Genomic DNA, 56,709 nt, shown 5'->3' with positions numbered 1-56,709 from the left:
CTGCGACGCGCTCGACCTCGTGCTCGGCCCGGAGCGTCTGTACCGTCGCCCGGTCGTCGACGAGCACGACTTCTACCTCGGGCGCTACCTCGACGAAGACGGAGCACCAGTCGAGATCCGCATCGACGCCATACTTACGCAACTCACCCCGGAAGAGCGGCGCCGGTTTGGAGACCAGCACCTTCGGCTATGGGATGACTATGCGAGCGAGTTCATCGATGAAGAGGAGGGCGGCGCTGACCGCTCCGGCGAAGAGGGCGTGGACTGGGCGCTACCCGTCTGCTTCATCGGTCGGTACGACCGTGAGGAGGACGACTTCGTCGGCGACACCTTCTTCTGTCACCCGGAGCCGCTGATCGATGCCGATGACACCGAGGCTCTCGCGGAACTGGGCGCGGGTCTGTCTCGCTTCTCGCGTTCCCACAAACGGCTCGCTGGGTACGTCTACCTCCGAGCGCTTCGGACGGGCTCGCGCGCGCTGAGTCTTCAGCGTGGGTCACTTCTGGACACGATCCTGCAACTCGAGGGCGACGGTGCCGCCGAGATGTGGAGCGACACCCTAGGCAAGCTCGGCGGTCTCGATCCAGCCGTCGGCGATATCCCGCAGCTCAAAGAGGTTCGAGGGGAACTTCGCGAGCGGCTCGGGCGCTTTGTGAATATGGCTCCAGGTGATGACTCCGCAGCCTTCTTCGCCTCGGATCTGACCCGCCAGCATCTTCGTGAAGTGGTGCGACTCTTCGTCGCGACGCAACCGAGCGACCATCTCGTTCCCTATGCGAAGCAAGGGACCGGCTCGGTCAATCTGCTGGTCTTCGCCCTGCTCACGATCATTGCCGATCTCAAGGGCACGCAGTCCGTCATCTTCGCGATGGAGGAGCCAGAGATTGCGCTGCCTCCGCATACGCAACGGCGCGTCACCCGGTACGTCCTGAGCGAGATGGGTCAGTCGATCGTCACGTCGCACTCTGCTCCGGTCATCGAGCAGTTCGAGCCCGACAGCATCGTCATGCTGCACCGCGACGGCGCAAAGCTGATCGGCACACCAATCGATCCTGCCAAGGTCAAGCGCAAGACCTATCTGACCAACAAGCGTCAGTTTGCTGAGGCCGTACTAGCGCGCGGCGTGCTCGTCGTCGAAGGCTCAACCGAGGCGGTCGTCTTCCCTGCGGTTTCAGCGGTGCTCGAGCGAGTTCGCGCGGACTACACCCACCTCGACTTCTCCGGCGTCTCGATGTTCACGGCCCCTGGCGACGGCTCCATCGCCAAGTTCGGCCCCATCTTCAAGGCGCTCGGCAAGAAAGCCTGGGGTGTATGTGACAAGCCGAACGGTCAGTTGCCACAGGACGTACTCGACGACCGAGCAGAGTTCGACGAGTTCTGGGAGTCGGAAGAGCTCGGGATCGAGGATGTTCTCGTGAAGGGCATCCCGGTTGAGACACAGCGTCGCTTCCTCGACGACGTATCCACCCGCGGCGACTACCCGACTACGAATCATCCGTTCGATCCAGCGATCGACGATACGAACGTGCCGACGCTCGTCCACAAGGTCCTCAAGGCGCGCAAGGGAGAGGCCTACGCCTACGCGGCGGTGCTTGTCGAGCACTGCGAGACCGAGGCGGAGCTACCCACTGAACTAGTCGACATCTTGGTCGCGATCGATGTCGAACTCCGAGGCGAGCCGGAAGTTGGCTTCGACCCCGAGGTGGCTGTGCCGGCCACAGATTCCGAAGAGGCGGACCCTGAGGTCGCGACCGAGACCAGCGCGCCCGAGGAACCTGCCGAGACATGACGTTCCAGCTGAGCGATCCCGCACAGCAGGCCTTCGACCACAACGGCCGGATCATGGTGCTGGGTGGACCGGGCTCGGGCAAGACCACCCTGTCGCTCCTCAAGACGCAGCGGCTCATCCCGACGCTCGAGGTTGGACAGAGCGTGCTCTTCCTTAGTTTTTCGCGCGCCGCGGTGCGTCAGGTGCTGAGCCGGACGAAGGACGTACTGACGCATGAGGAACGCTCGCGGATCACTGTGCAGACCTACCACGCCTTCTGCATGGATATCCTGCGCGCCCATGGTCGCTTGCTCACCGGGACCAGTGCCCGGATTCTCTTCCCCGACCGCGAAAAGGTCGTGAAAGCCAACCATGAGGGCGACTGGAACGATGAGCGGAACCGGCTCGCCGAGGAGGAGGGACTGTTCGCTTTCGACAACTTCGCGAGTGGCGCGGGCGCGCTGATCGCGAGGGTGCCGAAGGTGGCAGAGCTCGTCGCGGACCGATTCCCGATAGTCATCCTCGATGAGTTTCAGGACACCAGCGACTCGCAGTGGGAGCTGGTGCAGGCGCTGTCTGAGCGCAGTGAACTGATCATCTTGGCCGATCCGGACCAGCGCATCTTCGAATACGACGACCGCGTCGACCCCGAACGCTTGAGCCACGTGCGCGAGGTGCTCTCGCCTGTGGAGTTCGATCTGGGCGGCGAGAATCACCGAAGCCCTGACGCTGGCATCCTGCAGTTTGCCGACGCGGTGCTGCACAACCGCGCACTTCCGAAGACCGATGACGTCCAGCAGATCGGGGTCTACGCCAGCCAGCTAGAGACGATCACGCACGTGGCTTCCGTGTGGCTCTACCAAGAGCTGCGGAAGGCGGGCATCAAGAAGCCGAGCATCGTCGTGCTCGCCCGCACGAACGCAATGATCGCGGAGATCTCCAACTGGCTATCTCGACCGCACACCTACAAGGGGCACGAGTACGCACCCCTCGCCCATGACGTGCTCTGGGATGCCGAAGTCTCTGCGGCAGCCGCGCAGATCATTGCAGGCGTGCTCGAGTGGCCGGACAGGGAGCCCGCCGAGCGTGCGGCACTGACACTCGAAGCCGTCGCTGCCTTCTTCGAGGTGAAGAGCGCGGCCGCCTCTGCCCCCATCGCCAGCGCCCTTACCCTCCGCGATCGGTACCGCACCAATGCTGCCAATTTGCGGGCTGGGCGATCCGTGCGACCGAGGGGTGCGAAGCACATCGTCGAGCAAGCGGAGTCGGAGCTCGTCCTGACCGGCAACCCTCGAAAGGACTGGGTGGCTGCGCGCAGAATACTCGAGGGGGCGGACGGGCTGAGTGAGATCGTCCAGGCTGCTCGGTTCATTCGCCTCTTCGGAGCGACGGATGAGATTGGCGGTCGTCTCGCAGATCAGTGGGACCAGTCTGGTTCATACGGGCGAGCTACCGACTTGGTGCGAAGAACACTCGACCAGCAGAAGCTCGCAACCGAACAGCGGGATCCCCAAGGCTTCGTGCTGATGAACATGCACAAGTCGAAGGGCAAGGAATTCGATGGCGTTGTCATCGTCGAGGGCTACCGAAGAGCTGAGTTCTTCACTGAGCGCGAGGGCGCCCCGCATGTTCAGACGAGGCGACTGCTTCGGGTGGCAATCACTCGGGCGCGGCACAAGGTTGTGTTCGTTAGGCCGTCCGGAATGCCACGGCTCGGCGGGTGAGTCTTCCCGCACCCGGTCCCTCCGTGGGTGAATCTATGGAGGCCCCGATGCGACGTCCGTCGGACTCATTGGAACAGATGTAAACAAGGCCGACCGGAGAGAGGGCTGTCTGATTTCCGGTGTTTTCTGGGTCGGCTTGACCGATCAGACAGTCCCCACCCCGCCCGAAACCGGTCGGCTAGCGAGCGGTGCACGTTTGAGGATCGAACCGACCGTTGATATGCGGCAGGATGAGCCGGTGCGCATCACCGTAGAGGAAACACTCGCCGTCAAAATCCCAATCGATCCAGATCTCCTCGTGACGGTGGACGTCAAGGAGGGATCGTTCCCGCGGGAGGAGGTTCGCGACCGGATCGGTATCGAACCCATGATCATGCAGGGCCACGCGATGATCCGTGCTGGCGCTAGAGACGCCGCGCGGGTGCTGGCGATGATCGATCCGGAAGCAGGTCCAATCACCGTGCTCGATAAGGGTCACTTCCCGGCGGGCGAAGTCCTAGCTCGGGCGGTCGCAGAAGCGCTCGCCGGGAGGTCGCTCGCGGAGGCTCAAGTAAAGTTCGTCAACCCCATCAATCCAGGTCTAGTTGAAGGTGCCGGGCAGGTGCGGCTGACTACGTCAGTGATCGTCGACGTCAGTTATGAGTTTGACGGTTCGTCCCTCGCTCACTGAGCGCCACACGCACGGCGGCATATCAAGTCATCGATGGCGTCAATCGGCCCGCTGGGTGCGGAGTCGGCGGGACGCACCGGCCGGTTTCCTTCGGGAGGTGCCCCGTCTGACAATCGCATTGCCCGGTTGGGGATCAGATCTAACTTCGCGACATTGCGGCCTCACCGACCTCCCCGCCCCGACTACGAGACGCGGCATGTGTGGGTCCGACGGTGCGATCACAGTCCAGCGTCGATGCGGTCTATCGCCGGTCCGTTCGCCGCATGCAAGGATCCTGCTTCGGCGTCGTATACGAACAGGGCCATTTCGACGGCGTCGGCGAATGCGATTGCATCGGCGGTGTACTTCCCACTCGTGAAGAAGATTGCCGCGAGGTCTAGACGCACGGCTACGCCGTACAGCTCCCGAACCTCGGGGGCAACGACCTTTCCCCGATAGTTCTTGACCTGTGCAGCGTACCGGCGGCTAATTACATCAATGCCGCCGTCCTTTCCCGCTTGGGTCAGCTGCGCATCAGATGCGCCGAGGTGGCGCATCCAGTCCCGCACGAGCAGCTCGGCTCCATGGTCATTGACGCCGAATGGGAGCGGCTCAGGTCGAGGCTCCCGAGCATCGAGCCCAAGCCTCCGCCGACGGGCGCGGCGCTCTTCTGCCTCACGCTCAGGGTCCGGTTCTTCCTCCACTTCCGGTTCGTCCTGCCGACTCGCGAGAGATGCGTCAATATCTGCGTGAGTCTTCGCCATGGGGCGGGCGATCGCCGAGTCGGGCAACTCCTCGTGGACCATCCACATCCGTGCGATAGCTGCCGTCTGCGCTGGCGTGAAGACACAGCATTCGGTGTCCTCGGTCCAATCGGGAAGGAGAGTCTCAGCTGGGGGCAGGGGGCGAAAGCGGAATGGGACGCGACGCGGCGCGTCCGGAGAGGACACGTCGCTCAGAGCGCTGTCGTACTCCCGCTTCACCTCGACGGCGTAGTTGCCGTCGACCAGATGGCCGCGAACCATCCGGAACCCGCGGCCCTTGCGAATCATCAGGATTCCCTCGTCGCTCTCGGCAAACAGACCGACAGCGTCATCGAAGTCCGCCCATGTCTCCACGTTGAGTCCGCGATCCTGGGCCCAGACTAGGGGCATATCGAAGACGCTCTCGTCCTCCCCCCACTCCCAGAACGCTGCCTCTTTCCGAGCCCGCGCGATGTTCTTTGGCCACACAGAGGGGAACCTATCAGCGATGGCTGGGAGGCTGACTTCCTCAATGTGGTCGCGCGGGAGCCTGACTGGCGAAGCAGGCACAGGTGAGCCCGACGCAGGTGCAGGCAAGCAGCGCCGGGCGAGCTGATGTCCACGCGATTCCCGGCAGCTTCGAGCCGCTCAGATCCAAGGGGAAGAGCCCCAAACCTCACTCACGGCCGTGCGGGCCAGCGACTATCGCGTTGTTCGCGAGGGGAACCCTAATCGCGCGCCAACACGCCGGCACGCCAGGTACGTCTGCCGCGCATCGCCCGCATGGGGATCGTCGCGGTTCAGCGCCAGACTTCGCGACCGTGGTCACTGTCGGAGTTCGCTTTCGGCCATGCTGCCCATACGCCGCCGGGAAGGTTCCGAAGGACGGGCTTGGCCCGCTTCACACGCTCAGCGGAGATATCTCGTGCGCGACCCCGCCCACCTTGCCAGCCTTGGCCGGGGTAGGTGAACTTGTGCTCGATCCAGGGTCGAGGCCCGCGGTCGATGCGTTCGCTGTAGTTGCCGCTGGCGACCGCCAGCAGTTGCTGCTCCAGCGCATCGGCTTCGGCATCCCAGGTGGAGTCGCAGGCGTCGCAGCCGCACACCGGGTAATGGAAGTCATGCAACAGGCCGGCGTGCATGAATATCCCGGGGTACTTCGTGAACACGATCGTCACCGCAGCGCACGCCGGGTCGGTCGGCTGGATCCTCACCGCACGGATCACATCACTTGCGGGGTGGAGCAGATCCGCGACCGCGTCGTCACCCTCGACGAGCGCGACGTCATACGTGTCACCAAGATGGTCAATGAGGGCTAGGGCGACGGTGTGAAGTGGCGCGAATCGCTCGGGATGGGTGTCCACCGAATACGTGTCTTCGGGTGGCGACCCTTCCCAGCGATTCCCGTAGTCGATGACCTCACCATCGATGCCACGGAACACCGGGGCGTCGATCAACGGTCGCTGGTACGAGGTCACCCCTTCATACTCGCGCACCACACCTCCGACTGCCCGATGAGGGATCCGGACGGCTCAAGCGTCGCGGCGCGCGGTGGTCTCGTGCCATCGCGCGCCGCGTTCCTGTCTCCTGTGCGTCAGCGGCCGGCGATGCCGCCGTGGGGTGCGATCTCGTTGATCTTCGCGAGGTCGGCGTCGGCGAGGACGATGTCTGCCGCGGCGACGTTCTGCGCGACCCGCTTCGGGTTGCGGGAGCCGGGGATCGGGACGATGTCATCCTTCTGCGCGAGGAGCCACGCGATCGACAGCTGCGCGAGCGTCGCCCCCTTGGATGCGGCGAGTTCGGTGAGCTGGTTCACGATCTCGACGTTCGCGTCGTAGTTCTCCGGTGCCCACCACGGGATGTGCTGGCGGAAGTCGGATTCGCCGTAGGCGGTGCGGGGCTGGACGGCGCCGCTGAGGAACCCGCGGGCCAGCGGCGAGTAGGCGACGAACCCGATGCCGAGCTCGTTCAGCACGGGGAAGAACGCCTCGGACTGGCGGGCGAAGATCGAGTACTCGGTCTGGAGCACGCTGATCGGGTGCACCGCGTGCGCGCGGCGCACGTTGTCGGGGGTGGTGTTGGACAGGCCCAGGTAATTCACCTTCCCGGCCTGCACGTACTCCGCCATCACTCCGACGACGTCCTCGACCGGGACGGCCGGGTCGTGGACGTGCTGGTAGAGCACGTCGATGTGGTCGACGCCGAGGTTGCGGAGACTGTTGTCGACGACCTCGCGGACGTGGCCCGGCTGCGAGTTCGGCGCGTACGACGGCGTGAAGCCGAACTTGGTGGCGATGGTGACCTGGTCGCGGATCGGGGCGAGCGCCTGGCCGAGGAGATGCTCGCCGACACCCCAGCCGTACATCTCGGCGGTGTCGAAGTGGGTGACGCCGAGGTCGTGTGCGCGACGGATCGCGTCGATCGATTCGGTGTCGTCGGTGGGTCCGTAGCCGACGGCGGTGCCCATCGCGCCGTAGCCGATGGCGGAGACGGCCAGCCCCTGCTGGCCGAGGATGCGCTGATCCATGAAGGTTCCCTTCTCGAATGAACGCATGACACTATACGCCTGTTCTGTCAGGCACTGACACGAGTGGCGCTGTATGCTTGCTGTGTGAGTGACCTGAAGCCTGGCGTCGGCGTGCGGGCGATCGCGCGTGACGCGGTGCGCGCCCGGATCTCCGACGTTGCCGTCGACCTGTTCGACGAGCACGGGTTCGACAACGTGACCGTGGAGCAGATCGCGACCGCTGTCGGGGTGTCCGCTCGGAGCTTCCACCGATACTTCCCCGCCAAGGAAGATGCCGTCATCGCTGACCCGACCGGGTGGGGCGAGCTCGTCAGGGACCAGTTCGCCGCCCGCCCCGCCGACGAGCCGATCTGGGATGGGCTAGGCGCGGCCTACGAAGCACTGCTGGCGACGCCCTCGCGCGATGAGAATCGGAGCAAACGCGCCATGCGGGTGCTCGGCAGCACGCCGGCACTGCGCGCACGGAACCTCGAGAAGCACCTGCTCTGGGCGGAGCTGCTCACCCCGCTCGTGACGGCGCGGCTCGAGGGCGACAACCGGGAACTGCGCGCCGAAACGCTCGTCCAGGCCTCCCTTGCCTGCTTCGACATCGCCATGAACACGTGGGCGAGAACCGACAGCGGCCAGACCCCGGCCGACTACCTCCGACAGGCGTTCGACACGCTCAGCCCGCACGCGTGAACCGCTGAACGCGCCCGATCGAGCACGCCTCGACCCGAACGCGACGCCCCATCAACGGGCAATGCCCGAATACGGATCTGTCCGTGTCGCCTGCCCTCCTCGCGCCAGCTCAGCGGCGCGAACGATTGCGAATTGACGGCCGAGACACGCTCCGCTCGCCTCTGCGTTCCGATAGTGTCCGTGTACGCGTGGCTCTCAGCGCTCCGGTCATGCGTCGTCTGGGGGGGGGTAGCGAGTGACTCGTCGTGCGTGGGTGGCGTCAATCGCCGTGGTCGTGGTTGCTGCTGGCCTGCTCGCCGCAGTTCTCATCTTGCGCCCCTGGGGTGCCGCGCCGGCAACCGCACCCATACCGACCACATCGGCATCACCGACCGCGGTGGGTGTCGACGAGCACACACTGGCCGACCTTTCGCAGCGCCTCACTTCGAGCGATCCGGCGACGCTCGCCGAGGCCATCGGTCTTGATCCCGCTGATGTGCCTGATGATGTCCAGACCGTGTTTCCCACTCTGCAGATCGCGTTCGAATTCAGGGGCGCCACCCAGAGTGGTGCCGCGTGGATCGTCCCAGCCACAGTCACTCAAGACGACGGCTCAGTCACCACATGGCTTGTCACAGTCGCTGACTCTCCGGAAGGACTTATATTCATCGACTCCGCGCCGACGCAGGAAGGCACGCAATGAAGCGAATAGGTGCCCTGCTTGCGGCGGTGGCGATGACGTCGACAATGCTGGGACTCCCGCCAGCGGCTGTCGCGGAGTCGGGTTGTCCGCAGCCCCAAGGCAATCTGGCCGGCAAGAACGTCGCCGTTCTCGTCCATGGCTGGCTCGGCACGGAGATGACCGACGCGGAGCCAATCCTTCAAAGCGCGCTCGGTTCGGACTGGCGGGTGGTGACCTTTGACTACAAGGCGCTGAACACGCTGTGGCCCTCCTCCTCAACCGTCATCGATTGCCTCCGGCTCTACGCGCGAAATGCGCAGACCTTGACTGGCAAGACAGTACCGAGCATCTATTTCGCGGGTCACTCGATGGGCGGCCTCATGGCTCGGTTCAGCTTCGAGCCGAACAGCGAGGACGCTGACGTGGTGGGAGGAGTGGTGACCATCGACACCCCTCACGCTGGCTCACCATGGGGCGCCAGCATGCTGGGGCAGTTCTACCAGGCGTCACAGAACTGGACGGGCGGTGGGGATGCCGCCAAGTGCCTCGCACTCCACCACCCTGGCGCGCTTCCCTCAGGCTGCGGCTACCCGCCGGCACTCGCGGACAACGTCCCCATCGCGCAGGTCGCCGGCAACGCAACGCTCACGCGCACCTACTTCATGACCGGTCGCCAAGAGGTGGACATCATGAGCGACGGGATCGTCTGGCTCGATTCGCAGGTTGGATATGCCAGGTCGCTCGACACTGCGCCCACGAACGCAGTCGAAGGCTCCTACGTCGTGCGATGCGACTATGGCTGGGGACCCGCGGTTGCCACCGCCTCGACCCTGTTCTCCGGCATCGGTTCAGCGAGCACCGCATCCTATCGATGGTGGACGGGCGAGACATTCAACCTCATTCAGAGCGGGTCGCCGACCATTACCGCCGACAAGAACGCCATCGCCGTCCTCGCTGCGTTAGGCTCGCAGGCCTCCTGCGGTCACACGAAGATCAAGACGAATCCGGAGGCGCTGTCAGCCGTTGCTGGCTATCTCAAGGACTGGGCCGCCGCCGCGAATCGATGGGTCATTACTGGTGATGGCATTGGCCCAGTACAGCGAAACTCGACCTTGGACGAACTGCGCGAGAACCTCGACATCGACTACCTCGACGTGTGTTACTGGGTGCAGAAGGCTGAACCGATCGGCACCAAGCACGACACCTGGAACATGTTCGTGTGGGATCAAGGTACGAGTTCGGGACGGTACGACCTGCTCATCGTCCGATCGAAATTCGACGATGCTGGCGCGCCGATTTTCGGCGCGGATGCGCCCATGCTCGCGAACGGAATCAGCCTAGGCAGCTCGTCAGCGGAGCTTCGCGCGGCGGGGATCAACGACGACGGGTACGGTGATCCTCTCGGCGGTCCTGCCAGTCTGTTCTGGTCCTACCCCGATCGCGGAGTGAATATTCTCATCGAGACATTCAATGATCGTGTCACACAGATCGCGGTCGGCACGGACTTCCTCTATGGGGAGTGGTGTTCCTAGGCCGTGTTGATCACCGCCTGCCAGATGGTCGCGAGCCGGCGGGTTTGCTCGGACCAAGCACTTGCGTTGGTCCCTCCGGGAGCCGACCCAAAGCCGCTAGCACGCGGTCGCCTACAGGGCGCCTCTGTCGCGCTGCTTTCAGCGCGTACCCCAACCTCCGTCTGAGAGCGCTACCCGCTTGGGGATCGCGATGTCGCGGTCAGCGAGCCGCGCAAGGATCGTGATCAGTCACCTGGGGGTGTACTGCCATCCGCCACCTAGACGCACCGGTCAGCAGTTCCTCACCCCAGTTCGCTGAGGAATGCGCGACGTGACTTCGTGTTGTCTCGCAGCCGACGCTCGTCGAGCCACTGGCTGTACTTCAGCATCATGTCCTTGTCGCCGAAAATGCGCTCGGACTGTCCGGGCTCGATGGTCGATTCCTTCTCGGTGCGCGCCCGAACGACCTGAGCCGCGGTTACATGCTCGCCCCGCTCCTTCGCATCGAGCCACGCGGCGATGTCTTCCGCCCGGTCGAAGATCATCTGCATCTCCTGCGTGGAAGTAATCGCCCCAAGGTTGCGGAAGAACTTGTACCCCTCGGGATACATGGCAGCGGCGGCGGCGAGCCCTGTGCGGAGATTCTCGTGAGTCATGCGGGGAGCCTACCGGCGCTGCATCCCGTGACGCCGCTACTGACCGAAGACTCATTGACGACCCCTCATCGAACGCCGAGGAGTCCGCACGCGACCCTCCGCTCTCGCGCACTGCCCGCAAGCGGATCGACGCGACTCGTAGTAGGTGGTGTGGCTTCGAACGTCGCGGTGGCCCTAGGGTTGCGCGCTAGTCTTCCTGGCTCTCGGATCCTCGCGTGGGGTTGTCACGCCACCGAAGAAGGCAGAGCTGAAGAAGATTCCAACCGCTCCAATGACCACGGTGGCGGGTGTAGTGAGCCAGGCCCATGGAGTGCCCCAGGTGGCCAGGGTCCACGCAATCATGCCCCACATCACGGCAGCAAAGACGAGGAAGACCGCGATAGCGAAGAACAAGTCCCACCACTTGATCTGGCGCGGCCGAGACTCCTCGCGCGACCTGAGCTTCGCGGCCTGCGCGACAACCAGCAGGTCGAGTTCTGACCTCGCGGCCGACCCCTCGGGAGCATCCTTGAGAGCAGCGCTGCTGTGGCGTAGCCGCCTATATATCGCTGGGTCCCGATCTTTTGTCAGGATGGCAGTGAGCAAGGATAGGGTCGGCACCGCGAGCGCGATGAGGATCGGCTGCCAGGCATCGAGGTCCACTTCGCCACCTCCGGGAAGTCGCTTCCGCGCGAATCGTCCAGGTGTACTGCGGGCAACAGCGTAGCGGCGCTAGGCGAAGTGATGTTCCGTCACTCCATGGCAAGACGCTCGAGTCTGCGGCACGATCAATGACACCTTGCTGGGCTTGGCTAAGCCTGGAAGGGACCTCAATTGAGCGCCTCCCACCCCGCCCGCCACCTCCCGCTCTCGCCCGCTGCCGCATGTGGATCGTGTGATCGCTGGGGCTCTAGGTGGGGTCTGCGTTCTCCAGGTCTGCCAGCAGGGCTTCGACGCCGACCACCTCGATGTTCTCGTCGATGATGTTCTGGTTCTGGTCTCGTACCTCGAGCCAGCGGTCCCGGTCCATCCGGTACCGCGTCTGGGTAGCGGCGACTCCTTCACGTTCGACTCGCTGCACCCCGTCGGTGGCATAGCCGGTGCGCCGCGAGACAGCGTTCGACGCGACGTTGTCCTCGAACGCTGCGGACACGACGTGCTCGGCATGCAACGCCTCGAAGCAGAAGTGCAGCATCAGTGCCCGCATGCGGCGGCCGATGCCCTTCCCCTGGTGCGCGCGACCCAGCCACGAGCCTGTCTCGACCTCACGCAGCACCGACCAGCCTTCGCCCGACGCGCTTTGAATGCCAACCGGCTCGCCGCCGATGAGGACCCCCAGTTCGAGAACGAGCCGGTCAGCACTCACGCTGGGGCGGGCGCCCCATTGATAGGTCAGGACGCTCCGAGCGACCTCGCGCCCGGTTCCACGCGTCCATGGGTAGTTGAACGGCATCGTTCCCTCATCGTGAACGCCCTTCCCCGCGAGCAGCGCGAGATCGACGGCGAGGTCATCGTCGATCCAACGCATCTCGAGGTCTCCCGCACGCACCCGAACCCCCGCAGCGGGCCACAGATCGACAAGGCGCTGAGAGGTCATCCCCCGATTCTGCCGTCAGATCCGCGCCACTCACGAACCACGACGGTCCGCCAGCGGCCCGCACCACGGTCAGTCCGCCGTCGAAGCCGCGCCGGCGAGGATCTGCGCGAGCTCAGCGGGACGGCTCCACATCGGCCAGTGGCCCGTCGGAAGGTCGACGAGTTCGAGGTGCTCGAGTTCGGCGACCTCAGCGAACATGGGATGACCCGCCTCCGCCAGCGCCGTCAGCTCCCCGCTCGGGATTGAGCAGCACACCAGCTTGGTCGGAACCCGCCGGCGTGCATCATTGCTCAGCTGCACAGATCCGCACACCACAGGTCCTGGTTCGGGAACAGCTCGGCGCCGGAAGCGCGCGAGGACGTCAGCGGTCAGCCCCTCCAGGCTGGCGGCCTCCCCGAGCACGTCGAACGGCGGCAGCGGCAGTTCTTCCAGCTCCTCCGGGGCGCTCGGTGCGTAGTCAGGCGCGACCGGCCCGCTGTCGACCCAGATCACCCTACGGACCGCCTCGGGGTGACGATCGAGCACGACGCTCACAGGGACGTTCGCTCCGCTGTGCGCCACGACGACGGCTGGCCCGGCTTCGGAGGTCAAGACCCGCTCGATCGCGGCCGCCTGGTCTTCGACACTCCGAGACGCCCGGTCGGGATCGGTCTCGTCGAGCCCGGGCAGCGTCATCGGAATCACCCGCCGACCCAACGCAGTCAGGCGATCCCGTACCTCGTCCCATGCCCAAGCCCCCAGCCGGTAGCCGGCGATCAGAACAAAAGTCGGTGCGTTCGCGCTCGGAGCCATGCGATCATCCTCGCTGCCACCTCCGACACCCCCGCCCACAATTCGAACCGGCGTGGACAACCAAGCCAGCGCACGATGGACCCTGAACCGCACGGGCTCAGCCATGTACGCGTCGTTCCCGTTTCGTGCACCGCCCGCTTGGGGATCGCTCTCCTCAGCAGCGAAAGTGCGCAGGCATGAGGGTCTCGAGCGCTGCGAGCTTCTGATTCCGATCGCCGGCGATCTCGACGACGATCGTGTTCGCGCCGACGATCTCGTCGTCGTCGACGAGTTCCAGCAGGACGTCGTTCATTGCTTCGCGCAGTGGAAGGTGTTCGTCCGGGGGAACGAAGATCTCAGCGCCCTCGTCGAGGGGCAGCACGACGAGGAGATCGACATGCTGCATTGCGCCCTGGGTGATCTCGATCGACCGCTCGACGAGCTCGCGTGAACCGGGCGCACTGCTGAGTTCGTCCAGAGCCAGCAGGTAGGCGAGGAAGTCGATCGGGCCTCGCTCGGCGACGAAGTGGCCCGGGGTCTCGTCCGGATGGAGCCGGGCAGCCGAGACGCGCAGTTGGGTCGCGAACAATGCGGCGCTCGGGGTATCGCGGGCCTCGTCGACGAGCTCGAATGGGTCCGGGAGCACGACGAACTCCGGGTGCCGAATGGCGAAGTCGGAGACGAGCGTGCTCTTCCCGCTCGCGTGGGTCCCGGAGACGACGATCCGCATGTCGCGACTCTAGGACGTCCCTGACCCAACGCCCGCACGGGACCACCGCCGCGCAGGCTATTTGGATCGTGACCATGTGTTCACTCTGGCCACCGCGCCGGCATGGGATGATCCCTGCATGACGGCGCGGGAGTTGGGGTGGGGCGTTCCGATCTGGGCGATCGCGGTCGCCGCGTACCTGTTCGCGAGCCAAGGTCCCATTTCGCAGTGGGACATATCGACCGGTTCGGCGATCGGCATCGTCGTGGGATACGTGTTGGGCTCCGTGGCCGTCGCGGGCCTGGTCTGGCTGCCGGCCGCGGTGGCCGCCACGCGCGGCCTGCGCTCGCCGTGGCTGGGCGTCGCAGCGGTCGTCGCGCTGGGGTTCGTGATCGGATTCCTCGGTCACCTCTTGTTCGCACTTGCCTCGGCGGGGATGTCGGCGGACTGGGCGTACGTGCTCGGGCTCCTGGCGCAGTTCGGCATCGTGACGGCGTTCGCGTCGTTGCTCGGGTGGTTCGCCGGGTTGCTCGCGCACCGATCCGCGCAGCGTGGCGTCCAGCGGCATCGCATCGCCGCGTGATTGCACCCGCGTCGAGCCGGATCGGTCGAACGGTGCCTCCTGCGGATCCAACGTGGCCGCCAAGGCCCCACCCACGTTCGACGCCCGCATACGGATCCGACCGACCTCTTCTTCGTAGCCGGTGACGGACTGGCCCCGCGGAAGGCGTTCCCCAACTCCCGCAGAACTGGAGAACGCGTCCGAGCCGGCGAAGCAGGTGGGACTTCCCCACGGCGCGCAGTTCGGCGTCGCGGCCTGTCGGCCCGCTGTGACCTCTTGCCCGAGAGTTGTCGACCTTGTCTCCCCAACAGTCAGCGACTATCCTCTGACATGTCATCAACAACAGGCTGGCATTACAGACATGCGGTGCGAGACCGCGACGACCATGCAAAGGCGCAGTAATGGATCGACTCAGCAGCAGTACGTCCCCCGCGACAGCCACCTCGACCGGGCCGGTCGAACAGATCCTCCTGGCCGGCGACAGCGGGGTTGCCCCTGAAGCGTTGAAGGCTCTCTTCCGCGACCATCCGTCCGGCGTCACTGTAATCACTGCCAACTCGCCGGATGGTCCCGTCGCGATGACGGCGTCTTCGCTGTTCTCGATCAGCGTCACCCCTCCTCTGATCGTCTTCTCGGCGTCAGCGCTGTCATCCAGCACGTCGGCGCTTCTTGCCGCCGACACGGTCGTCGTTCACCTGATCGATGCCGAGTGCCACGACCTCGCAGTGCTGGGGGCGACATCCGGTGCCGACCGGTTCGCCGACCCTTACCGATGGGCGGTCCTGCCGACCGGCGAGCCCTTCTATCTCGCCCCGCGTCGTCGCGTTCGCGGGCAGGTGGTCAAGAAGGTCGACGCGGGGGCGGCGACGCTGTTCGTGATCCATGTCATCGAGGCGTGGAACGAGGACGAAGCCGACGGTCACCCGCTCGTGTACCACAACCGCCAGTGGCACGTGCTCAGCGAGCACTCGCGTATCGCGTGACCGATCAACTGATGTCCCCGGCCAAAGGGGCAGCGATGACAGAGCCTCACAACGCAACGACAGCCGAGTTGCTGACCCGGATCAGTGCGCAGACGAGAATCGACGACCCGACAGCTGGATGGTCTGATCCCGAGACGTTCCAAGCCGAGTCTCTGGTGTGGCCGGAACGCGGCTGGGAGCGGATCGAACGCACGGGCACGATCGAGTCCCCCGAGAGGGATGTCTGGGAGTACGTCTATCACCGACCCGGCAGCGCTCCCGCCGAGGTGCCCGTGGCATTCGTGTGGGACAAGACCGCGCCAGAACCACAGGGTCGCGTGTACTACAACAAGGCCCACCTCGGACTCACTGAGCCGCGCCGCCCGCTGGTGGCACCGACGCCGTTTCAATGGCCCGAGGAACTGCGGCGGTACTACGAGGCGATCACCTCCGGCGAGCGAGCGCTGCTCGAGGCGGCCATAGACGAGCGCGCCGTCTTCCAGTCACCCGTCGGGCCGGTGCCGGCCGGGGTCTTCATAGACGCGTTCGCCAGCACACCAGAGCGCAAGGGCGGCGTCCCCCTGCAGTTCAACACGGTCACGGCGGCCGGACACGACTATGCGGTCGAGTTCACCAGCTGGCGCCGGCCTCCGCACGGCGGCCTGGGCGTCTATGGCTTCCGTCAGGGGAAGCTCGTCAGCGCACGGGCATACGAGGGCCCCGTCTACCGATGACCCAGCAACGGGGTGCGCCGCCTGTGAGCCGCGCACCCCGTTGCTCCTTCCGGGATCAGTCGCCCACGCGCCATCCGGTCGCGCGCGACGGAGGGAAGATCCCGGCCTTCACCTTGCCGGTCAACGTGTCGCCGTCGATGTCGAGTGCGAAGTTGATCCTCATCGCCATCGGCTTGGTGAGCTCGATCCGGAAGTCGACGTTCGTTCCGTCTACCTTCCCGTCCAGGATGTCTGTGGTCTCACCGTCGGGTCCGACGAGCTGACCGCTGGCCGTGGCGCCGTCGGCGGTGAGGTCGAGGATGGAGGTCTGCTTGCCCATCGGAGACTGCGCTTCGATGTGCCAGCGGCCGTCGATATCTGACATTGGTGTTCCCTTTGCTCGCTCGAGTCCGACAGCGGATGCCACCGGACGGGCGCCGACGGTCGCAGCCGCCCGGCCTGCGGCATCCCGGCAGATCGTCGGGCGAGGCGGGTCCGCGTCGACACCCTCTTGCCCTGAACCTAGAGAGTCGACCTGTGACCTGTCAATATTGATATGTGCAATTGCAAACCGCTGGATGCGCCACCGCTCCTGAGCGCCGACATGTCAGTTCACCGCGGCTGGCATACGCTGGGCGGATGAGTGACCGCTCCCCTGTCTCGCTCGTGGACCAGGCCTACGAGCTGCTGCGGTCGGAGATCCTCGACTGCACGATCGCTCCCGGCTCGCAGGTGACCGAGCGATCGCTGGCGTCCTCGTACGGCTTCGGGCTATCCGCCGTGCGGAGCGCACTGGTGCGTCTGGCATCCGAGAACCTCCTCACTGCGGTGCCACGCGTCGGGTATACCGTCGCCCCGATCACGTTGCGCGGCGTCGGCGAATTCTTCGAAGCCTGGGAGATCCTCGGACCGGCACTCGTGCGCCTCGCTGCGGCGCGGATGACCGACGAGCAGCGCGAGCAGCTGATGAGCCACAAGGTCCCCGGCGCGAACGCCACCCCCCAGGAGCTCGTCGCATACGCAACAGCCACCTGGGACATCGTGGTCGACGCCGCGGACAACGCCGTCCTGGCCGACCTCTACCGGCGACTGGCCGGCGACATGTACCGCATCTTCACGCTCGTATGGCGCTCAGACACCCGAAGCACGATGCAGTCCCTCGGCATGCCCCCGATGCTCTCATCCACCCCCGAAGAGGCGGAGCAGTTGACCCGCGCATACATCCGCGAGTCGCGCGCCCGTGTCACCGAGTTCCTGCTCGCCTCGACATCCCTGGCACACACCTCGGTCTCGTTCCCGTTCTGACCCACCCCCGTTCGGGTCCGGACGCTTGACACCTACCTCTGACATGTCAATACTGTGTATTGACCTGCCACTGCGGGTTCAGCTCGTTGGCAACGCAGCCGGGCGAGACCGACACGAAAGGTCCACAGCGATGTCGCTGATTTCAGAACCACAGACGCTCGAGTCGACGCAGAGCGTCGCCCAGACCATGCGGAAGCTGGAGAGCGTGGCCACCGCGCTGGCCGCGGAGGCTGCCGAGACCGAGGCGCAGCAGAAGCTCACCGATCGCGCCATCGAGCTCCTCATCGAAGCCGGCGTGACACGCGTCTTCCTGCCGAAGGAGCTCGGTGGCATGGGCCTGTTTCCCGGGGAGGCTCTCCCGATCCTCGACCGTGTGGCTCGCATCGACGGATCGATCGGCTGGGTCAACACGATCTTCGCCGCCGGCGGACACATGATCGACTACCTCGAGTACGAGCCAGCTCGCGAGATCATCGACTCCGGCGAGCCCCTCTTCGGAGCCGTCAGCAACGGCGCAGCGACGGCGGTCGCGGTCGACGGCGGGTGGAGCCTCACGGGCTCGTACCGATATGCCAGCGGGTCCAAGCATGCCCGGTTCATCTTCACACCCGCGCAGAAGCTCGTCGACGGCGAACCCGTTCAGGGGCCGCCGGCGATGTTCGCCGTCCCCACCTCCGAGATCTCCTACGGGGAGGGGTGGGACACGATCGGCCTGCGCGGCACCGGGAGCGTCGACTTCACGTTCACCGACGTCTTCGTCCCCGCGGCACACGAAGCCGTCGTCCTCGGCGCGCCCATTCTCGGCGGCGACGAGGCGCTCGGCGGGGTCGGACTGCTCATCCCGCTCATGCACCTCGGATTCGCGACGGGCATCACCCGACGCATCCTCGACGACGCCGCAGCCAACGCCAACCGCCCGCCGTCCCGGCCCGGGGCGAAGCGCCAGGCCGACAACGACCGATTCCGGATCGAGTACGCGCAGCTGGAGATGAAGGCCCGCGCCGCCCGGGCGCTTGTCACCGAGGTGCTCGCCGACATCGACGACACGCTCCGTGAGGGATGCGGGCTGTCGCGTGAGCAGACCTCGATGCTCATGGGCGCCAACATCCACACCCACGACATCGCCCGCGAGGTCGCCGAATGGGCATACCGCCGCGGCGGCGGCACCACCCTTCGCGCCGGCGACGCCCAGCGCGCCATTCGCGATGCGCTCGCCGGGGTCCAGCACTTCATCGTCGACGACTCCCACATGAGCAACGTCGGCTGGGACCTCCTCGGAGCACCCGACAACTACATCTGGATGGGACCGACCTTCGGCCCGATCCCTGGCACGGAGTGAGTGAAGCAGAACATGACAATCACCATCGAGGCAGCCGAACACAACGGCGTGCCGCTTCGCGTCGCAGTGCCGGAAGGAACCCCGCGCGGGGGCGTCATCGTCCTGCACCAGGCGCCCGGATACACACCCCAGATCGCGGAGTGGCTGCAACGGCTCGCTGAGAACGGCTACGCCGCCGTGGCGCCGCTGCTGCACCACCGACGAGGCGTCGAGCAGCTGGACCCGTTCGAGTTCGGCGGAATCGAGGAGTTCGCGCTGGCACTTCCCGGCGACGACACCGTGGCCGCCGACATCGCGGAAGCGGCCGACTACCTGCGCAGACAGGGCATCGACACGGCGAACATCGGCGCGCTCGGCTTCTCGTTCGGCGGCAGGGCCGCCCTTGTGGCCGCCCTGAACGGATCGGTAGCCGCAGCCACGAGCTACTACGCCAACGGCATCATCGAACCCGGATACGGAGACAACCTCGGGCTGCCCGCACTCGCCGACCGACTGGGCGGGCTGACGACGCCCTGGCTCGGCCTCTTCGGAGCAGACGACTTCCTCCTCGCCGAAGGTGAGCTCGACGCCATCGAAGAAGCGCTCCGCATCCTCGACACCCACGCCGAGGTGATCCGATACCCGGGAGCGGGGCACGCCTTCGACATGGAAGAGTTCATGCCCGGAGCCCCCAGCCCGCTCATACCGGAAGCGGCGGCAGACGCCAGAACCCGAACGCTCGCGTTCTTCGAACAGCACCTCAGCTAGCCACGCTCATTGGCTGGATTTGACCGCGCCGACGTTCGAATGCCACTACAGGACGCCACGCATGGCGCCACGTCCCAATCCCCTGCCGCAGCACCCGCTGGCGGCTCACCGCCGGACGAGGGACGTGGCGCCTGCGGTACGTCTGCTCCGAGCGGTGATCCAGTCGAGGAGCGCGTTGGGGTCTGCGGCTGCCATGCCGCCTCGGACGACGAGGTCCGCGACGTCGAACCGGTCGTCCCACGGGTCTGTGACGTAGGGAATCGCGATGCAGCGCATGCCGGCGTCCTTGGCGGCGAGCACGCCGGGGACGGCATCTTCGATCACGACGCACCGCTCGGGCGCGACACCGAGCCTGTCGGCGGCGGCGAGGAACACGTCGGGCGCGGGCTTGCCGCGCTCGACCTCGAGGACCGACACGCGGGTGGGGAGATGTTCGGCCAGGCCGACCGCGGTCAGCGCGGTCTGGATCATCTCCGGCGATGACCCGGACGCGACCGCCATGGGAATGCCGCGAGCGGCGAGGCTCCGCACGAGCGCGGTGGTGGGCGCGAACCCGGTCACCGCCCCGAGCAGGTCGACGACGTGGCCGAGCTTGGCTTCTCCGAGGTCTCCGGAGTCTGCGTCAACGCCGAACGCGTCGGCCATCTTCGCCATGATCTCGTGTCCGCCGAGTCCGATGAACGGCTTCTTCTGCTCGAGGGTGAGGTCGATGCCGTACGGGGCGAAGGTGAGGCGCTCGGCTTCGAACAGGAGGGGTTCGGAGTCGACGAGAACGCCGTCCATGTCCCAGAGCACGGCGACGGTCGGGGCGGGGCCGGGCATGGCTACTGCTCGCTTTCGGGTTGTGTGATGGTGCGGATGACACGTGCGGGGCTGCCGGCGGCGACGACGTTCGCGGGAACGTCGCGGGTGACGACGCAGCCGGCGCCGATGATGGTGTTGTCACCGATGGTCACGCCGGGGCAGACGATGACTCCGCCGCCGAGCCAGACGTTGTCGCCGATCGTGATCGGCTGCGAACCTTCCAGTCCCGCTCGTCGGGTCCCCGGGTCGATCGGGTGCGTGGCGGTGAGGAGCTGCACGTTCGGGCCGATCTGGCAGTCCTCGCCGATCGTGATGCGTGCGACGTCGAGGGCGGTGAGCCCGAAGTTGATGAACGTGCGGGCGCCGACGAACAGCTGCTCACCGTAGTCGACGAGCATCGGCGGCTTGATGACCGCGTCCTGCCCGAGGGATCCGAGGAGCTCTGCGAGCATCGGGCGCGCGAGGGCTTCGTCGGTGAGCCAGGTCCGATGGTAGAGATCGGTCAGCTGCGCCGCACGGCGGGCGATCCGCGCGTTGTCGGGGTCGTCGGCGATGTACAGGTCGCCGGCGAGCATCCGCTCCCGGTTGGTGCGGGGGTCGCCAGCGAACCAGTCGATGGTGTCGGTCATGTCAGAGTCCTTTCGCAGCGGGGGTGCGCGCCATCACGATCAGCCCGATGACGGCGGCGAGGGCGAATCCGGCGGGGATGAGGAAGACGAGCGGGAGTCCGATGGCGTCGGCGCCGAGCCCGCCGGCGAGTCCGCCCAGGGCGGAGCTGATCGCGGTGGAGCTAAGGAAGATCGCCGAGGCCGTCGCGACGGCGGTGGGGAGCAGACGCTGGGCGACGATGATGCCCAGGACCGCGAACACGCCCCACACCCCGCCCATCAGGATCTGCCCGGCGAACAGCCCGATCGCGGTGCCGGTCAGTGCGAAGCACAGGTTCGCGGCGACCCCGAACCCGGCGCCGAGGACCATCAGCGTCATCATCCCTGCGCGGCGGGCGAGGACGACCACGAGCGGCATGAGCAGGAGTTCGACGAGGGGCTGGATGCCGATCATCGCTCCGCTGAGGGCGGCGGGGAACTCCAGCTGGCCGTTCATGTAGATCGGCAGGTACGCGTACTTGATGGACTCGCCGGCGTACACGCAGATGTAGAGGCCGGTGAACGCCAGCAACGGCATCATCGTCCGCAATCCCGGTGTCGAGTGCGGCGCGGGCTTGTCGACGGATGCCGCGTGCCCGGTCATGGTGTCGCGGAGTCTGCCGAGCGGCAGGATCTGCGCCAGGGTGCAGACGGCCGTGGCGAAAAGCATGACGCGGGCGTCGGTCTGCGCGACGAGGAACGCGCCGGCGACCGGCCCGACGACCCAGCCGGCCGTGAGCGCCATCCGCACGATCGCGACGACACCGTCGTTGTGGACGGTCGGCTTCGCCGCGAGCGCGTCGTGCAGTGCTGCGAACAGCTGCGAGGTCGCGGCGCCGGCGAACCCGAGGACGACGGCGCTGATCAGGAACGGCATCCACAGCTGCGTCGAGAACGCGATCCCCGCCCACCCCAGGAACCCCGCCACGGCGCAGATCCGGAACAGGCCCAGGCGGCGCCCGGTGCGGTCGGACCGGGAACCGACGATGTACCCCGCGACCGGTGCGGTGAGGCTGGTCAGGTAGTACAGGCCGGCGACGGTGAGCGATGCATCCAGTTCGTTCACCAGGAACGACGCGATCTGCGGCGCGGCGGCAGAGAACCCGAGGCCGGACAGGAACATCGCGACCGTCGCGCCCCGATACAGCGGGGTCGACCACGTCAGTCCGAGGGCGGAAACCCCGGGGCCGTCATCGGGAGCCATCTCTCCCGTGGCCGGGTCTTCGACCATGGGTGCGATTGCGTCGTCGCTCACGTGTCCACACTTCCTGCGCGGCGGCAGGACGCCCGCGCCGCACACAGAATAGCAGGAAAACTTCCATGTGGAAGGTTTCGCGCGGTAGGCTGTCAGCATGCCAGAAGGCCCACCGGAACCGAAGAAGCGCGGCGGCTACGCCAAGGGCGACGCGCGGAAGCAGCAGATCCTCGACCGCGCCATCGAGGTCTTCGCGCAGCGCGGCGCGAACCGGACCAGCCTGCGGGCGATCGCCGAAGCCGTCGGCGTCACCCACGGCACCCTGGTCCACCACTTCGGTTCGCTGGACGAGCTCCTCGTCGCGGTCTACACCGCCAGCGACAAGGCGCTCGACGAGCGGATCGCGCTGTTCGAGGATCCGACGCCGGTCGAGATCATGATCGAGTCCGCGCGCGCCAACCGCGCGGTGCCCGGTCTGGTGCAGCTGTACTCGACTCTCATGGCCGCCGCACTCGAAGAGGGCCATCCCGCAGCCACCGACTTCGCCAAGAACTGGTTCGCGACCGTCCGCGAGGATCTCACCGAACTTGTGCGCGAGCACCAGCAGGCCGGGCGTATCCGTGGGGATCTCGACCCCCGCGCCGTCGCATCACTCGTCATCGCGGCATCCGACGGCCTCCAAACTCAATGGCTCCTCGACGACACAGCTCCTCAGGACGAAGCACTGTCGATCCTGGAGAGTCTTCTGCGGGCCCCCAGCTGACCATTCCGCCAAGCCCGACGGCAGCGACAGACGCAACGCCGGATGCTCGCCGAGGGAACCTCGTACGTGCCGCATGCAGCCCGCACGCGACCCTCCGCTCGCGCGCAATGCCCGTATGGGGATCCGATGCGCCGCGAGTGTGAATTGTGGCTTTCCGGCCCAACCCGGGGAGCCGGCACGGCCCTAGGAGACTGGCCCCGGTTGAGGCGGCTTCGGCATCAAGGCCCCAGACAGGGGACCTAGTCAGCGACAGTAGCTCGCCGCGCCCTTCCTCGGTCATCAACGAAGTAGACGATGATGCCGAGCGCCCCGATACTGAGCCGCACGCTTTCGACGCAGGCTCGGTGTGATGCGCTGTCGGGGAACGCGATGCCCGCTTCCATGCCCCGATCGAGAAGGGTCATGGCACGAAAAACCGCGTTGGCGACGTGCTTGCGAACCTCACCGCGGCGAAACGCCGCGCCGGCTCGGGCGGTAGGCTTCGACGAACCTTCCCCCTTTGCCTCAACTACAAGGCGCTGGTCGCCCCGCAGTGCCACGATGTCGTCACCGCGTTCATGGGCGTGAGCGACGCGCTGAATTGACCATCCGTCAGCGGCAAGCAGGCGTGCTACTCCGTCCACGACGTCGTCTTCGTAGATCATTGGGTCTGCTGCTGTCCGGCGCTAGGCGAAGAAGTCTTCGTCGATCTCGACGATGCTGTACGTCTCGCGCACCTGTACGCCGACGCCGTAGCGGATCATGAGGTCGGCGAGTCGCTTGCCGTCGATCAGGATGATTCGCGTCGGCACACTGTCCGCGTAGGTGCGTGCTCCTTCAGAGAACCTGCTGGTCGTGATGAAGACGCCGCTGTCGGCCTTGCCGCTGAGCGCGCCGACGAAGCCCTGCACGTCCGGTCGTTGCACGACGTTGTCGTTTCCGTATCGCTTGGCCTGAATGTAGACACGACTGAGACCGAGGACGTCCTGATCGATCACTCCGTCGATTCCGCCGTCATTGCTGAGCTGGGTGACTGAGCCGCTGCCGGTTGTTCCGCCGTAGCCCATCGCGAGAAGAAGCTGAACGACGGCTTCCTCGAAGAACCCCGGGTCCTTGCCCTGAAGTCGCAGCAGGAGCTCGCTCGCTACCTCCTCATGGATCCGGGCAACCCCACCCTGGACTTGCTCCGTGGGCGTCATCGACGACGACTCGGGCGACAGCGGACTCGAGGGAGGGGCCGCACGGGGCGCTGTTGCCTCGTACGCGCGGATAGGTGAGTTGGGATCTTCGCCGAGCGCCCTCAACTCATGTTCACGAACGCCACCAGGGAACCGCTCTAGGACCTGTCGACCCGCATCGGTGATCGTGTAGTTGCCGCGCGTGGGGCGCGCCAGCGCGCCGACATTCGTGAGGAATGACAACCCCCAGCCGATGCGGTTCTCGTAGAGATACTGGCCGGATGCCAGCACCTCCTTCGTCTGCTCGTCGGTCAACTGCACGTCGCGGGCCACTCGAGGACACAGGTCGCGTCGAGTCCGCACCTGCCCGTCGCTCAGGACGCGGAGCGTGGGAATCATGAACTCCTCCCACGTAGGCATCTCGGTCATGCGATCACCTGCGGATCCCGCTCCGCGCCAGGCCCGCTGGCGGGTGTTCGCGGCAATCCGCGGGGTTCTCGAGTCGGCAGCGACATGACCAAGCACTTCTCCTCAGCGGACGACAGGGCCGAGTCTGGCCCTCGGCCGCCAATCTACTAGCGCGCCAAAGTGAGCCGCGGCTCACGCGCCTCGCGCGAGCTGGATCACGGAGCCGCCGGCCCCGCTTCGCACCTGCGCAGGCGGGGTGACGCGCAGAGGCTCCACCCTCGAGCGGTGTCCAACCTTTCCGCGCCCGCGGCCATCGCGCATTGCCCGCTTGGGAATGCCGCCGGCCCGGCCTTCATGCGCGGTCCTCGACCAGTCTGGATACTGTGGTGCCGTGGCGCTCGACCTCTCGTTCCTCACCGTTCCGCTGGGAGCGGCGCCGGCTCCAGCCCGGCCAGTGAATGTCTACGACATTCTCCGGGAAGGCTGGCGCGAGACGCGGGTCGACATGACCCTCCTCTTCTTCCTCGACCCGAACGAGCGACACGGCTTGGCATCGCTGGTCATTGACTCGCTACTTTCCCTGCTGGATGGCGCCGAACTCATCGGCGCCCGCGGGAGAACGGGCGTCCAGTTCGACTCAGGAAGCTATCTCGGATCCGACGAGTGGGAACTCGGGAGTCAGGTCGACTACATCGACGTCCTCGCCATCAACAGGACGAGTGGCCTTGCGCTGGTGCTGGAGAACAAGATCAACCACGTTCTCAACAACCCCCTCGACGCCTACGCCCGGCGAGCACTCGACGAAGAGGGGATTGACTCAGTTCTCGTCGTGACCCTCGCCCCTCAGCACCGGGTCGCTCCAGATTCGCAAGCTCGATGGCACTCTCGGTCCATCACATACGCGGAACTAGGAGCACAGATCCGCTCCTCGTCAGATCTCGTCGACCATCTGCTGAGTCCCGTCGACCTGAATCAACGACGAAGCCTCGATCTACTGCAGCAATTCATGGAGGCTCGCACAGGAGGGTGGAGCATGAGCGACAACGCGGTAGAGGCGGCGCGCATTGACGAATGGCGGACGTTGCTCGAAGAGCACGGGGAGGCGGTGAGTCGGTTCCTGACCGCGCGGAGCAACGTCGAACGCACGCTTCGCGCCCGCATCAGACGACTCGAGCCGCTGATCGACGCGCACCTCAAGGACGCCGGACTCGTGGTGGGCTGGGAGTCTCACAGCGGATCGAAGGGCGTCGCCTGGAACGCGTACCACTTTCCGGACGTCGACTGGAGCTACGAGCTCAAGCTGTCAGTCAGGCCCGAACTCCCCAGCGTCTTCATCTACGCCTACCGCGGACGGACCTATCAAGACGAGTCGATAGATCCGCTGGACCTGGGTTGGGCCGCGAGCGACGCTGAGATCGCGACAGAGTTCGTGACGCGAGTCGCTCGCCTAATCGCAGAGCGTCGAGCGGCGACGACACCCGAGGATTGACGGCCGCACCCGGAGCCACCCGCCGAAGACGCGCACCCCATCAAGCCGACGGGATCGCGCTGGCGCTCGCAGCCCACCGTCAATCGTGCGGCTCAAGGGTCGTACGCCCCGCCCGTCTCCCGCGCAGTGCCCGTTAGAGGATCGTCGACTCGGAGTTGGACTCCAAGGTGCGCGCCCGCGGCGGTGAGCCTGACGCGCGGGCCGGGGTCACTTGCTCAGGGCTGACTTGTGATCCATGGCGGCGCGATGCTCCGCGGGCCCGGCGCCGAACCACAGCGTGTCCATGATCCAGCCGAGTACTTGACTGTCGCGAGACTGGCCCGAGGTTCCGTTGAATCGGTAGATCTCGTTGAGCAGCTCGCGTGGTTCCAAGAAGCTGCGTGAAGTCGTCACTGCTGCCGTCGAGCGTCGTGTCACTTCGGCGCGACGCCGCTGGCGGATCGCACCTCGTGCACGTCCGCTTGAGCGGTGTCGGGCCGACGGGATCTTCCGGTGAAGGCGATGATGAGCCGAAGGACCGCCCATACGACTCCGGTCACAGCGCCCGCGACGAGCACCAGCCCCATGTCGGGCTGGAACAGCGCCACCGTGCCCAGCGGCGCCCCCATCATCGTCGGCACCAGACTCAGCAGGACCCACGCGGCGACCAGCGTGGTCAGCAGCGGGAACCACAGACTGAACTGGCCGGCGACGCCCGACTTGGCGCGGATCGCGGTGCGGTGGGTCCAGGCCCAGACCATGCTGACCACGTAGAGGACGGGCAGCAGCGCGAGGCCGATGAAGAGGGCCTTCTGAGACCAGCGGGATCCCTCGCCGTCGTCGTCCAGCCCGAGCGCGATGGCCGTGATGCCGGTGCGGAGCTCGGTCGTCTCGCCGAACCCGATTCCGCTGCCGCCGTTGACCAGCACCACCGCGCCGGTGCCGTCGGACGGGCGCATCGTCGCGAGCGTCTCGAACCCGGGAGTCGACCCGGCATGCCAGACCGTCCCGTTTGCGGAGTCGAGGAACCACCCGAAGCCGTAGAACGGCGACGCGTCGCTCGCGGGGCGCATCATGAGCGCCTTGCCTTCCGCGCTCAGGACATCGTCTTCGCCGTTCATCATCATCCGCATGTACAGCGCGAGATCGGCGGCGCTCGCGATCACCCCGCCCTGGGGAGCCGTTCCGCGGTGGGTCGCGGTGTCGGTCAGGGGCTGCTTCGTCCAGAACCACGGCCGGTGCCCGGTCGCCATCGAATCATGGACTTCGCCATCGGCGACGAAGCTGTTCTCCATGCCCACCGGCTCGAGGATGTGCGACTCGATGTAGACGTCGAACGGCTGCGCGCTCACGACCTCGATGAGGCGGCCGAGGATCTGGTAGTTCGTGTTCGAGTATTCCCAGCGTTCGTCGGGCTGGTGCGCGGGCGCGACGTCCTCGAGCGCGTCGACGACTTTCGCCAGCTCGTCCGGCCCGCCGTCGTCGTCGGTGTGCGACGTGTTCCCCTGGAGGGTCGAGAAGCCGCTCGTGTGACTGAGGAGCTGGCGGACCGTGATGCCGCCGGCGGGCGCGCCGGAGAACCCGTCGAGGTACCGGGCGATCTCGTCGTCCAGCGCGACCTCGCCGGCCTCGACCAGCTGCATCACCCCCAGCGCGGTGAAGCTCTTGGAGATCGATCCGGTCGCGAAGGGGGTGTCCTTCGTGACCTCGGCATCTTCTCCGCTCCGGGCGACCCCGCGCGCGCCCGCCGCCGTCGTCTGGCCGTCGGCGACCACGGCGTAGGCGACACCTGGTGCGCCCGAAGCGGGCATCGCGTCGTCGATGAACTCCTCGATCGCCGCGTCCGCCGCGGCTGCCGGCACGGTCGCAGCCAGGCTGATGGTGAGGATCGTCAGAAAGCGCAGCACCGGATCACTGTCCCTCGGCTCGTGCGGATGGCGGCATCCAAAGGGTATCCCGTCCAACCGACACGGATCGTACTTAGTACGAGGATGTGAGGGGTGGGATGCCGCGATGATGGACCGCCTGTCGCAGCTGAACCAGAGCCCTCAGTGCTCCTATAGACGTGAGACCGCGGTTCGTGGACGTATCGTAGGCGCCACCGGCGCAACCTGCCGGAGCGGGCGCCTATCGCACGGGCTCGGTCGCCACGCCCCGCTACTCCTTCGCGCACTGCCCGGATGGGGATCGTCGGCGCCGTCACCTCGGGTCGAGCGCGGGACCCGCGCCTGAGGTCCTTCTGCTGGCACCATTGGCTGCATGCACGCGACCGCCGGCCGGGATCGGGCTGTTCCCAACCTCCCCTCTCGCGATTTCGACGTGACCGAGGCGTTCTACGGAGGGTTCGGGTTCGAATGCGAGTTCCGCGACGACGGCTGGATGATCCTCTCCCGGGGAGAGCTTCGTCTGGAGTTCTTCCCGTACCCAGGTCTCGACCCGGCAACCAGCAGCTTCATGTGCTCGATCCGCGTCGCCGACGTAGACGAGCTGTACGCGGCCGTCAAGCGTGCCGGGGTCCCAGAGCGATCTGTCGGGATGCCGCGACTCCACCCGGTCCGGTTGCAGGAGTGGGGTCTCAGAGTCGGGTATCTGATCGACCCGGACGGAACCCAGCTCGCGCTGATCGATCAGCCGGTCGCGACGTGACCCGCGCGCCGACGTTGACGTGGTCGTCGTATCGCCAGTCGATCGGCGACCGGTCGGCGATGTTCGCCGCGATCGCGTCGACATGGGACGTCGACACCGCCCTGTATCCCGGCTGCTATCTCGATCTGTCGCCGTCCGCCGCGATCCGCTCCGTGACATATCTCGACATCGACCCACGCGCGGCCCGCTACTTCGCCGACACCGAACTCGTCGAGGCAGAACTCGCCGCCCGGCCGGAAGCACGGGGCGACGTGGATGTCCGGTTCTTGCACGCCGACTACACCGACCCGCTTCCCCTCGACGAGGGCGCCTTCGACCTGCTCATCTCCCTCTACGCGGGGCCGGTCTGGGACCACTGCCGCCGCTACCTCCGCCCCGACGGACTCTTCCTCGCGAACGCCAGCCATGGCGACGCCAGCCTCGCCGCCCTTGACCCGACGCTGGACCTGGTGGCCGCCGTGCATCACCGCGAAGGCCGATACCGCCTGGACACCGCTGACCTGCACCGCTACCTCGTACCCAAGAACCCCGCCGCGGCTGACGCAGCGCTCATCCGTCGCAACGGTCGCGGCATCGCGTACACCCGGCCGGCATTCGCGTATCTGTTCCGCAGGAACGCGAAGATGCTGGCCGGCTCCCGCGCGGAGTGACGATCCGGGCGGCGCGGAAGCGTGCCCATCGGAATCCAGCTCGTGCGACGCAGCCCGTCGGCGACTACCGATCGCGCACTGCTCGGACCGGCATGCAGCCGTAGTCGGGGCCGTCGACAGGTCACCGCGACGCGAGCGCCCGTACCCGGTTGTTGCGGGGGTTGTGCTCCAACTCGACCAGTCCGAGCGCTTCGAGCAGTGGCGGGAGATACATCCCGAAGCGGCCGCGGTATCCCTTGCGGGTGCCGTACCACCCGCCGACGGGGTTGGACTCGGAGCGTCCCCAGGCCTCGACGGTGCCTTCTGCCGCGGGCTTCTGTTCGTCTGCGGCGCCGAGCGCAACCCAGTCGCCCTGTTCGATCAGCCAGGCGTGGAGGTCCTCGACCGCGCGCGCCTGGTACGTCAGGCGGGTCTTGCCCACCTGGCACACGAGCTCGTCGCCATCACGGTACATCGTGTACTCGGAGGTACCCGGCGGCGTCCGCAGCACCCACGGGTCCGAGACCGTCCCTACAGCCATGAGAATCTGCCCTACACCCCGGGAGCGGGCGGTTGCGGCGGCGTTGTCCGGCCCCGTTCGAGCGCGTCGACGCGGCCTCGCAGCTCCCGGTTCTCGCTCGCCAGCAGATCCAGCTCCCGGCGCAGGTCGCCGGCCTGCGACCCACCGCGGCTCTTCACCCACACCTGCATCATCGCCAACGCGAACACCATGATGATTGCGACGATCGTGACCCACGCATACCAAGGCATGACTGCTCCTCTCATCGGGCGTCATGGCGTGACCGATCGAGGGCGGCGACGTCGACGCGCCCCCAGGGTACCGGAGCGCCACGACTGGCGAGGGCCCGTGCTCCCGGGCGGCCGGGCCGTCAGAACGCGAACGCGCTTCACGCACGGGTCCATGCGTCCTTCGACGTCGAGCGCCACGGAGCAACCGCGGACCGGCCGATCGAGTCCCCTCGCCGCCCCCCGTCTAGGCTCAGTTTCATGACCGACACGGTGTTCAAGCCAGGAGACGATGTGTTCACCCCCGGCGCGCGAGGCACCGTGATCGATGTTCGGCCGACTCCGTCGGGCAAGTGGGTCTTCGGCGTCGAGAACACCGCCGGCACGGTGGCCTACTTCACGGCTGGGGCTCTGCGGCTGGCTGAGGGATAGCCGCAGCCACAGACAACGAGCCGTCGCCGGCCACGGAGCGCGCAACTGCAAACCCGGTGGCGAGTGCGGCACAGCGACCAGGGCGTTAGGCTCCCGGCGTGGAAATGGTGAACGATGACGTCGACGAGTTCCTAGACGAGACGGCGCGGTCACATGAGATGCGTGCGCTCGACAGGGCGATCACCGAGGCTCTGCCCGGCCTGACTCGCGTGCTATGGCGAGGGACGATGTGGGGCGGGACCGAGCAAGCCATCATCGGGTACGGCCTGATCGTCCAGCCGCGGCCACGCGGGGCAGACGTCGAGTGGTTCCTCGTGGGATTGGCCGAGCAGAAGCGACACCTGTCCATCTACGTCAACGCGGCGGACTCCGAGGGGTACCTCGTGCAGCGCCACGCTTATCGGCTTGGAGCTGTGAGAGTGGGTGCCGCGGCGATCACCTTCACGGCGATCGACCGGCTCGACCTCGAGGAGTTCCGCACGATGCTCCAGCGAGCGCGCGAACTCATGCCCGACGCACGGTAGTGAGACGAACCGAGCTCCGGGGCCTGTCGGGATTCGCCTGTGCGCGACGGTGGAACCTCTTGCGAACGCGAGTCCGCCCGCACGCGACACTCGCTCATCGCGCACCGCCCGATTGGGGATCGGTGTCGACGGTTCCGCCTACCGACCAGCGAGCGCGGACCCTCGTGATCTTGGCTGGGCGACTGGCGCGCTCGCCTATAGAGCAGACGGGTTGGTCGGGACTTCACTCCGCAGGGGGGTATCACGATCTGGCACCCGGCCAACGGGTGACGTGACCGCTAGGAAGATGTCATCTGCGATGTACTGACGCCCGTAGTTGCCGTACGGACCGGAGAGGATTCCGAGCTCAATGAGCTTGGCAATCGCGGGCGAAACCGCCTGCGGGGTCTTGCCGAACCTCTCGCTCATCATGGCGACCGTGATCACCTGGTCACTGATGAGCGCGTCGACAATGTCGCGAATCACGCCGCGGGCATTGGCGTCCTGAAGTATCTGTACATACCGAGACTGCACGGCAAGCATTCGATCCACTCGGCGCGCGACATCGTCAGCTGATGATGTGACGCCCTCCGCGAAGAACCGAATCCACTGATCCCACTTGCCTTCTGCGGAGACCGTCGCGAGGTGGTCTTGGTACTGAGTGCGTCGCGCTTCGAACCACGGCGACACACTCAGGAGCGGCTCGGTCACTAGGCCATCGCCCATCAACTGCAGCACCATCATGAGTCGGCCGATACGGCCGTTTCCGTCGTTGAAGGGGTGGAGCGTCTCAAACTGGTAGTGGGCCATGGCTGCAGCAACGATGGGGTCGCGTGGCCCAGGCGCTGTCCGGACCCAGTTGGTCAGGTCCTGGACTGCGACGTTGAGGCTAGTTCCTGCTGGCATCGGCACGAACCGCGCATCTTCAATCGCGCCGGTCGGGCTGCCAATCGAAACCTGCGTCGTTCGGATCCGCCCAGCCTGGTCGGTGTCGGCATCCGTGCCCCGCACAAGGATGCGATGCACGGTCTCGAGCAGACCCACGTTGAGGGGGCGCCCTTGCTCGATTGCGTCATACGCGAGCGTTGCGGCCTCGACGTAGTTGAGAACTTCGGCGAGCTCCTTGCTCCGACTCGGCGCGTCGGTCGCGTCGGATGCAAGAACCTGCTCCAGGGGGGCGAAGGTTCCTTCCAAGGCGGATGTGCTCTGTGCCTCACGACGAAGCGTTGGGCGCAGGAACATGCGTGGGTTGGGAACCTGTCTGGATGCCTGGTCGAGCCTTGCGAGAGCTCTACTGGCGGCAGCGACCGCATGCCAAGTCTCTCCCGCGAGGGTGGGCTCCTGCCCGAGAGGATCGGTGACGAAAGCGACATGCTCGAACGGTCGGTTGAAGCGACCATCGATCCCGCTGATCGGCACGAGCGATCCGATCGGACTGTGTGCAGAGCGCTCGATCTCCACAATGTAAGCGTATAGGCAGATTGCTTACATTGTTGGCATCAGATAGTAGGTTCGCTTGTTCAGCACTTCTTCCAATGGAAGCGAATCGTCTTTGGCTGATAGTTGGGGCGTCGGATTGGAAGCCATCACCGCCGAAGCCGCACTTTGCGCGGCGGGCATCGGTCGACTCGAGCGAGGTCGTGTGTGCGCGCAGACCGACGGCAATCGCGCGCCGCACAGCGCGTACGCGTCGCCCCGCTCTCGAGCACCGCTCGGATGAGGATGGACTTTGGGCTGCGTCACAACAAGCAGCGTCTGCTGGCGTACCGTGCGCGGAGATGCTCTCTTCGCTATCGTCGCGAGCAACGCGAGCTCGCCGTGTCGGAGCCCTCCCGAGGGACGGGTAGGTCCGGGCAGACCGAGGCGAACTGGACCAAGACGAGGGAGGCCGATGGATCCCGAGCATGCCGCCGAAGCCACAGTCAGGCTGGAAGAACTCGCAGGGTCGAATCCACTGCTCGCCGGGATGCTCGCCGGAGTGCGCGGAGAAGGGGTCCCGACCGCAACCGCGAACACGTTGGCAACGAGCGACATCGACGACGCAGAACTGGCGGAGTTCCTCCTGCTGGCCGCACGGGAAGCTCGGACGCAGACCGTGTTCGGCCTTGCGCTCAGCCTCGTCGACATCATCATTCGGCGCGGCGTCGGGCACCGCGCCTTGGACGTATGCCTGGCGGACGGTGCCCTCGACGAGGATCAGCTCCTGTGGGTCGGGCTCGCGATGAAGGCCGCCCGGACTCGCGATGCCGTGACGTGGTTCCACTCGCGGCTGACCTCCGTCATTCGGTCTGATGGGTGCTACTGCCAGTTCCTCCAGGAGCACGCCGCGGCGATCGTCGCCGCGTGCCCGGATGCGATGCTCGGATACCTGCTCGTCCCGGACCGCGGGCCCGGACGAACCAACATCGATTCATTCGAGATCGGGATTCGCCTCGTCCCGGATCCGCTGCGCCTCCAGCAGCGGTGGATGGAATGGATCGCCGGCGGGTTCTTCGACCGCCTCGGCCAGCCCGGCAGCGAACACCCGGAGATCGCGTACCAGATCCTCAACGAGAACTGGGGTGCGCCGAGGTTCTCGCCCATCGTCGCGGCGATGCACGAGCACGTCGAGCTTCTGCTGAGATCGCGTTCGCCGCAGAGCATCGACTCCGGCCTCGCACACCTGGACGCCATGCTCGCTGAGGACTACCGAGGAACAGGGCGCGTCATGGCCGACACGATCCCGCGGATGCGCGATCTCGACCCCGAACAGCGCCTCCGGGTGCTCGAACTCCAGCGCAGGTTCGACCTCACGTCGAGCTGAGCTGCGGCCGCGGGCCGCAATCCCCCATGGCTCCCCCGTCCCGGAGCCATGGAGGGCGAGTGGTATCGCGATCCCGCCCGGTCAGGTCCGCTCGCGACGAACCTCAAGCGGGCAGTGGCCCTATACGGATCCAACCCTGGTGCGCGTGCGCGCTCTCGGTGGGACGCTCGCGGCATGAATGGAATACAGATTGGCTATGCCAGAGTCTCCACCGCCGATCAGGACCTCACCTCGCAGCGGGACGCCCTGCTGCGACTGGGAGTCCTCGATTCGAACATCTATGTCGACCACGGGCTGACCGGCACCAACCGGGCCAGGCCTGGGCTGCGCGAAGCGCTCGCCGCCGTCCGAGAAGGCGACACCCTCGTCGTGACCAAGCTCGACCGGCTCGCCCGGTCGGTGAGGGATGCACGCGACATCGCCGACGAGCTGACGACGAAAGGCGTCGCGCTCAGTCTCGGCGGCAGCAGGTACGACCCCACCGACCCGGTGGGTCGGCTGCTGTTCAACGTGCTCGCCATGGTCGCCGAGTTCGAACGCGACCTGATCAGCATGCGCACGAAGGAAGGGATGGCCGTCGCCCGAGCGAAGGGTCATCTCAAGGGCAAGCAGCCGAAGCTGTCCATGACGCAACGCAAGCTCCTGTTCGACGTCCAGGACCGGGGTGAATACACCCAGACCGAGATAGCCGAGCTGTTCAACGTCTCCCGCGCCACCGTGTACCGCGAGCTCCAGCGCCGCCGTGTGGCGTTCCTCGCCAACTGCGAAGCACACATCTTCTGACAACCCACGGCTCCGCCCATCCCCCCGCGGAGTCGATCTCGACCGGCAGGCGCTCAGCGGCGGTGGTACACGTCCCGACGATGCTCGATGGTGACGATCTCGATGACCAGTCGGTCGTCCTCGATCCGATAGAGCACGCGATACTCGCCGCGACGCGCTGAGTACAAAGGCGCGAGCGGCTCACGCAACGGTTTGCCCAGTCTCCTCGGGTTGTCGGCCAGAGGCCCGACGATGAACTCGAACACGGCCGCCGCGACGGATTCGGGGAGCGTGATCTCGAGCGCGCGTCTCGCCGATCGCGTGAAGATGACCTCGTAGGGCCCGCTCACTCGGCAAGCCGACCGCGCGCGACCATCGCGGCACGAACTTCATCTGCCGACGACACGTCGCCCGACTCGAGCTCTGCGATCGCCGCCCTCAAGGCTGCGACCTCGTCGGGACTGCTCAGGATGTCGACGGTCTCTACGAGCGCGTCATAGTCCTCAGCGCTCAGCAGAACTGCGACTCGAGCACCGTTGCGGGTGATCTCGAATCGCTCATGGGTGGTCGCTGCCGATTCGATGTGCTTGCTCAGCGATGCGCGAGCGTCCGCCAGGGAGAGTACGGTCATGTACATAATTCTAGCGCGATTGCTGTTGAGGAGCACTGCCCCGCGACGTCCCTGCATCGCGCGGTGCCCGTTCGGGATGGATTCGCAGCGAGGGTGCTTCAGCGGCGGTTGCGCGCAGTGTCGAGTGGTCGGCTTCTCGTCCGGCTGTTCGCTAGCATGTGCGCGTGCGGACCGGCGTGCTCCACTCACTCCCCTGGATCGTGCAGACGGTGATCCTGTCCGGGTTGGCGCTCGTGTTCGGGACCTTGGGCGTCGGGGCGGTCGCCGGTGCCTGGGATTTCGGACTGACCGCTGGTGCCGAGCAGGTCGGGCTGCTGCTAGTCGCAGACGGACTCCTCCTTGCCGCGGCGGCGCTGTTCGCGGGGAGGGGACGCCTTCTGGTCGACCTTCCGGCGGTCGGGGTCGTGCTGGGGAATGCGGGGGCGAGTGTCGCTGATGACGTCGGCCCGGCGGACCTGGCCACGCTCCTGCTCTGCCTCGTCACCGCGGCGCTGATCGTGGTCAACTCACGCTTCGCGCGTCGGCGTGCGAAGGCGTCGCAGGTGACGAGTGATCAGTGACATGGCCCAGCGGAAGGCGTTCGAGGCGAGACCGGCCTCGGTGGCTCTCGGTCTGCAGGTGCTTCGACGCCGCGGGTGACCTTCGGCCCTGGCGTGTTGTGCGGGCCTGTTGCTGAATGGGGGACATGCGCACCCAGTCCCGTGGCGTCGGCAGGGCGGTCGGCGCCCTCGCCGTCGTGGCGACCACCCTGGCTCTGGGGGCCGGCTGCAGCGGCGGCCCGTCGCCCGAGGAGCTCGCGACCGTCGACTACGCACCGGTCGCGGACGGCGACTGGCAGGTGTCGACACCGTCCGATGCGGGACTGGATCCGGCCGCTGTTGCCGAGCTGTACTACGACGCCGGGGAACTCGAGACGATCTACAGCCTGCTCGTGGTCAAGGACGGCAGCCTGATCGCCGAAGACTACTTCCACATCGGCTCGATCGAGCAGAAGGCGCTGGTGCAGTCCGTGGCGAAGAGCTTCACGTCGGCGCTGGTCGGCATCGCCATCGAGCAGGGCTGCCTGGCGGGCGTCGACGAGCGGATGGTCGATTTCTTCCCTGAGTACGCCGACCGGATGGGCGACCTGCGAAAGAACGAGATCACGGTCGAGGAGATGCTGCAGCTACGGGCGGGCTACCCTCCGGAGGAGAGCGACGAGGCGCTCTGGGAGGCCGTCTGGTCCGGCGACTACGCACATCTCGTCGCCGACGTCCCCCTGAACGCGGACCCCGGGACCGAGTTCCAGTACAGCAACCTGACCGCCCACTGGCTCGGGATCATCGTGGCGCGGGCATGCGACACCGATCTGGAGACCCTCGCTCGGGAACAGCTGCTCGGCCCGATGGGCGGCGAGGTCGGTCCCTGGAGAAAGGACGTGGACGGCTACAACTGGGCCGCCGGCGAGCTGCACGTCACCGCGCGGGACGCGGCGAAGTTCGGGATGCTGTACCTCGACGAAGGCGAGTACGACGGCACGCGCGTGATCTCGGCGGACTGGGTGCGCGATTCGCTGCAGACCTATTCGGAGGGCGCGTACGGCAACATCGGCGACTTCCGTGACGTCGGCTACGGGTACCTGTGGTGGTCGGCGCGCATCGGCGACCACGACGTCAACTTCGCGTGGGGCCACGGTGGACAGCTCATCGTCCTGGTGCACGACCTCGACATGGTGGTCGTCGTCACCGCCGACCCGTTCTACGAAACATTCGGATCCGAGTCGTGGAAGCACGAGAAGGCCAACTTCGAACTCGTCGGCGAGTTCATCGCCGGACTGTCGTAGAAGCGAACCACGTCGTGACGAAGCTCGATCGGCTCGCCCGGTCGTTGCGGGATGCGCGCGACATCGCCGACGAGTGCCCACATGGGATCCGGGCCGCGGTTCAGCCGAGGTAAGGCAGTGTAGCCAGGGTGAGTTCTCCGTTCTCCTCGACCGTCACCGACTTCTGGCTGACCGTGCCGCCGGAGCGTATGCGCCGCGATGCCTTCCGCGTCATCATCGATCCGGGACTGCGGGATGATCTCTCGCTGACCTTGCTCGACGTCGTCGACGGTGGCGGGCTGGCCACGTTTCAACCGGCCGTCGCATCGCTGCTTTCGGTCGAGGACGGGCAGTCCATCGCTTCCCGCGAGCTTCGCGCACGCATCACGGATGCGGGACTCGCGCTCAACGGCGCCGACAACCTGTTCTATCTGCCGCTCTCAGCGCGCGGCGAGCTCGCCGCGGGCATGGGCCAGTCGGACACGCGCCCACTGTCCGAGGCCGACGCGGCCGCGTTCGCCGCGTTCTGCGCGACGGCGCCCGAGGCGGATCTGGACGCGGCGTTCGTCGAACTCGACCACTGGCTGGTCTACGGCGCGTTCGAGAGCGGCGACCTGGCGGCAGTGGCGAGCATGTACCCGTGGCGTGACACACGGCTGGCCGATGTGGGGGTCATCACCCTGCCCTCCCTCCGCGGCCGCGGCATCGGAAGGCGAATCGTTCGGGCCATCGCGGCGGATGCGGTGAGCCGCGGGTATGAACCGCAGTACCGCTGCCAACTCGACAACCTCGCCTCCGTCGCTCTCGCCGAGTCGGCCGGCTTCCGCCGCTTCGGCTTCTGGGACGTCGTCACGGCCTGAGTCGAGCATCCGATGCGCGGCGGTCAGGCGGGAGACGGCGAACCCACGGCCGGGGTGACGGCGCTCACTAGGCTGGGCGAAGCGAGATCCGCTCCCAGGAGGCGACGATGCCCGAATCAACCGCAGACACGACGGATGCCGCAACCACCGGCGGTGCATCGAACGCGAAGGCCGGAGCCCGCGGCCCCGTCACCCCCGCATGGGAAGCACCCCCCGGAGCGAGCGCCCCCATGACGTGGGCGCCCGAGGGTCACGAGCCCATCTCGCTCACCGCGACCGCGGACTGGACGGTGCTGCGGCGGGAGGAATCCCCGGCCGCCGAGGTGTTCGCCGTCTCGTATCTCGCCACCGACGCGGCCCCCGATCGTCCCGTGACGTTCGTGTTCAACGGCGGACCGGGCGCCTCGTCCGCGTATCTGCACGTCGGCGCGATCGGCCCCCGGCGCGTCGTCCTGCCTGACGACGGCTCGACCGCGCGGATGCCGGTGCGCCTGGTCGACAACGACGCCTCGTGGATCGCCGACACCGACCTGGTGTTCATCGACCCGGTCGGCACCGGCTTCTCGCGCCCCATCCCGGCGGAGCCGGACGCGGGCAAGGATGCGCCGACCTACTGGAGCTACGACCGCGACCTCGCGGCGATGCGCGAGTTCATCAGCCGCTGGCTGTCGCGCAACGGCCGGTGGTCGGCGCCGGTGTTCATCGCCGGCGAGAGCTACGGCGGCTACCGCGTCGGGCGCCTCGCCTGGTCGCTGCCGAAGGACGAGGGCGTCGGGCTCGCCGGCGCCGTCCTCATCTCGCCGGCGCTCGAGATCACCCCGCTCACCTTCACCGACTACGCTACCGACCCGTACGTCGACACGGTTCCGACCATGGCGGCGGGCGCGTTCCACCACGGGCGCTGCCGGGCGCCCGAGGCGGCGGACGGCGCCGATGCGGTCGCTGCGGCCGCCGCCGCGTTCGCGACGACCGACTACGCCACGTTCCTGATGCGCGGCGCCGCGGTTCCGGCCGAGGAGAGGGACGCCGTGCTCTCGCGCCTGGCCGACCTCATCGGACTCGCACCCGCGGTGGTCGAGCACCTACAGGGCCGCATCCGCATCGATCGCTGGGTCCGCGAGATCCTCCGCGATCGCGGCGAGGTCGCGGGACTCTACGACGTCACCCAGACCGTCGTCGACCCGTTCCCGGACCGCGTGTCCTTCGAAGGCGGCGACCACACCCTGGCCGGCTCGACGGCGGCGTTCACCATGGCGATCAACCATCTGCTCCGCGCCGAGATCGGGGTCGAGACCGACCGGCAGTACGCGGTGCTCAGCTACGAGGTGAACAAGAAGTGGGCGACCGACGAGGGCCACCATGCGCTCGATGCCCCTCCGGGTTCGGTCGACGACCTGCGCCGAGGTCTCACCCTCAATCCCCACCTGGAAGTGCTCGTCGTGCACGGTCGCCACGATCTCGTGACGCCGCTGGACAGCTCCCGCCGCATGATCGATCTCATGCGCCTGGCTCCGGCCACCGGCGACCGCGTGCGCGTGCGCGCCTACGAGGGCGGGCACATGTTCTACACGCTCAGCGACAGCCGCGACGCGTTCACCGCCGACGTGCGCGAGTTCTTCGCCGCCTGCCTGCCCGCGGGCGCAGACGACCAGGACCACTGACGCAACGGGTCGACGCGACGAAGACGGATGCCGCCGGCAGCCGGCTCGTGTCATCTCGGTCCATTCCCGAAACCGGTGGTTGACACCCGCGGAGCGCGGGTCTAACGTACAACCAAATGGTTGCACAAAGTGAACTGACGGATGCTGAGATCGACCGCATCTTCCACGCGCTGGCCGCGGCCACGCGCCGGGACATCCTGCGCCGCACGGCGATGCAGGAGCAGTCGGTGTCGACCCTCGCGGCCGACTACGACATGTCGTTCGCGGCCGTCCAGAAGCACGTCGCCGTCCTCGAGGCGGCGAACCTCATCGTCAAGCGCGCCGAGGGGCGGGAACGGCTGGTCCGCGCCGATCCCGCCACCCTCGCCCGCGCCCGCGTGCTGCTGACGCAGTACGAGGACCTGTGGCGAGCCCGCGTCGACCGCCTCGACGCCCTGCTCGCCGAACCCCCGCGGACCGACCCCGGCGAAAGGGACTGACATGCCCGTCATCGACATCACCAGCGATCCCGAGGCGCTCACCATGACCGTGGTGGCCGAGTTCGACGCCCCCGTCGAGCGGCTCTGGAGCGTCTACACCGACCCCCGCCAGCTCGAGCGCTTCTGGGGCCCTCCCGGCTGGCCGGCGACGTTCGCGCTGTTCCAGCTCAGCGTCGGCGGACGCGCGCTCTACGCCATGAACGGCCCGCGGGGCGAAGTCGCGCGCGGCGCGTGGGAGTTCCTCGCGATCGAGGAGCCGAACCGCTTCGAGGTGCTCGACACCTTCGTGAACGAGGACGGATCGGCGATCGACGGGATGCCGACGATGCGCATGACGTTCGGGTTCGAAGAGGCCGGCGCCGGCAGCCGCATGCGGTGCGTCAGCCACTTCACCTCCGCCGAGGCGCTCGAGCAGGTCATCGCGATGGGCTCCATCGAGGGTACGCGCCTGGCCATGGGTCAGCTCGACCGCGTGCTCCACGACCTGCGGGAGTACTCGCAGGGCCAGGGCACGCAGACCGAGGTGCTCAGCGACACCCAGGTGCGCATCACGCGCCTCGTCGACGGCCCGCGCGACCTGGTGTGGCGCGCGCACACCGAGCCCGAGCTCATGAAGAAGTGGCTGCTCGGCCCCGACGGCTGGACCATGACGGAGTGCGAGATGCCGGATGCCGCACCCGGCCCGTACCGCTACGCGTGGGCGCCGGTCGACGGCGGCGAGGGCGAGCCGTTCGGTTTCGACGGCGAGGTGACGCTCATGGACGCGCCCCGCCGCATGGTCTCGACCGAGCACATGACCGGAACGGAATATCCGCCGACGCTCAACGACCTGCAGCTCTATGAAGAGGACGGCGCGACGCTCATCACGATGATCATCATGTATCCGGATGCCGCCACCCGCGACATGGTGCTCGCCACCGGCATGACCGACGGCATGGAGGCCTCGTACGCCCGGCTGGAGCGCGAGCTGCTGGCGGTGTAGCCCGTCGATGCCTGTGCAGTGCATATGCTCTCGCCGAGTGCACACGTCAATGCACGCGCATGACCTGTCGTCTCGGCGAGTGCATATGCACTGAGCGGCCGGCCCCGGGGCGCGCGTCTGATCAGGCGCGCGCCATCGCGTCCTCGAGGGCGACCCATGCGAGCATCGCGCACTTCACGCGCGCCGAGAACTTCGACACCCCCGACAGGGCTGCGGCGTCGGCGAAGGTCTCCTCGTCCAGGGGGATCTTGCCGCGCGAGCGCAGTGCCTCGCGGAAGCCGTCGATGAGGGCGGTGGCGTCCTCGGTCGCAAGACCGTCGTCGCCGCCGTCCTCTTCGATGAGCGCCACGAGCATCGACGCGGATGCCTGCGAGATCGAGCATCCCTGCCCGTCCCACGTGATGTCGCGGATCGCCGAGCCGTCGTCGGTCAGGCGCACGCGCAACGAGATCTCGTCGCCGCACACCGGGTTGCGCTGGAACGACGTGGCCGAGCGGCCCTCCTCGTCGGCCAGGCCCTTGCCCTTGGGGCGCTTGGAGTGGTCGAGGATCAGCTCCTGGTAGAGCGATTCGAGGCTCATGCGGTGACTCCGAAGAACGAGCGGATGCCGGACACGGCGTCGAGGAAGACGTCGACGTCGGCATCCGTGGTGAACACGGCGGCGCTCGCGCGCACGGTGGCGGTGAGGCCGTAGCGGCGGTGCAGGGGCTGGGCGCAGTGGTGGCCGACGCGCACGGCGACGCCGCGCGAGTCCAGGAACTGGCCGGCGTCGTGCGCGTGGACGCCCTCGACGTCGAACGCCGACAGCGCGACGCGCTCGACGCCCTCGGCGTCGCCGAGAAGGCGGACGCCGGGGATCTCGCGCAGTCCGTCGCGCATGCGCCGCTCGAGGTGCGCCTCGTGCGCGTGCACGGCCGGCATCCCGATGGCCTCGAGGTAGCGGACGGCCGCCGCCAGCCCGATCGCCTGCGACACCGGCTGCGTGCCCGCCTCGAACCGCTGCGGCGGCGGCAGGTAGTCGGCCTCGTCGAGGGTGACGGTGGTGATCATGGAGCCGCCGGTGAGGAACGGCGGCAGGTCGGCGAGGACGTCCTCGCGCCCGTACAGGCCGCCGACGGCGTACGGGCCGAGCATCTTGTGGCCCGAGAACACCGCGAGGTCGACGCCCAGCGCGGGGAGGTCGACGGGCAGGTGGGGCGCGGACTGGCACGCGTCGAGCACCGTGAGGGCGCCGGCATCCGTCGCCATGGCCACGAGCTCGGCGACGGGGTTGACGATGCCGAGCACGTTGGAGACGTGCGGGAATGCCACGATGCGGGTGCGCGCGCCGATGAGGGCGGATGCCGCCTCGAGGTCGAGCGTGCCGTCGTCGCGCACCGGGATGTGGCGCAGCCGCGCGCCGGTGCGGGCGGCGAGCTCCTGCCACGGGATGAGGTTGGCGTGGTGCTCGGTCTCGGTCAGCACGATCTCGTCGCCGGGCTTCAGCGCGAAGCGGGCGCTCGCCGGAGCGCCGCGGCCGGCGGTGGCGTTGCCGATCGAATACGCGACGAGGTTGAGGCCCGCGGTGGCGCCGGAGGTCCACACCAGCTGCTCGGCGTCGGCGCCGACGAAGCCCGCGACCGCCTCGCGCGCATCCTCGAAGGCATCCGTGGACTCGGCGGCGAGCGTGTGCGCGCCGCGGTGCACGGCGGAGTTCGTGTGCGTGAGGAAGTCCACCTCGGCGTCGATGACCGCCTGCGGCTTCTGGCTCGTCGCACCCGAGTCGAGGTACACGAGCGGGTGCCCGTTGACCTCCTGCCGGAGGATCGGGAAGTCGGCGCGCAGCGCCTCGGCGTCGAGCGCCGACGCGGCGGAAACGGGGGAACTCACCCCTCCAGGCTACGCTGGCCCGCCTGGGTGCGGCTCGTGAGGTCGCTCCGGGTCAGGCCAGGAACTCGCGGGCGGCGACCACGATGTTCGCGACGCCGTTCGACAGCGTGGGCTGCATCACCGGCGCGAAGTAGGGGGAGTGGTTCGTCGGGATGTCCTTCTCGATCGTCCCGGCGGACTCCGCGGCGGCGTACTTCTCGGGATCCACGCCGCCCCAGAACCAGTACACGAGCGGGGCGCCGGACTCGCGCGCGAACCACGACACGTCCTCGCTGCCGGTGAACATGCCCGGGTCGACGACCGTCCCCTCGCCGAAGCTGCGCTCGAAGGCCGCGCGCAGGCGCACCGTCGCGTCGACGTCGTTGATGGTCGGCGGCAGCGTGTGGTCGATCGTGATGTCGGGCGCGGTCTCGGCGCCGGATGCCGCCGCCTCGGCGGTGATGATGCGCTCGACCTTCTGCATGACCTTGTCGCGCGCGACGTCGTCGGGGTAGCGCAGGCTCAGCTCGAGGACCGCCTCGGCGGGGATGATGTTGTTCTTCAGCCCCGCGTGGATGGAGCCCACGGTCACGACGGCGACATCGCGCGGGTCGACCTCGCGCGACGCGATCGTCTGCAGCCGCATGATCGTGGCGGCGGCCATCACGACAGGGTCGACGGTCGAGTGCGGGCGCGAACCGTGGCCGCCGCGGCCGTACAGCACGACGCGCAGGCCGTCGGATGCCGCCATCTGCGTTCCGCTGCGCACGCCGATCGTGCCCGCGGGAAGCGGCGTCACGTGCTGGCCGAGCACGACGTCGGGCTTCGGGTAGCGGTCCAGCACGCCGTCGGCGATCATCGCCTGCGCGCCCGCGCCGTACTCCTCGGCCGGCTGGAAGACCGTGACGATCGTTCCCGACCACTCGTCCTTCGTCGACACCAGCTGCTCGAGCGCGCCGAGCATCGCGGTGATGTGCATGTCGTGGCCGCACGCGTGCATGACGGGCACGTCGGCGCCGGCCGGGTCGATGCCACGCGCGAGGCTCGCATAGGGCAGGCCCGTGAGCTCGTGGACCGGGAGGCCGTCGGTGTCGGCGCGCAGCCACACCACAGGGCCCTCGCCGTTGCGGATGATCGCGGCGATGCCGGTGCGCCCGATGCCCTCTTCGAACTCGATGCCGAGCTCGGTGAGCTTGGCGGCGATCACCCCGGCCGTGCGGGTCTCCTGGAACGACAGCTCGGGGTGCCGGTGGAGATCGGTGTACAGGGCCTCGAGGTCGAGCGTCATACTCTGAGCCTACCCGCGGCGGGGTCGCCGTCCGGGCGGGCGGTGGAACCGCGGACCACGAGCCGGAAGGGCTGCTCGGCCGGGCCGACCTGCGGCGCCGGAGTGCCGGACTCCTCGAGTTCGCCGAGGATCGCGGCAGCGGCGCGCTCGCCCTGCGCGCGCGGCGCCTGGTCGACCGTGGTCAGCCGGAAGAACGATCCGAGTTCGTGACCGTCGATGCCGACGACCGACAGGTCCTCGGGCACGCGGTAGCCGAGTTCGCGCGCGGCGAGCATGGCGCCGATCGCCATCTCGTCCGACGCGGCGAAGACGGCCGTCGGATGGGGGCCGGGGCGGCCCAGCAGCTGCTTGGCGGCGTGGAACCCGCCCTCGATCGTGAAGTCGCCGGGTTCGTACAGGGCCGGGTCCACCGCGATGCCGGCCTCTTCGAGCGCCTGCTCGTAGCCCGCGCGGCGGCGCACCGGGATGTGGAAGTCGACGTCGAACTCGTTCTCGCCGCCGATGTGCGCGATCGCCGTGTGGCCGAGGGCGATCAGGTGCTCGGTCGCGAGCCGTGCCAGCGCCACATCGTCCATGGCGAGCGACGTCAGCCCGGGGGTGGGGCCGCCGATCGCGACGACCGGCAGGTCGAGTTCGCGCAGCCGCTGGATCTCGTCTGCGTCGAGCTCGATCGAGATCGCGATCACGCCGTCCACGCGCCGGCGGCGCAGGAACTCCTGGAAGATCCGGCTCCGCTGTTCGCGGCCGACGGTGAGGCTGTACAGCGTGATGTCGTACCCGTGACGCATGAGCGTGTCGGCGATGCCGGCGAGCACGGTGCTGAAGAACCAGCGGTCGAGGAACGGCACGAGCACGCCGATGTTGCGCGTGCGGCCCGACGCCAGGCTCGACGCCGACGACGACACGACGTAGCCGAGCGAGGCCGCCGCGGCGTCCACGCGCGCCCGCGTCGCGGGCGAGACATTGCCGCGCCCGCTCAGCGCGCGCGACACGGTGGCCGTCGACACGCCCGCCGCACGGGCTACCTCGTCGATGCTGACCACGACGTCATTCTTCCGTTCGGAGCGCTCAGGCTCCGGTCAGCCACACCGTCGTGTCGGCCGGCAGTTCGTCGCCGGCGAGCGGCCCGCTGGCCGCGATCACGACGCCCGCCGGCAGCGGAACCGGCTGCTCGCCGGTGTTGGCCACCACGGTGATCCCGTCGTTGCGGAACGCGAGCACCTCCGGGTGCGGCGTCGTGAGCCACGTGAGGGTCCCGCCGCCCAGGCCGTGCGCACGGCGCGCCGCCAGCAGCGCGCGGTACAGCGACAGCGTCGAGCCCGGGTCGGCCGACTGCACGTCGCGGGCCATCACGGCCCACTCGGCCGGCTGCGGCAGCCACGAGGCGCCGGTGGCGTTGAAGCCGTAGGCGGTGCCGCCCGCGGTCCACGGCAGCGGCACGCGGCATCCGTCCCGTCCGTAGCGCTCGCCGGAGGTGCGGAACCACGTCGGGTCCTGGCGCGCGTGACCGGGGATGTCGATGACCTCGGGAAGCCCGAGCTCCTCGCCCTGGAAGATGTAGGACGATCCGGGCAGCGCGAGCATCACGGCGGTCGCGGCCCGCGCGCGGCGCAGGCCGACCTCGGGGATCGGCTTTCCGGGCGAGTCCGGTCCGATGCCGTGACCCTGCGGGTTCTCGGCGGTCAGCGCCAGACGCGACGCGTGGCGCACGACGTCGTGGTTCGACAGCACCCACGTGCTCGGCGCGCCGACGGCGCCGTAGGCCTCGAGCGACTCGGTGACGACGGCGCGCAGCGCCTCGGCGTCCCACTCGGTCTCGAGGTAGGCGAAGTTGAACGCCTGGTGCATCTCGTCGTGCCGCACCCACAGCGCCGTCTGCTCGGGCGTGGGCAGCCACGCCTCGGCGCACAGCGCCCGGTCGCCGTCGTACTCGGCGAGCACGGCGTGCCACTCGCGGTAGATCTCGTGCACACCCTCCTGACCCCAGTACGGCGCACCGGTCTCCTCGCCGCCCATGGAGCCGGCGTGCGGGTCGGGGGTGTAGTCGGGCAGGCCCTCGGCCTTGACCAGGCCGTGCGCGACGTCGACGCGGAAGCCGTCGACGCCCCGGTCGAGCCAGAACCGCAGGATGCGGCGGAACTCCGCGTGAACCTCGGGGTTCGTCCAGTCGAAGTCGGGCTGGGTCGAATCGAACAGGTGCAGGTACCACTGGCCGGGCGTCCCGTCGGCCTCGACGACGCGCGTCCAGGCGGGGCCGCCGAAGACCGACTCCCAGTTGTTGGGCGGCAGGTCGCCGCCCGGGCCCTGGCCCTCGCGGAAGATGTAGCGGGCGCGCTCGGCGCTGCCGGGTCCTGCCGCCAGCGCGGACTGGAACCATTCGTGCTGGTCGGACGAGTGGTTGGGGACGAGGTCGACGATGACGCGGATGCCGCGGCCGTGCGCCTCGGCCAGCATGTGGTCGAAGTCGGCGAGGGTGCCGAAGATCGGGTCGACGTCGCAGTAGTCCGACACGTCGTAGCCGGCGTCCTTCTGCGGCGACCGCTGGAACGGGCTCAGCCAGATCGCGTCGACGCCGAGGTCGGCGAGGTCGTCGAGGTGCGCGGCGATGCCGGGCAGGTCGCCGATGCCGTCGCCCGAGGCGTCGGCGAACGAGCGGGGGTAGATCTGGTAGATGACGGCCGTGCGCCACCACTGTCCGCCGGGTGCGGCGGCGAGCGGTGCGGCGTCGATTCCGGTCTCGGTCATGAGCATCGCGCCAGTGTAATGCAAGCGCTTGCATGCCGGCTCGAAACCTGACGCGATGCTCTCGCGGCTAGGGTGGCCTCGTGCAGCCCGCAGACGCCCTCACCCGCGCCGAGTCGCTCATCGGGACGATCCCCGACTACCCCGAGCCGGGAATCCTGTTCCGTGACATCACGCCGCTGCTGGCCGACGCCGACGCCGTCCGGGCCGTCACCGACGCCCTGATCGAGCCGTTCGCCGGACGCTTCGACATCGTCGCGGGCGTCGAGGCGCGCGGGTTCCTGCTCGCCGGGGCGATCGCCGTGGCGGCGGGAGTCGGCATGATGCCGATCCGCAAGGCGGGCAAGCTCCCGCGGCCGGCGGCATCCGTCTCGTACGCCCTCGAATACGGCACCGCGACGATCGAGGCGCACGACGACCTGACGCCGGGGCAGCGCGTGCTGCTCGTCGACGACGTGCTCGCGACCGGCGGGACGCTCATCGCCGCGCACGAGCTGGTCGCGAAACTCGGGGGAGAGGTCGTCGGCACGGCGGTGCTCATGGAGCTCGAGGCGCTCGGCGGCCGCGCCGCCGTCGGCGACGTCCACGCCCTCTTCACCGCCTGACACGGCCTGCGCCTACGGCGCGAGGCACTCCGCGGGCAGGTCGAACCACCGCAGGTGCTCGAAGTCGTCCGACAGCCCCGTCGTGCCGCTCTCGAGGTCGGCGGCGGCGACGGCGAACAGCGCCTGCGCCTCGGCGAGGTAGCCCGCGAGCGCCGACTCGGGTGCGCGCTGGTCGTTGTGGGGGAAGGTGAGGCGCCCCGCCTCGTCGAAGTGCACCTGCGAGAGCCGCAGCGGGGGCTCGACCGGCCCGCGCCGGTGGTGCCACAGGCCCCGCTCGGGGTCGAAGCGGTAGTCCGGAAGCATCCGCCAGCCGTCGCGCGCGACGAGCCGCACCGCCTCGACGAGGTAGTCGAAGACGGCCGGCGAGATGAAGTAGTTGAAGTTGATGCGGACCCAGCCGGGCTTGATGCCCTCGCACCCGCGTGAGATCTCGCGGTCGTACTCGAGCGACCGGTCGAGGTCGATGCCGAGCAGGTGGTGCCCGTAGGGGCCGGCGCACGAGCATCCGCCGCGCGCCTGGATGCCGAACAGGTCGTTCAGCAGCGACACCACGAAGTTGTGGTGGAGGAACCGCCCCGTGGGCGTGCGGATCACGAATGAGACGATCGACAGGCGCTCGGCGTCGAGGTTGCCGAGGACCTGGATCGCCGGCTCGTCCTCCCACGCGGCCACCGCGCGCCCGAGGAAGTCCCCCTCCAGCGCGCGGATCGTCTCGACCCCGACGGCCTCCTTGAGCCCGAAGACCACACCGGCGCGGATCGACTCGACGATCGCCGGCGTGCCGCCCTCCTCGCGGTGCGCGATGTCGTCGAGATACCGGTGCTCGGTGGGGTTGACGTAGGCGACCGTGCCGCCGCCGGGGACGTCGGGCACGCGGTTGCGCGCGAGGTCGCGACGGAGCACCAGGACGCCGGGCGTGCTCGGCCCGCCGATGAACTTGTGCGGGCTGAGGAAGACGGCGTCCTTGTACTCGCCGGTCTCCAGCGCCGCCCCCGGGTCGCCGTTGCGGTACATCTCGATGTCGACGTACGGCGCGGCGGCGGCGAAGTCCCAGAACGACAGCGCGCCGTGCGCGTGCAGCAGCGCCGAGATGCCGTGGGTGTCGCTGACGATGCCGGTGACGTTGCTCGCGGCCGAGAACGAGCCGATCTTCAGCGGCCGGTCCGCGTGCTTGACGAGCTCGGCCTCGAGCACCGTCTTGTCGATGTGGCCGTCGACGTCCTGCGGGATCGTGACCAGGTCGGCGATGGACTCGCGCCACGGCAGCTCGTTGGAGTGGTGCTCGAACGGCCCGATGAACACGACAGGGCGCTCGGATGCCGGGATCGCCTCCGTCAGCCGGTACCGGTCGTCGAGCGCCGCGGGCACGCGCAGGCCCAGCATGCCGACGAGCTTGTCGATGGCGCCGGTGGCCCCCGAGCCGGCGAAGATCACGACCGTGTCGTCGTCGCCGCCGACGGCGCGGTGGATGACGTCGCGGGCGTCCTCGCGCAGACGCGTGGTCTGCAGGCCCGTGCCGCTGGACTCGGTGTGCGTGTTGGCGTAGCGGGGGAGGACCTCGTCGCGGATGAAGTCCTCGATGAACGTCAGCGCACGGCCCGACGCCGTGTAGTCGGCGTAGGTGACGCGCCGGGGACCGTACGGGCCCGGCACGACCTGATCGTCGCCGATGACGGAATCGCGGATGCGGCGCACGAGCGGCGCCTCACGCAGCTGTTCGATGTCCACACGCGCGAGGGTACCCCGGCGCCCGAGCGCCGGGCCGGGCCGGACGTCCCGCGGCGCCTTCGTTGCGGCTCTGTTTCGCGACGTGAAATCCGTGCGAAGAAGGGAGCGGACGCCTTCCTGCGCTCGCCGCTCCCGCCCTAGATTCCCGATACGGCGAAGACGGCGCGTCTGCCTTTCGCGCCCCGCCCAGGACCCGGGAGCGCAGCCATGACGACCACCGACGACGACAAGAAGGCCGCCGACGCCAAGGCGGCGAAGAAGGCCGCGCGCCGCGAGCGGGCCAACAGCAACTCGGTCGACTCGATCCCGCCGTTCGCGCGACTGTTCCCCCTGGGGCTCCAGCACGTCCTCGCGCTGTACGCCGGAGCGGTCGCCGTGCCGCTCATCGTCGGCGGCGCGCTCGGGTACTCCTCGGCGGACCTCGCCTTCCTCATCAGCGCCGACCTGTTCATCGCCGGCATCGCGACGATCGTCCAGTCGGTCGGCTTCTGGCGGTTCGGCGTGCGGCTGCCGCTCATGCAGGGCGTCACGTTCGCCGCCGTCGGCCCGATGATCGCGATCGGGCTGGAGCACGGCATCACGACGATCTTCGGGTCGGTGATCGCGTGCGGCCTGTTCATGATCCTCATCGCGCCGTTCTTCTCGCAGCTGCTGCGCTTCTTCCCGCCGATCGTCACCGGAACCGTGATCCTCATCATCGGCCTCTCGCTGATGCGCGTCGCCGCCGGCTGGATCATGACCGGCTCGTCCGAGGAGGAGCCCGGCGCCCCGCCGATCAACGTCGCGTTCGCCTTCGGCACGCTGCTGTTCATCGTCCTCATCGAGCGGTTCGCGCCGGCGGCGCTCGCGCGCGTCTCGGTGCTGCTGGGCCTCGTGTTCGGCACGATCGCGGCGCTGTTCGTGCCCGGCATGGTCGACTGGTCGGGCGTCGGCGAGGCCGGCTGGTTCGCCGTGGTGACGCCCTTCCACTTCGGGCTGCCGACCTTCGAGATCGTCTCGATCCTGTCGATGCTCATCGTCGGCATCGTGATCATGACCGAGACCACCGGCGACATGATCGCGGTCGGCGAGATCGTCGAGAAGCCCGTCAAGCGGCGTCAGCTCGCCGACGGCCTGCGCGCCGACGGCCTGGGCACCGTGCTCGGCGGCATCTTCAACACCTTCCCGTACACCGCGTTCGCGCAGAACGTCGGGCTCGTCTCGCTCACCGGGGTGAAGTCCCGCTACGTCGCGACGATGGCGGGCGCCATCCTCATCGTCCTCGGGCTCATCCCGAAGGTCTCGGCGCTCGTCGAGGGCGTCCCGCGCGCCGTGCTCGGCGGTGCCGGCATCGCGCTGTTCGGCATGGTCGCCGCCTCCGGCATCCGCACGCTCACGAAGGTCAAGTTCGACAACCGCAACGTGCTCATCGTCGCCCTCTCGGTCGGCATCGCGCTGCTGCCGACGGTCACCCCGACGATCTACGAGCAGTTCCCGACGTGGTTCCAGCTCATCTTCGACTCGGGCATCTCGGCGGGTGCGATCGTCGCGATCCTGCTGAACCTGCTGCTGAATTCGCACCAGCTGCGCGACGACCCTGCGATCTCGGCGCACGACGCCGTGCGCGGTCCCGCCGCCGCGGCGCTCGTCCATCCCGACGCGACGGGCACGGGCCTGATCCCGACCCACGCCTTCGACGAGGACGGCAAGCTCGTGCAGGTCGTTCCGACGGCCGAGGCCGGCGAACCCGAGCCGCCCGCCAAGGACTCCTGACGCCGGAATCCGGCATCCGCGCCGTCGATCGGGGGTGCGGATGCCGGGAGACGGCCCGTCCGGGATGTGATTTTCGGCAGTCATACGTAACCCGGACGCAACGAACCTGGGACACTCTGTATTCATGTCCATCAAGGTCGCTCTCGAGCACTACACGAGCTATCGCTTCTCCCAGCCGGTGACGGTCCACCCGCACCTGGTGCGGCTGCGCCCCGCTCCGCACTCGCGCACGCCCATCGAGGCGTACTCGCTCGAGGTGAGCCCGAAGAACCACTTCATCAACTGGCAGCAGGACCCCTTCGGCAACTGGGTGGCCCGCATCGTCTTCCCCGAGAAGGTCAGCCACCTCGAGATCACCGTGGGCCTGGTCGCCGACATGATGGTGATCAACCCGTTCGACTTCTTCATCGAGGAGTACGCCGAGAAGTTCCCGTTCGACTACCGCCCCGAGCTCAAGGCCGACCTCGCGCCGTACATGGCCCCGGTCGACGACAGCGACGAGGCGGGCGTATGGATGTCGGGGCTGCCCGAGCTTCCCGAGGACGGCCTGGCGACGGTGCAGTTCCTGTCGCAGCTGAACGCCGCCGTGCACGCCGCCGTCGCGTACGACGTGCGCATGGAGCCGGGGGTGCAGACGCCCGACGAGACGCTCTCGCGCGCCATCGGCTCGTGCCGTGACTCGGCCTGGCTGCTGGTGAGCCTGCTGCGCAAGTACGGCCTGGCAGCCCGCTTCGTATCGGGGTACCTCGTGCAGCTCGCCGCCGATCAGGAGTCGCTCGACGGCCCGAGCGGACCGGCCGAGGACTTCACCGACCTGCACGCGTGGGCCGAGGTCTACATCCCCGGCGCCGGCTGGATCGGCATGGACGCCACCAGCGCGCTGTTCGCCGGCGAGGGGCACATCCCGCTGTCGGCGACCCCGCACCCGAGCACCGCGGCCCCGATCGAGGGGTCGACGGGGGTGGCCGAGGTGACCTTCGACTTCCACAACGAGGTGCGCCGGGTCCACGAGGACCCGCGCACCACGAAGCCGTACACGACGCAGCAGTGGGAGCGCATCGACGCGCTCGGCGAGGCCGTCGACGAGCGCCTGCGCCGCGGCGACGTGCGCCTCACGATGGGCGGCGAGCCGACCTTCGTCGCCCTCGACGACGCGACCGCGGCCGAGTGGAACACCGCCGCCGACGGGCCCCACAAGCGCGAGCTCGCGAACGAGCTGGCCGAGAAGCTGCGCCACGCGTACGCCCAGGGCGGCGCCGTGCACCGCGGCGACGGCAAGTGGTACCCGGGCGAGCCGCTGCCGCGCTGGAACATCGCGCTGCAGTGGCGCACCGACGGCGAGGCGCTGTGGCACGACCCCGCGCTGTTCGCCGACCCGTGGAGCGACGAGGCGGACGACGAGGCCGCCGAGCACGCCGAGGCGCTCGCGCGCGCCGTCACGGCGGTGCTGGGCCTGCCCGCCGAGCACCTGCTGCCGGCCTACGAGGACCCGCTGGCGGCGCTCGCCGCCGAGGTGCGTCAGCCGATGGGGCCGAAGCCGGATGCCGACGAGATCGACGCCGCCGAGGTGGCCGAACTCGACGCCGCCGTCACCGACCCGACCGGGTGGGTGCTGCCGATCACGACCGAGGAGGAGTGGACGAGCCCCGCGTGGCGGTTCCGCCGCGGCCGGCTGGTGCTGACCCCCGGCACGAGCGCCGTGGGCCTGCGCCTGCCGCTCGACTCGGTGGCGTGGGAGGAGCCGGAGTACACCGGCGAGCCCTCGTACGTCGAGGTGTCGGGACCCCTGGTCCCCGGCATCCCGCCCGTCACGATCGCCGACCCCACCGACTCGAGTCGCACGGCCCTGGCGATCGAGGCCCGGGGCGGCCACGTGTTCGTGTTCCTGCCGCCCACCACGACGCTCGAGGCGTACGCCGATCTGCTGAAGGTCATCGAGACGGCCGCGGCGACGGCCGCCGTCCCGGTGGTGCTCGAGGGCTACGGCCCGCCGCCGGACGCGCGGCTGGTGCAGCTCGTGGTGACCCCCGACCCCGGCGTCATCGAGGTCAACGTCCAGCCGACGTCGTCGTGGGCCGACCAGCGAGACCTCACGATCTCGCTGTACGACCACGCGCGCCGGAGCCGCCTGTCGACCGAGAAGTTCGACCTGGACGGCCTGCACACCGGCACCGGCGGCGGCAACCACATCACGCTCGGCGGGCCGCAGCCGGTGGACTCGCCGCTGCTGCGCCGGCCGGATCTGCTGGCGAGCCTCGTGACCTACTGGCAGCGGCATCCGAGCCTGTCCTACTTGTTCTCGGGACGCTTCATCGGCCCGACGAGCCAGGCGCCGCGCTTCGACGAGGGCCGCCCCGAGGCGGTCTACGAGATGGAGATCGCCCTTCAGGAGCTGCGCCGCCTGCAGGGAGACCCCGACAACGCCGAGACCGACGCGCTGCCGTGGCTCACCGACCGGGCCCTGCGGCACCTGCTGACCGACCTCACCGGCAACACCCACCGCGCCGAGTTCTGCATCGACAAGCTGTACAGCCCCGACTCCAGCCGCGGGCGCCTCGGCCTGCTGGAGCTGCGCGGCTTCGAGATGCCGCCGCACCCCGAGCTCGCGCTCGTGCAGGCGCTGCTGGTGCGCAGCCTCGTGGCGATGTTCTGGGAGAAGCCGTACACCGCGCCGCTCGTGCGCTGGGGCACGCGCCTGCACGAGGACTTCCTGCTGCCGCAGGGGGCGACCGCCGACATCAACGAGGTCGTCGCGGACCTGCGCGCCCACGGCATCGCGTTCGAGGAGACGTGGCTGGACCCCTTCACCGAGTTCCGCTTCCCGCGCATCGGCTTCACGCGCATCGGCGCGCCCGGGCGAGGCATCGAGATGGAGCTGCGCCAGGCCATCGAGCCGTGGCACGTGCTGGGCGAGGAGGCGACGGCGGGCGGAACGTCGCGGTACGTCGACTCGTCGGTCGAGCGGATCCAGGTGCGCGTGCGCGGTGTCGACATCGACCGGCACCTCGTGACGTGCCAGGGTGTACCTGTGCCCCTGACCCCGACCGGCCACCTCGGCGAGTACTACGCCGGAGTGCGCTACCGCGCGTGGCAGCCGTGGTCGGCGCTGCATCCGTCGATCGCCGTGCACGCGCCGCTGACCTTCGAGGTCGTCGACGTGCACGCCGAGACCAGTCTCGGCGGCGCGACCTACCACGTCGTGCACCCCGGCGGCCGGGCGTACCACCACCCGCCGGTGAACGCCAACGAGGCCGAGGCCCGTCGCGCGAGCCGGTTCGAGTCGCACGGGCTCACGACGGGGCACTTCGACGTCGCGGCCGCGCGCGAGGCCGGCCGCCGTGCCGCCACGAGCGACTACCCGCACACTCTGGATCTGCGCAGGGTCCCCCCGCAGTGAGCGTCCTGCACGAGTACGCGGCGGATCTGACCCAGGCGACGCTGCCGCTGAACGGCGGGCCTGCCGGCCCGATGACGCGCTTCGACGAGGTCATCGGGCCCGAGGGGACGCTCCGCCCGGCGTGGAAGGGCCTCGCCTCGGCGGCCGTGACGCTGACGCAGACCGAAGTCGCGCGCCTCGTGCGCGAGATCGCGAGCACGCTCGCAGACGACGGCGTGACGTACGCCCACCGCGGCGGGCCGCGCCCGTGGCGACTCGACCCGCTGCCGCTCGTCTTCGACGCGGCATCATGGAGCCGCATCGAGGTGGGACTGGCGCAGCGCGCCGAGCTGCTGAACGCCATCATGACCGACCTGTACGGCGACCAGCGGCTGCTGTCGGAGGGCGTGATCCCGGCGCCCGCGGTGTTCGCGCACCCCGGGTTCGTGCGCGCGATCGCCCGACCGAGCGTGGCCGACCCGCATCCGCTGCTGCTGACCGGCACCGACCTCGGGCGCGACGCCGACGGCGAGTGGCGCGTGCTCGCCGACCGCGTGCAGGCTCCGTCGGGTCTCGGGTACGCGATGGAGAACCGGCTGGTGATCTCGCGACTCCTGCCGGACCTGTACCACGAGGCGGATCTGCACCGCATCGACCCGTACTTCGTCGTGCTGCGCGACGCCCTGCTGCAGTGCGCGCCGAGCGACGACCCCGACCCGCGCGTGGTGGTCCTCTCGCCCGGAACGCACTCCGAGACCGCGTACGACCAGGCGTTCATCGCCACGACGCTCGGCTTCCCGCTCGTGCAGGGCGACGACCTCGTCGTCCACGACGGAAGCGTGTGGATCAAGCCGCCGCGCTGGCCGCACGCCAAGCCCGTCGACCGCGTCGACGTCATCCTGCGCCGCGTCGACGCGGAGTGGTGCGACCCGCTCGAGCTGCGCGGCAACTCGCAGCTGGGCGTCGCGGGCCTCGTCGAGGCGGTGCGCCGCGGCACGGTGCACGTCGTCAACGGCATCGGCGCCGGCGTGCTCGAGAACCCCGCCCTGCTGCCGTTCCTGCCCGCCGCGTGCGAGCGGCTGCTGGGAGAGCAGCTGCGGCTGCCCGCCACGCCCGCGTGGTGGTGCGGCGATCGCGACGGTCTCGAGCGGGTCCTCTCGCAGCTGCGCCGCGACCCCGAGGCGATCATCGTCCGCACGCTCGACGGCGTCTCGGCCGGGGACGACCTGACGCCCGACGAGCTCGCCGTCCGCATCCGCGCGCATCCCTACCGGTACGTCGGGCTCGCGCGCCTGCCGCTGTCGCAGGCGCCGGTGTGGCGCTCCGGCGGCGTCGCCGAGGCCCGCCCGCTGGTGCTGCGCGCATTCTCGGTGCGGTACGGCTCCGCCTACCGCACGCTCGCCGGCGGCATGGCCACGGCGCGCGACGACGACGGCGTGCCGCACACCAAGGACGTGTGGGTCCTCAAATCCGACCCCTCCGAGCCCGATCAGGGCCTGCCCGGTCCGTCGCCGCTGGCGATGGTCCCGTCCATCCCGGCGCTGGCGCCTCGCGCGCTCGCCGACATGTTCTGGGCCGGCCGCTACGCGGAGCGCGCCGAGGACCTGCTGCGGCTCGTCGTCTCGACGCAGGGTCTGCTCGAGCGCGACGGACGCCGCGCCGCGAGTGCGGCGTGGGCGCTCCAGGGCATCCTGCAGCGGCTGTCGGGCACCCGCTGGATGTCGTCGGCCGACGAGCTGCGCTCGCTCCTGGTCGACGCCGACCGGGCGGGATCGGCGGCACATGCCCTCGCGGGAATGCGCGGCGCCCTCGAGGGCGTGCGCGACCAGCTCTCGGGCGACACGTGGCGCGTCTTCAGCATCGCCGACCGCGCCATGGAGGCCGCGCGCGACTCGACGCATCCGCCGCAGATCGCCGAATCGGCCGAGCGCATGCTCAGCGGCATCCTGTCGCTGTACGGCGTGACGTCGAACATGATCCGCGACACCGGCTGGCACATGATCGAGGCCGGGCGATACCTCGAGCGTGCGCTGCAGCTGTGCATCCTGCTCGAGGCGACGACCTCGACGGATGCCGCCGGCGCCGCCGACCGCCAGGTGCTCGACGGCGTGCTGCTGGCGGCCGAGAGCCTCGTGACGCACCGCCGTCGCTACCGCGGCTACGGCCGGACCCGCAGCATCTTCGATCTGCTGCTGAAGGACCTCGACAACCCCCGCTCGCTCGCCTTCGCGCTCGAGCAGGTGAAGGTCCACCTCGAGGCGATGCCGGATTCGACCGGGTCGACCCGCCCCGAGCGCCTGCGCGACGCGCTCGGCGAGGCCCTCGAAGCCGTCGACGTCGCCGGGCTGTCGGCCGAGACCGACGGTCGCCGGCCGGCGCTGGCCGAAT

Annotated in this window: 57 protein-coding genes (2 of these 57 running past the window's edge); 30 read left to right on the top strand and 27 right to left on the bottom strand. The window is 68.2% G+C overall.

The window, feature by feature from the left end; genetic code table 11:
* From HD594_RS02655 to HD594_RS02645, 3 genes are all read left to right on the top strand, one after another.
* A protein-coding gene (locus tag HD594_RS02655) for an ATP-dependent nuclease (RefSeq protein ID WP_184749470.1) crosses the window boundary here: on the top strand, positions 1-1,789 show its 3' portion. Its footprint begins 113 nt before the window's first position; only the last 1,789 of its 1,902 coding nucleotides appear in the window; its start codon lies beyond the left edge, outside the window; its stop codon occupies positions 1,787-1,789.
* On the top strand, positions 1,786-3,492 hold the full coding sequence (locus tag HD594_RS02650; RefSeq protein WP_184749468.1) for a UvrD-helicase domain-containing protein: 1,707 nt from the start codon (positions 1,786-1,788) through the stop codon (positions 3,490-3,492). Before HD594_RS02655 ends, HD594_RS02650 begins: the two co-directional genes overlap by 4 nt.
* Before the next feature lie 238 nt (positions 3,493-3,730).
* On the top strand, positions 3,731-4,162 hold the full coding sequence (locus HD594_RS02645) for a hypothetical protein (RefSeq protein WP_184749467.1): 432 nt from the start codon (positions 3,731-3,733) through the stop codon (positions 4,160-4,162).
* A 218-nt stretch (positions 4,163-4,380) separates the two neighbouring features.
* Here the strand turns inward: HD594_RS02645 and HD594_RS17800 are convergent, their stop codons facing one another.
* The 3 genes from HD594_RS17800 to HD594_RS02630 form a co-directional block, all read right to left on the bottom strand.
* Entirely contained in the window at positions 4,381-5,373 is a 993-nt protein-coding gene (locus tag HD594_RS17800) for a restriction endonuclease (RefSeq protein ID WP_184749465.1), read from the bottom strand.
* 311 nt (positions 5,374-5,684) lie between these two features.
* Positions 5,685-6,362: a DUF6226 family protein gene (locus HD594_RS02635; protein WP_184749464.1), complete on the bottom strand. Its 678-nt coding sequence runs from the start codon at positions 6,360-6,362 to the stop codon at positions 5,685-5,687.
* Positions 6,363-6,478: 116 nt separating this feature from the next.
* Positions 6,479-7,411, bottom strand: coding sequence for an aldo/keto reductase (locus tag HD594_RS02630; protein WP_184749463.1), 933 nt, complete (start codon positions 7,409-7,411; stop codon positions 6,479-6,481).
* Between the two features lie 111 nt (positions 7,412-7,522).
* Here HD594_RS02630 and HD594_RS02625 point away from each other — a divergent pair, with 111 nt between their 5' ends.
* The 3 genes from HD594_RS02625 to HD594_RS02615 all read left to right on the top strand — a co-directional run bounded on the left by HD594_RS02625 (position 7,523) and on the right by HD594_RS02615 (position 10,285).
* Positions 7,523-8,092: a TetR family transcriptional regulator gene (locus tag HD594_RS02625; RefSeq protein ID WP_338103801.1), complete on the top strand. Its 570-nt coding sequence runs from the start codon at positions 7,523-7,525 to the stop codon at positions 8,090-8,092.
* A 253-nt stretch (positions 8,093-8,345) separates the two neighbouring features.
* Entirely contained in the window at positions 8,346-8,774 is a 429-nt protein-coding gene (locus tag HD594_RS02620) for a hypothetical protein (RefSeq protein WP_184749462.1), read from the top strand.
* Positions 8,775-8,806: 32 nt separating this feature from the next.
* Positions 8,807-10,285, top strand: coding sequence for an esterase/lipase family protein (locus tag HD594_RS02615; protein ID WP_184749461.1), 1,479 nt, complete (start codon positions 8,807-8,809; stop codon positions 10,283-10,285).
* 281 nt (positions 10,286-10,566) lie between these two features.
* On the opposite strand, the gene HD594_RS02610 is transcribed toward HD594_RS02615, so the two are convergent.
* The 5 genes from HD594_RS02610 to HD594_RS02590 all read right to left on the bottom strand — a co-directional run bounded on the left by HD594_RS02610 (position 10,567) and on the right by HD594_RS02590 (position 13,997).
* Positions 10,567-10,920, bottom strand: a complete 354-nt coding sequence (locus tag HD594_RS02610; RefSeq protein ID WP_184749460.1) for a hypothetical protein — start codon at positions 10,918-10,920, stop codon at positions 10,567-10,569.
* Positions 10,921-11,094: 174 nt separating this feature from the next.
* Positions 11,095-11,562 (bottom strand): hypothetical protein, encoded by a 468-nt coding sequence (locus tag HD594_RS02605; RefSeq protein WP_184749459.1) that lies wholly within the window; start codon positions 11,560-11,562, stop codon positions 11,095-11,097.
* Between the two features lie 247 nt (positions 11,563-11,809).
* Positions 11,810-12,496: a GNAT family N-acetyltransferase gene (locus tag HD594_RS02600; protein ID WP_184749457.1), complete on the bottom strand. Its 687-nt coding sequence runs from the start codon at positions 12,494-12,496 to the stop codon at positions 11,810-11,812.
* A 69-nt stretch (positions 12,497-12,565) separates the two neighbouring features.
* The gene (locus tag HD594_RS02595) at positions 12,566-13,288 is read right to left on the bottom strand and encodes an alpha/beta fold hydrolase (RefSeq protein WP_184749456.1); all 723 of its coding nucleotides are present in this window, start codon (positions 13,286-13,288) and stop codon (positions 12,566-12,568) included.
* 154 nt (positions 13,289-13,442) lie between these two features.
* Positions 13,443-13,997: a DEAD/DEAH box helicase family protein gene (locus HD594_RS02590; protein ID WP_184749455.1), complete on the bottom strand. Its 555-nt coding sequence runs from the start codon at positions 13,995-13,997 to the stop codon at positions 13,443-13,445.
* Positions 13,998-14,115: 118 nt separating this feature from the next.
* Between HD594_RS02590 and HD594_RS02585 the strand changes: the two genes are divergently transcribed.
* From HD594_RS02585 to HD594_RS02575, 3 genes are all read left to right on the top strand, one after another.
* Positions 14,116-14,559, top strand: a complete 444-nt coding sequence (locus HD594_RS02585; RefSeq protein WP_184749453.1) for a hypothetical protein — start codon at positions 14,116-14,118, stop codon at positions 14,557-14,559.
* Between the two features lie 380 nt (positions 14,560-14,939).
* Positions 14,940-15,521 carry a flavin reductase family protein gene (locus HD594_RS02580; RefSeq protein ID WP_184749452.1) on the top strand — a complete coding sequence of 194 codons (582 nt, stop codon included), beginning with the start codon at positions 14,940-14,942 and terminating at the stop codon, positions 15,519-15,521.
* Positions 15,518-16,234, top strand: coding sequence for a nuclear transport factor 2-like protein (locus HD594_RS02575; RefSeq protein ID WP_184749450.1), 717 nt, complete (start codon positions 15,518-15,520; stop codon positions 16,232-16,234). The genes HD594_RS02580 and HD594_RS02575 overlap by 4 nt, the downstream gene beginning before the upstream one ends.
* Before the next feature lie 55 nt (positions 16,235-16,289).
* On the opposite strand, the gene HD594_RS02570 is transcribed toward HD594_RS02575, so the two are convergent.
* Entirely contained in the window at positions 16,290-16,598 is a 309-nt protein-coding gene (locus HD594_RS02570) for a hypothetical protein (RefSeq protein WP_184749449.1), read from the bottom strand.
* A gap of 254 nt (positions 16,599-16,852) precedes the next feature.
* Here HD594_RS02570 and HD594_RS02565 point away from each other — a divergent pair, with 254 nt between their 5' ends.
* The 3 genes from HD594_RS02565 to HD594_RS02555 all read left to right on the top strand — a co-directional run bounded on the left by HD594_RS02565 (position 16,853) and on the right by HD594_RS02555 (position 19,604).
* Positions 16,853-17,518, top strand: coding sequence for a GntR family transcriptional regulator (locus HD594_RS02565; RefSeq protein WP_184749448.1), 666 nt, complete (start codon positions 16,853-16,855; stop codon positions 17,516-17,518).
* Positions 17,519-17,648: 130 nt separating this feature from the next.
* Positions 17,649-18,857 (top strand): acyl-CoA dehydrogenase family protein, encoded by a 1,209-nt coding sequence (locus HD594_RS02560; protein ID WP_184749446.1) that lies wholly within the window; start codon positions 17,649-17,651, stop codon positions 18,855-18,857.
* A 12-nt stretch (positions 18,858-18,869) separates the two neighbouring features.
* Positions 18,870-19,604 (top strand): dienelactone hydrolase family protein, encoded by a 735-nt coding sequence (locus tag HD594_RS02555; protein WP_184749445.1) that lies wholly within the window; start codon positions 18,870-18,872, stop codon positions 19,602-19,604.
* A 105-nt stretch (positions 19,605-19,709) separates the two neighbouring features.
* Here the strand turns inward: HD594_RS02555 and HD594_RS02550 are convergent, their stop codons facing one another.
* The 3 genes from HD594_RS02550 to HD594_RS02540 are packed head-to-tail and all read right to left on the bottom strand — an operon-like array spanning position 19,710 to position 22,310.
* Positions 19,710-20,426 carry an HAD family hydrolase gene (locus HD594_RS02550; protein WP_184749444.1) on the bottom strand — a complete coding sequence of 239 codons (717 nt, stop codon included), beginning with the start codon at positions 20,424-20,426 and terminating at the stop codon, positions 19,710-19,712.
* A 2-nt stretch (positions 20,427-20,428) separates the two neighbouring features.
* Complete coding sequence (locus tag HD594_RS02545; RefSeq protein WP_184749443.1) at positions 20,429-21,037, bottom strand: sugar O-acetyltransferase; 609 nt, start codon at positions 21,035-21,037, stop codon at positions 20,429-20,431.
* 1 nt (position 21,038) lies between these two features.
* On the bottom strand, positions 21,039-22,310 hold the full coding sequence (locus tag HD594_RS02540) for an MFS transporter (protein WP_221446535.1): 1,272 nt from the start codon (positions 22,308-22,310) through the stop codon (positions 21,039-21,041).
* Between the two features lie 97 nt (positions 22,311-22,407).
* Here HD594_RS02540 and HD594_RS02535 point away from each other — a divergent pair, with 97 nt between their 5' ends.
* The gene (locus tag HD594_RS02535) at positions 22,408-23,013 is read left to right on the top strand and encodes a TetR/AcrR family transcriptional regulator (protein WP_184749442.1); all 606 of its coding nucleotides are present in this window, start codon (positions 22,408-22,410) and stop codon (positions 23,011-23,013) included.
* Positions 23,014-23,252: 239 nt separating this feature from the next.
* On the opposite strand, the gene HD594_RS02530 is transcribed toward HD594_RS02535, so the two are convergent.
* Together HD594_RS02530 and HD594_RS02525 are read right to left on the bottom strand one after the other, a co-directional pair.
* Complete coding sequence (locus tag HD594_RS02530; protein WP_184749440.1) at positions 23,253-23,657, bottom strand: hypothetical protein; 405 nt, start codon at positions 23,655-23,657, stop codon at positions 23,253-23,255.
* A gap of 21 nt (positions 23,658-23,678) precedes the next feature.
* The gene (locus tag HD594_RS02525) at positions 23,679-24,599 is read right to left on the bottom strand and encodes a restriction endonuclease (RefSeq protein ID WP_184749439.1); all 921 of its coding nucleotides are present in this window, start codon (positions 24,597-24,599) and stop codon (positions 23,679-23,681) included.
* A gap of 370 nt (positions 24,600-24,969) precedes the next feature.
* On the opposite strand from HD594_RS02525, the gene HD594_RS02520 reads away from it, so the two are divergent.
* The gene (locus tag HD594_RS02520; RefSeq protein WP_184749437.1) at positions 24,970-26,067 is read left to right on the top strand and encodes a PDDEXK-like family protein; all 1,098 of its coding nucleotides are present in this window, start codon (positions 24,970-24,972) and stop codon (positions 26,065-26,067) included.
* Positions 26,068-26,274: 207 nt separating this feature from the next.
* Here the strand turns inward: HD594_RS02520 and HD594_RS02515 are convergent, their stop codons facing one another.
* A complete protein-coding gene (locus tag HD594_RS02515) occupies positions 26,275-26,460 on the bottom strand; it encodes a hypothetical protein (RefSeq protein ID WP_184749435.1) in 186 nt (61 codons plus the stop codon).
* A 20-nt stretch (positions 26,461-26,480) separates the two neighbouring features.
* Complete coding sequence (locus HD594_RS02510) at positions 26,481-27,953, bottom strand: serine hydrolase domain-containing protein (protein WP_221446534.1); 1,473 nt, start codon at positions 27,951-27,953, stop codon at positions 26,481-26,483.
* A 352-nt stretch (positions 27,954-28,305) separates the two neighbouring features.
* Here HD594_RS02510 and HD594_RS02505 point away from each other — a divergent pair, with 352 nt between their 5' ends.
* Both HD594_RS02505 and HD594_RS02500 read left to right on the top strand, forming a co-directional pair.
* Complete coding sequence (locus HD594_RS02505) at positions 28,306-28,692, top strand: bleomycin resistance protein (RefSeq protein WP_184749433.1); 387 nt, start codon at positions 28,306-28,308, stop codon at positions 28,690-28,692.
* Entirely contained in the window at positions 28,689-29,342 is a 654-nt protein-coding gene (locus HD594_RS02500; RefSeq protein WP_184749432.1) for a class I SAM-dependent methyltransferase, read from the top strand. The genes HD594_RS02505 and HD594_RS02500 overlap by 4 nt, the downstream gene beginning before the upstream one ends.
* Positions 29,343-29,463: 121 nt before the next feature.
* On the opposite strand, the gene HD594_RS02495 is transcribed toward HD594_RS02500, so the two are convergent.
* On the bottom strand, positions 29,464-29,862 hold the full coding sequence (locus tag HD594_RS02495; RefSeq protein WP_184749430.1) for a DUF6855 family protein: 399 nt from the start codon (positions 29,860-29,862) through the stop codon (positions 29,464-29,466).
* An 11-nt stretch (positions 29,863-29,873) separates the two neighbouring features.
* A complete protein-coding gene (locus tag HD594_RS02490; RefSeq protein WP_184749428.1) occupies positions 29,874-30,092 on the bottom strand; it encodes a hypothetical protein in 219 nt (72 codons plus the stop codon).
* A gap of 237 nt (positions 30,093-30,329) precedes the next feature.
* On the opposite strand from HD594_RS02490, the gene HD594_RS02485 reads away from it, so the two are divergent.
* Positions 30,330-30,500, top strand: a complete 171-nt coding sequence (locus HD594_RS02485) for a hypothetical protein (protein ID WP_184749427.1) — start codon at positions 30,330-30,332, stop codon at positions 30,498-30,500.
* A gap of 98 nt (positions 30,501-30,598) precedes the next feature.
* A complete protein-coding gene (locus tag HD594_RS02480) occupies positions 30,599-31,024 on the top strand; it encodes a DUF1801 domain-containing protein (RefSeq protein WP_184749426.1) in 426 nt (141 codons plus the stop codon).
* Between the two features lie 195 nt (positions 31,025-31,219).
* Here HD594_RS02480 and HD594_RS02475 read toward each other — a convergent pair whose 3' ends face one another.
* Complete coding sequence (locus HD594_RS02475; protein ID WP_184749425.1) at positions 31,220-32,464, bottom strand: Fic family protein; 1,245 nt, start codon at positions 32,462-32,464, stop codon at positions 31,220-31,222.
* A gap of 556 nt (positions 32,465-33,020) precedes the next feature.
* Here HD594_RS02475 and HD594_RS02470 point away from each other — a divergent pair.
* Both HD594_RS02470 and HD594_RS02465 read left to right on the top strand, forming a co-directional pair.
* Positions 33,021-33,806: a hypothetical protein gene (locus HD594_RS02470; protein ID WP_184749424.1), complete on the top strand. Its 786-nt coding sequence runs from the start codon at positions 33,021-33,023 to the stop codon at positions 33,804-33,806.
* Positions 33,807-33,980: 174 nt separating this feature from the next.
* Positions 33,981-34,589 (top strand): recombinase family protein, encoded by a 609-nt coding sequence (locus HD594_RS02465; protein ID WP_184749423.1) that lies wholly within the window; start codon positions 33,981-33,983, stop codon positions 34,587-34,589.
* 53 nt (positions 34,590-34,642) lie between these two features.
* On the opposite strand, the gene HD594_RS02460 is transcribed toward HD594_RS02465, so the two are convergent.
* Together HD594_RS02460 and HD594_RS02455 are read right to left on the bottom strand one after the other, a co-directional pair.
* Complete coding sequence (locus tag HD594_RS02460; RefSeq protein WP_184749422.1) at positions 34,643-34,918, bottom strand: type II toxin-antitoxin system RelE family toxin; 276 nt, start codon at positions 34,916-34,918, stop codon at positions 34,643-34,645.
* Positions 34,915-35,199: a type II toxin-antitoxin system Phd/YefM family antitoxin gene (locus HD594_RS02455; RefSeq protein ID WP_221446533.1), complete on the bottom strand. Its 285-nt coding sequence runs from the start codon at positions 35,197-35,199 to the stop codon at positions 34,915-34,917. The genes HD594_RS02460 and HD594_RS02455 overlap by 4 nt, the downstream gene beginning before the upstream one ends.
* 164 nt (positions 35,200-35,363) lie before the next feature.
* Between HD594_RS02455 and HD594_RS02450 the strand changes: the two genes are divergently transcribed.
* From HD594_RS02450 to HD594_RS02425, 6 genes are all read left to right on the top strand, one after another.
* Entirely contained in the window at positions 35,364-35,759 is a 396-nt protein-coding gene (locus tag HD594_RS02450; RefSeq protein WP_184749420.1) for a hypothetical protein, read from the top strand.
* Positions 35,760-35,884: 125 nt separating this feature from the next.
* A complete protein-coding gene (locus tag HD594_RS02445) occupies positions 35,885-37,021 on the top strand; it encodes a serine hydrolase domain-containing protein (protein ID WP_184749419.1) in 1,137 nt (378 codons plus the stop codon).
* A 128-nt stretch (positions 37,022-37,149) separates the two neighbouring features.
* On the top strand, positions 37,150-37,860 hold the full coding sequence (locus HD594_RS17795; protein ID WP_221446532.1) for a GNAT family N-acetyltransferase: 711 nt from the start codon (positions 37,150-37,152) through the stop codon (positions 37,858-37,860).
* Between the two features lie 107 nt (positions 37,861-37,967).
* Positions 37,968-39,521: a S10 family peptidase gene (locus tag HD594_RS02435; RefSeq protein ID WP_184749418.1), complete on the top strand. Its 1,554-nt coding sequence runs from the start codon at positions 37,968-37,970 to the stop codon at positions 39,519-39,521.
* A 116-nt stretch (positions 39,522-39,637) separates the two neighbouring features.
* Complete coding sequence (locus HD594_RS02430; RefSeq protein WP_184749417.1) at positions 39,638-40,000, top strand: ArsR/SmtB family transcription factor; 363 nt, start codon at positions 39,638-39,640, stop codon at positions 39,998-40,000.
* A gap of 1 nt (position 40,001) precedes the next feature.
* Positions 40,002-40,982, top strand: coding sequence for an SRPBCC family protein (locus tag HD594_RS02425; protein ID WP_184749416.1), 981 nt, complete (start codon positions 40,002-40,004; stop codon positions 40,980-40,982).
* A gap of 121 nt (positions 40,983-41,103) precedes the next feature.
* Here the strand turns inward: HD594_RS02425 and sufU are convergent, their stop codons facing one another.
* The 5 genes from sufU to HD594_RS02400 are packed head-to-tail and all read right to left on the bottom strand — an operon-like array spanning position 41,104 to position 46,863.
* Complete coding sequence (sufU, locus tag HD594_RS02420) at positions 41,104-41,562, bottom strand: Fe-S cluster assembly sulfur transfer protein SufU (protein ID WP_184749415.1); 459 nt, start codon at positions 41,560-41,562, stop codon at positions 41,104-41,106.
* Complete coding sequence (locus HD594_RS02415; RefSeq protein WP_184749414.1) at positions 41,559-42,851, bottom strand: aminotransferase class V-fold PLP-dependent enzyme; 1,293 nt, start codon at positions 42,849-42,851, stop codon at positions 41,559-41,561. The genes sufU and HD594_RS02415 overlap by 4 nt, the downstream gene beginning before the upstream one ends.
* A 52-nt stretch (positions 42,852-42,903) precedes the next feature.
* Entirely contained in the window at positions 42,904-44,118 is a 1,215-nt protein-coding gene (locus tag HD594_RS02410) for an amidohydrolase (RefSeq protein WP_184749413.1), read from the bottom strand.
* Positions 44,115-45,161, bottom strand: coding sequence for a LacI family DNA-binding transcriptional regulator (locus HD594_RS02405; protein ID WP_184749412.1), 1,047 nt, complete (start codon positions 45,159-45,161; stop codon positions 44,115-44,117). Before HD594_RS02405 ends, HD594_RS02410 begins: the two co-directional genes overlap by 4 nt.
* Positions 45,162-45,186: 25 nt before the next feature.
* A complete protein-coding gene (locus HD594_RS02400) occupies positions 45,187-46,863 on the bottom strand; it encodes a glycoside hydrolase family 13 protein (protein WP_184752469.1) in 1,677 nt (558 codons plus the stop codon).
* An 80-nt stretch (positions 46,864-46,943) separates the two neighbouring features.
* On the opposite strand from HD594_RS02400, the gene HD594_RS02395 reads away from it, so the two are divergent.
* Positions 46,944-47,465, top strand: coding sequence for an adenine phosphoribosyltransferase (locus HD594_RS02395; protein ID WP_184749411.1), 522 nt, complete (start codon positions 46,944-46,946; stop codon positions 47,463-47,465).
* A 12-nt stretch (positions 47,466-47,477) separates the two neighbouring features.
* Here HD594_RS02395 and HD594_RS02390 read toward each other — a convergent pair whose 3' ends face one another.
* Complete coding sequence (locus tag HD594_RS02390) at positions 47,478-49,193, bottom strand: aminotransferase class V-fold PLP-dependent enzyme (protein ID WP_271171278.1); 1,716 nt, start codon at positions 49,191-49,193, stop codon at positions 47,478-47,480.
* Positions 49,194-49,400: 207 nt separating this feature from the next.
* Between HD594_RS02390 and HD594_RS02385 the strand changes: the two genes are divergently transcribed.
* The 3 genes from HD594_RS02385 to HD594_RS02375 all read left to right on the top strand — a co-directional run.
* Complete coding sequence (locus tag HD594_RS02385) at positions 49,401-50,945, top strand: nucleobase:cation symporter-2 family protein (RefSeq protein ID WP_184749410.1); 1,545 nt, start codon at positions 49,401-49,403, stop codon at positions 50,943-50,945.
* Positions 50,946-51,069: 124 nt separating this feature from the next.
* Entirely contained in the window at positions 51,070-54,342 is a 3,273-nt protein-coding gene (locus HD594_RS02380; protein ID WP_184749409.1) for a transglutaminase family protein, read from the top strand.
* On the top strand, positions 54,339-56,709 hold the 5' portion of the coding sequence (locus tag HD594_RS02375; RefSeq protein ID WP_184749408.1) for a circularly permuted type 2 ATP-grasp protein. 128 nt of this gene lie beyond the right edge of the window; 2,371 of the gene's 2,499 nt are visible here — the first part of the coding sequence; it begins with the start codon at positions 54,339-54,341; its stop codon lies beyond the right edge, outside the window. The genes HD594_RS02380 and HD594_RS02375 overlap by 4 nt, the downstream gene beginning before the upstream one ends.

Origin of the sequence: Microbacterium thalassium (genome assembly GCF_014208045.1) — a bacterium.
Classification (GTDB): Bacteria; Actinomycetota; Actinomycetes; order Actinomycetales; family Microbacteriaceae; genus Microbacterium; species Microbacterium thalassium.
Note: the sequence above shows the minus strand (reverse complement) of the source record. Positions and strands in the feature narration are given on the sequence as shown.

Excerpts from the sequence above, each read along its gene's own strand:
- HD594_RS02650 (WP_184749468.1), top strand. The coding sequence starts at position 1,786 with ATGACGTTCCAGCTGAGCGATCCCGCACAGCAGGCCTTCGACCACAAC.
- HD594_RS02630 (WP_184749463.1), bottom strand. The coding sequence starts at position 7,411 with ATGGATCAGCGCATCCTCGGCCAGCAGGGGCTGGCCGTCTCCGCCATC.
- HD594_RS02615 (WP_184749461.1), top strand. The coding sequence starts at position 8,807 with ATGACGTCGACAATGCTGGGACTCCCGCCAGCGGCTGTCGCGGAGTCG.
- HD594_RS02610 (WP_184749460.1), bottom strand. The coding sequence starts at position 10,920 with ATGACTCACGAGAATCTCCGCACAGGGCTCGCCGCCGCCGCTGCCATG.
- HD594_RS02600 (WP_184749457.1), bottom strand. The coding sequence starts at position 12,496 with ATGACCTCTCAGCGCCTTGTCGATCTGTGGCCCGCTGCGGGGGTTCGG.
- HD594_RS02595 (WP_184749456.1), bottom strand. The coding sequence starts at position 13,288 with ATGGCTCCGAGCGCGAACGCACCGACTTTTGTTCTGATCGCCGGCTAC.
- HD594_RS02590 (WP_184749455.1), bottom strand. The coding sequence starts at position 13,997 with ATGCGGATCGTCGTCTCCGGGACCCACGCGAGCGGGAAGAGCACGCTC.
- HD594_RS02585 (WP_184749453.1), top strand. The coding sequence starts at position 14,116 with ATGACGGCGCGGGAGTTGGGGTGGGGCGTTCCGATCTGGGCGATCGCG.
- HD594_RS02580 (WP_184749452.1), top strand. The coding sequence starts at position 14,940 with ATGGATCGACTCAGCAGCAGTACGTCCCCCGCGACAGCCACCTCGACC.
- HD594_RS02570 (WP_184749449.1), bottom strand. The coding sequence starts at position 16,598 with ATGTCAGATATCGACGGCCGCTGGCACATCGAAGCGCAGTCTCCGATG.
- HD594_RS02565 (WP_184749448.1), top strand. The coding sequence starts at position 16,853 with ATGAGTGACCGCTCCCCTGTCTCGCTCGTGGACCAGGCCTACGAGCTG.
- HD594_RS02560 (WP_184749446.1), top strand. The coding sequence starts at position 17,649 with ATGTCGCTGATTTCAGAACCACAGACGCTCGAGTCGACGCAGAGCGTC.
- HD594_RS02555 (WP_184749445.1), top strand. The coding sequence starts at position 18,870 with ATGACAATCACCATCGAGGCAGCCGAACACAACGGCGTGCCGCTTCGC.
- HD594_RS02550 (WP_184749444.1), bottom strand. The coding sequence starts at position 20,426 with ATGCCCGGCCCCGCCCCGACCGTCGCCGTGCTCTGGGACATGGACGGC.
- HD594_RS02545 (WP_184749443.1), bottom strand. The coding sequence starts at position 21,037 with ATGACCGACACCATCGACTGGTTCGCTGGCGACCCCCGCACCAACCGG.
- HD594_RS02535 (WP_184749442.1), top strand. The coding sequence starts at position 22,408 with ATGCCAGAAGGCCCACCGGAACCGAAGAAGCGCGGCGGCTACGCCAAG.
- HD594_RS02530 (WP_184749440.1), bottom strand. The coding sequence starts at position 23,657 with ATGATCTACGAAGACGACGTCGTGGACGGAGTAGCACGCCTGCTTGCC.
- HD594_RS02525 (WP_184749439.1), bottom strand. The coding sequence starts at position 24,599 with ATGACCGAGATGCCTACGTGGGAGGAGTTCATGATTCCCACGCTCCGC.
- HD594_RS02505 (WP_184749433.1), top strand. The coding sequence starts at position 28,306 with ATGCACGCGACCGCCGGCCGGGATCGGGCTGTTCCCAACCTCCCCTCT.
- HD594_RS02495 (WP_184749430.1), bottom strand. The coding sequence starts at position 29,862 with ATGGCTGTAGGGACGGTCTCGGACCCGTGGGTGCTGCGGACGCCGCCG.
- HD594_RS02490 (WP_184749428.1), bottom strand. The coding sequence starts at position 30,092 with ATGCCTTGGTATGCGTGGGTCACGATCGTCGCAATCATCATGGTGTTC.
- HD594_RS02485 (WP_184749427.1), top strand. The coding sequence starts at position 30,330 with ATGACCGACACGGTGTTCAAGCCAGGAGACGATGTGTTCACCCCCGGC.
- HD594_RS02465 (WP_184749423.1), top strand. The coding sequence starts at position 33,981 with ATGAATGGAATACAGATTGGCTATGCCAGAGTCTCCACCGCCGATCAG.
- HD594_RS02455 (WP_221446533.1), bottom strand. The coding sequence starts at position 35,199 with ATGACCGTACTCTCCCTGGCGGACGCTCGCGCATCGCTGAGCAAGCAC.
- HD594_RS02445 (WP_184749419.1), top strand. The coding sequence starts at position 35,885 with ATGCGCACCCAGTCCCGTGGCGTCGGCAGGGCGGTCGGCGCCCTCGCC.
- HD594_RS02435 (WP_184749418.1), top strand. The coding sequence starts at position 37,968 with ATGCCCGAATCAACCGCAGACACGACGGATGCCGCAACCACCGGCGGT.
- HD594_RS02430 (WP_184749417.1), top strand. The coding sequence starts at position 39,638 with ATGGTTGCACAAAGTGAACTGACGGATGCTGAGATCGACCGCATCTTC.
- HD594_RS02425 (WP_184749416.1), top strand. The coding sequence starts at position 40,002 with ATGCCCGTCATCGACATCACCAGCGATCCCGAGGCGCTCACCATGACC.
- sufU (WP_184749415.1), bottom strand. The coding sequence starts at position 41,562 with ATGAGCCTCGAATCGCTCTACCAGGAGCTGATCCTCGACCACTCCAAG.
- HD594_RS02410 (WP_184749413.1), bottom strand. The coding sequence starts at position 44,118 with ATGACGCTCGACCTCGAGGCCCTGTACACCGATCTCCACCGGCACCCC.
- HD594_RS02400 (WP_184752469.1), bottom strand. The coding sequence starts at position 46,863 with ATGACCGAGACCGGAATCGACGCCGCACCGCTCGCCGCCGCACCCGGC.
- HD594_RS02385 (WP_184749410.1), top strand. The coding sequence starts at position 49,401 with ATGACGACCACCGACGACGACAAGAAGGCCGCCGACGCCAAGGCGGCG.
- HD594_RS02380 (WP_184749409.1), top strand. The coding sequence starts at position 51,070 with ATGTCCATCAAGGTCGCTCTCGAGCACTACACGAGCTATCGCTTCTCC.